This window comes from Flavobacterium sp. GSP27, assembly GCF_003970395.1.
Lineage (GTDB): Bacteria > Bacteroidota > Bacteroidia > Flavobacteriales > Flavobacteriaceae > Flavobacterium.
On record NZ_RYDP01000004.1, the window covers coordinates 57,672 to 115,342 of the forward strand.

At 35.7% G+C, this 57,671-nt stretch carries 44 protein-coding genes and 1 tRNA gene (2 of these 45 cut by a window edge); 17 read left to right on the forward strand and 28 right to left on the reverse strand.

Annotated elements, in window-relative coordinates:
- The 3 genes from EKM05_RS04975 to EKM05_RS04985 form a co-directional block, all read right to left on the reverse strand.
- A protein-coding gene (locus tag EKM05_RS04975; RefSeq protein ID WP_126457529.1) for an aspartate-semialdehyde dehydrogenase crosses the window boundary here: on the reverse strand, window positions 1-963 show its 5' portion. The gene continues 27 nt to the left of window position 1, outside the view; 963 of the gene's 990 nt are visible here — the first part of the coding sequence; its start codon is at window positions 961-963; its stop codon lies off the left edge, out of view.
- A 362-nt stretch (window positions 964-1,325) separates the two neighbouring features.
- On the reverse strand, window positions 1,326-1,742 hold the full coding sequence (gene mscL / locus EKM05_RS04980) for a large conductance mechanosensitive channel protein MscL (RefSeq protein WP_126457530.1): 417 nt from the start codon (window positions 1,740-1,742) through the stop codon (window positions 1,326-1,328).
- Window positions 1,743-1,834: 92 nt separating this feature from the next.
- Entirely contained in the window at window positions 1,835-4,276 is a 2,442-nt protein-coding gene (locus EKM05_RS04985; protein WP_126553899.1) for a bifunctional UDP-N-acetylmuramoyl-tripeptide:D-alanyl-D-alanine ligase/alanine racemase, read from the reverse strand.
- Window positions 4,277-4,499: 223 nt separating this feature from the next.
- Between EKM05_RS04985 and EKM05_RS04990 the strand changes: the two genes are divergently transcribed.
- Complete coding sequence (locus EKM05_RS04990; RefSeq protein WP_126457532.1) at window positions 4,500-5,105, forward strand: hypothetical protein; 606 nt, start codon at window positions 4,500-4,502, stop codon at window positions 5,103-5,105.
- Here EKM05_RS04990 and EKM05_RS04995 read toward each other — a convergent pair.
- The 6 genes from EKM05_RS04995 to EKM05_RS05025 form a co-directional block, all read right to left on the reverse strand.
- Entirely contained in the window at window positions 5,100-5,801 is a 702-nt protein-coding gene (locus tag EKM05_RS04995) for a porin family protein (protein ID WP_126454357.1), read from the reverse strand. The genes EKM05_RS04990 and EKM05_RS04995 overlap by 6 nt on opposite strands.
- A 1,039-nt stretch (window positions 5,802-6,840) precedes the next feature.
- Window positions 6,841-8,319, reverse strand: coding sequence for a Fic family protein (locus EKM05_RS05005; protein ID WP_126553901.1), 1,479 nt, complete (start codon window positions 8,317-8,319; stop codon window positions 6,841-6,843).
- A 617-nt stretch (window positions 8,320-8,936) separates the two neighbouring features.
- A tRNA-Ser gene (locus EKM05_RS05010) sits at window positions 8,937-9,024 on the reverse strand.
- A 60-nt stretch (window positions 9,025-9,084) separates the two neighbouring features.
- A complete protein-coding gene (locus EKM05_RS05015; protein ID WP_126553903.1) occupies window positions 9,085-10,113 on the reverse strand; it encodes an asparaginase in 1,029 nt (342 codons plus the stop codon).
- Complete coding sequence (locus tag EKM05_RS05020; RefSeq protein ID WP_126553905.1) at window positions 10,103-11,239, reverse strand: 1-acyl-sn-glycerol-3-phosphate acyltransferase; 1,137 nt, start codon at window positions 11,237-11,239, stop codon at window positions 10,103-10,105. The genes EKM05_RS05015 and EKM05_RS05020 overlap by 11 nt, the downstream gene beginning before the upstream one ends.
- 67 nt (window positions 11,240-11,306) lie before the next feature.
- Window positions 11,307-12,086, reverse strand: coding sequence for a TatD family hydrolase (locus tag EKM05_RS05025; protein ID WP_126553907.1), 780 nt, complete (start codon window positions 12,084-12,086; stop codon window positions 11,307-11,309).
- A gap of 155 nt (window positions 12,087-12,241) precedes the next feature.
- Here EKM05_RS05025 and EKM05_RS05030 point away from each other — a divergent pair, with 155 nt between their 5' ends.
- Window positions 12,242-12,679: a retropepsin-like aspartic protease gene (locus EKM05_RS05030; protein ID WP_126457538.1), complete on the forward strand. Its 438-nt coding sequence runs from the start codon at window positions 12,242-12,244 to the stop codon at window positions 12,677-12,679.
- Between the two features lie 28 nt (window positions 12,680-12,707).
- On the forward strand, window positions 12,708-13,463 hold the full coding sequence (locus tag EKM05_RS05035) for a hypothetical protein (protein ID WP_233590877.1): 756 nt from the start codon (window positions 12,708-12,710) through the stop codon (window positions 13,461-13,463).
- Window positions 13,464-13,518: 55 nt separating this feature from the next.
- On the opposite strand, the gene odhB is transcribed toward EKM05_RS05035, so the two are convergent.
- On the reverse strand, window positions 13,519-14,745 hold the full coding sequence (gene odhB / locus EKM05_RS05040) for a 2-oxoglutarate dehydrogenase complex dihydrolipoyllysine-residue succinyltransferase (RefSeq protein WP_126553909.1): 1,227 nt from the start codon (window positions 14,743-14,745) through the stop codon (window positions 13,519-13,521).
- A 159-nt stretch (window positions 14,746-14,904) separates the two neighbouring features.
- A complete protein-coding gene (locus EKM05_RS05045) occupies window positions 14,905-17,679 on the reverse strand; it encodes a 2-oxoglutarate dehydrogenase E1 component (RefSeq protein ID WP_126553911.1) in 2,775 nt (924 codons plus the stop codon).
- 120 nt (window positions 17,680-17,799) lie between these two features.
- On the opposite strand from EKM05_RS05045, the gene EKM05_RS05050 reads away from it, so the two are divergent.
- Genes EKM05_RS05050 through EKM05_RS14485 form a run of 3 tightly spaced genes read left to right on the forward strand, consistent with a single transcriptional unit; the run spans window position 17,800 to window position 19,682 of the window.
- The gene (locus EKM05_RS05050; protein WP_126457541.1) at window positions 17,800-18,342 is read left to right on the forward strand and encodes a hypothetical protein; all 543 of its coding nucleotides are present in this window, start codon (window positions 17,800-17,802) and stop codon (window positions 18,340-18,342) included.
- 9 nt (window positions 18,343-18,351) lie between these two features.
- Window positions 18,352-19,212 (forward strand): hypothetical protein, encoded by an 861-nt coding sequence (locus EKM05_RS14480; RefSeq protein WP_199749576.1) that lies wholly within the window; start codon window positions 18,352-18,354, stop codon window positions 19,210-19,212.
- Window positions 19,213-19,235: 23 nt separating this feature from the next.
- The gene (locus tag EKM05_RS14485) at window positions 19,236-19,682 is read left to right on the forward strand and encodes an alkaline phosphatase D family protein (protein WP_233590882.1); all 447 of its coding nucleotides are present in this window, start codon (window positions 19,236-19,238) and stop codon (window positions 19,680-19,682) included.
- Here EKM05_RS14485 and EKM05_RS05060 read toward each other — a convergent pair whose 3' ends face one another.
- The gene (locus EKM05_RS05060; protein WP_126457543.1) at window positions 19,683-20,033 is read right to left on the reverse strand and encodes a hypothetical protein; all 351 of its coding nucleotides are present in this window, start codon (window positions 20,031-20,033) and stop codon (window positions 19,683-19,685) included.
- A gap of 127 nt (window positions 20,034-20,160) precedes the next feature.
- Entirely contained in the window at window positions 20,161-21,135 is a 975-nt protein-coding gene (locus tag EKM05_RS05065; RefSeq protein WP_126553913.1) for a polyprenyl synthetase family protein, read from the reverse strand.
- Between the two features lie 201 nt (window positions 21,136-21,336).
- Between EKM05_RS05065 and EKM05_RS05070 the strand changes: the two genes are divergently transcribed.
- The 4 genes from EKM05_RS05070 (at window position 21,337) to EKM05_RS05085 (ending at window position 27,623) form a co-directional block, all read left to right on the forward strand.
- A complete protein-coding gene (locus EKM05_RS05070) occupies window positions 21,337-21,936 on the forward strand; it encodes a TetR/AcrR family transcriptional regulator (protein WP_126553915.1) in 600 nt (199 codons plus the stop codon).
- Window positions 21,933-23,297 carry a TolC family protein gene (locus EKM05_RS05075; protein WP_126553917.1) on the forward strand — a complete coding sequence of 455 codons (1,365 nt, stop codon included), beginning with the start codon at window positions 21,933-21,935 and terminating at the stop codon, window positions 23,295-23,297. Before EKM05_RS05070 ends, EKM05_RS05075 begins: the two co-directional genes overlap by 4 nt.
- Before the next feature lie 5 nt (window positions 23,298-23,302).
- The gene (locus EKM05_RS05080) at window positions 23,303-24,370 is read left to right on the forward strand and encodes an efflux RND transporter periplasmic adaptor subunit (RefSeq protein WP_126553920.1); all 1,068 of its coding nucleotides are present in this window, start codon (window positions 23,303-23,305) and stop codon (window positions 24,368-24,370) included.
- Window positions 24,371-24,446: 76 nt separating this feature from the next.
- Window positions 24,447-27,623 (forward strand): efflux RND transporter permease subunit, encoded by a 3,177-nt coding sequence (locus EKM05_RS05085; RefSeq protein WP_126553922.1) that lies wholly within the window; start codon window positions 24,447-24,449, stop codon window positions 27,621-27,623.
- 108 nt (window positions 27,624-27,731) lie between these two features.
- Here the strand turns inward: EKM05_RS05085 and EKM05_RS05090 are convergent, their stop codons facing one another.
- A complete protein-coding gene (locus EKM05_RS05090) occupies window positions 27,732-28,172 on the reverse strand; it encodes a LexA family transcriptional regulator (protein WP_126553924.1) in 441 nt (146 codons plus the stop codon).
- The gene (locus tag EKM05_RS05095) at window positions 28,163-29,437 is read right to left on the reverse strand and encodes a Y-family DNA polymerase (RefSeq protein ID WP_126553926.1); all 1,275 of its coding nucleotides are present in this window, start codon (window positions 29,435-29,437) and stop codon (window positions 28,163-28,165) included. Before EKM05_RS05095 ends, EKM05_RS05090 begins: the two co-directional genes overlap by 10 nt.
- 390 nt (window positions 29,438-29,827) lie before the next feature.
- On the opposite strand from EKM05_RS05095, the gene EKM05_RS05100 reads away from it, so the two are divergent.
- On the forward strand, window positions 29,828-30,499 hold the full coding sequence (locus EKM05_RS05100; protein WP_126553928.1) for a hypothetical protein: 672 nt from the start codon (window positions 29,828-29,830) through the stop codon (window positions 30,497-30,499).
- An 81-nt stretch (window positions 30,500-30,580) separates the two neighbouring features.
- Here EKM05_RS05100 and EKM05_RS05105 read toward each other — a convergent pair whose 3' ends face one another.
- From EKM05_RS05105 to EKM05_RS05140, 8 genes are all read right to left on the reverse strand, one after another.
- The gene (locus EKM05_RS05105) at window positions 30,581-31,564 is read right to left on the reverse strand and encodes a Gfo/Idh/MocA family protein (protein WP_126457551.1); all 984 of its coding nucleotides are present in this window, start codon (window positions 31,562-31,564) and stop codon (window positions 30,581-30,583) included.
- A gap of 138 nt (window positions 31,565-31,702) precedes the next feature.
- Window positions 31,703-32,419, reverse strand: coding sequence for a DsbA family protein (locus EKM05_RS05110; RefSeq protein WP_126455170.1), 717 nt, complete (start codon window positions 32,417-32,419; stop codon window positions 31,703-31,705).
- A 209-nt stretch (window positions 32,420-32,628) separates the two neighbouring features.
- A complete protein-coding gene (locus tag EKM05_RS05115) occupies window positions 32,629-34,719 on the reverse strand; it encodes a TonB-dependent receptor (RefSeq protein ID WP_233590878.1) in 2,091 nt (696 codons plus the stop codon).
- Window positions 34,720-35,033: 314 nt separating this feature from the next.
- Window positions 35,034-35,438 (reverse strand): alternative ribosome rescue aminoacyl-tRNA hydrolase ArfB, encoded by a 405-nt coding sequence (gene arfB, locus EKM05_RS05120; protein ID WP_126457557.1) that lies wholly within the window; start codon window positions 35,436-35,438, stop codon window positions 35,034-35,036.
- Between the two features lie 13 nt (window positions 35,439-35,451).
- Entirely contained in the window at window positions 35,452-37,572 is a 2,121-nt protein-coding gene (locus EKM05_RS05125) for a DUF4301 family protein (RefSeq protein ID WP_126553932.1), read from the reverse strand.
- Entirely contained in the window at window positions 37,527-38,156 is a 630-nt protein-coding gene (gene pnuC / locus EKM05_RS05130; RefSeq protein ID WP_126553934.1) for a nicotinamide riboside transporter PnuC, read from the reverse strand. The genes EKM05_RS05125 and pnuC overlap by 46 nt, the downstream gene beginning before the upstream one ends.
- Window positions 38,156-38,875 (reverse strand): geranylgeranylglyceryl/heptaprenylglyceryl phosphate synthase, encoded by a 720-nt coding sequence (locus EKM05_RS05135; protein WP_126553936.1) that lies wholly within the window; start codon window positions 38,873-38,875, stop codon window positions 38,156-38,158. The genes pnuC and EKM05_RS05135 overlap by 1 nt, the downstream gene beginning before the upstream one ends.
- Window positions 38,876-39,013: 138 nt before the next feature.
- Window positions 39,014-39,643 (reverse strand): 4'-phosphopantetheinyl transferase superfamily protein, encoded by a 630-nt coding sequence (locus tag EKM05_RS05140; protein ID WP_126516305.1) that lies wholly within the window; start codon window positions 39,641-39,643, stop codon window positions 39,014-39,016.
- A 281-nt stretch (window positions 39,644-39,924) separates the two neighbouring features.
- On the opposite strand from EKM05_RS05140, the gene ahcY reads away from it, so the two are divergent.
- The 4 genes from ahcY (at window position 39,925) to EKM05_RS05160 (ending at window position 44,121) form a co-directional block, all read left to right on the forward strand.
- Window positions 39,925-41,241, forward strand: coding sequence for an adenosylhomocysteinase (gene ahcY, locus EKM05_RS05145; protein ID WP_126457562.1), 1,317 nt, complete (start codon window positions 39,925-39,927; stop codon window positions 41,239-41,241).
- A gap of 790 nt (window positions 41,242-42,031) precedes the next feature.
- The gene (locus tag EKM05_RS05150; protein ID WP_126553938.1) at window positions 42,032-43,096 is read left to right on the forward strand and encodes a serine hydrolase; all 1,065 of its coding nucleotides are present in this window, start codon (window positions 42,032-42,034) and stop codon (window positions 43,094-43,096) included.
- 340 nt (window positions 43,097-43,436) lie between these two features.
- Window positions 43,437-43,775 carry a DoxX family protein gene (locus tag EKM05_RS05155; protein ID WP_126553940.1) on the forward strand — a complete coding sequence of 113 codons (339 nt, stop codon included), beginning with the start codon at window positions 43,437-43,439 and terminating at the stop codon, window positions 43,773-43,775.
- Between the two features lie 7 nt (window positions 43,776-43,782).
- Entirely contained in the window at window positions 43,783-44,121 is a 339-nt protein-coding gene (locus tag EKM05_RS05160) for a DoxX family protein (RefSeq protein ID WP_126457564.1), read from the forward strand.
- 290 nt (window positions 44,122-44,411) lie between these two features.
- Here the strand turns inward: EKM05_RS05160 and EKM05_RS05165 are convergent, their stop codons facing one another.
- The 4 genes from EKM05_RS05165 to rplU all read right to left on the reverse strand — a co-directional run bounded on the left by EKM05_RS05165 (window position 44,412) and on the right by rplU (window position 53,220).
- Window positions 44,412-47,702 carry a reprolysin-like metallopeptidase gene (locus EKM05_RS05165; protein ID WP_126553942.1) on the reverse strand — a complete coding sequence of 1,097 codons (3,291 nt, stop codon included), beginning with the start codon at window positions 47,700-47,702 and terminating at the stop codon, window positions 44,412-44,414.
- Window positions 47,703-47,772: 70 nt separating this feature from the next.
- A complete protein-coding gene (locus tag EKM05_RS05170) occupies window positions 47,773-51,360 on the reverse strand; it encodes a M4 family metallopeptidase (RefSeq protein WP_158614842.1) in 3,588 nt (1,195 codons plus the stop codon).
- Between the two features lie 1,147 nt (window positions 51,361-52,507).
- Window positions 52,508-52,774, reverse strand: a complete 267-nt coding sequence (gene rpmA / locus EKM05_RS05175) for a 50S ribosomal protein L27 (RefSeq protein ID WP_086453627.1) — start codon at window positions 52,772-52,774, stop codon at window positions 52,508-52,510.
- 23 nt (window positions 52,775-52,797) lie between these two features.
- Window positions 52,798-53,220 (reverse strand): 50S ribosomal protein L21, encoded by a 423-nt coding sequence (gene rplU / locus EKM05_RS05180; RefSeq protein WP_126455145.1) that lies wholly within the window; start codon window positions 53,218-53,220, stop codon window positions 52,798-52,800.
- 237 nt (window positions 53,221-53,457) lie between these two features.
- Here rplU and EKM05_RS05185 point away from each other — a divergent pair, with 237 nt between their 5' ends.
- Together EKM05_RS05185 and EKM05_RS05190 are read left to right on the forward strand one after the other, a co-directional pair.
- On the forward strand, window positions 53,458-54,783 hold the full coding sequence (locus tag EKM05_RS05185; RefSeq protein ID WP_126455143.1) for a pitrilysin family protein: 1,326 nt from the start codon (window positions 53,458-53,460) through the stop codon (window positions 54,781-54,783).
- Window positions 54,784-54,794: 11 nt separating this feature from the next.
- Complete coding sequence (locus EKM05_RS05190; RefSeq protein WP_233589327.1) at window positions 54,795-56,843, forward strand: insulinase family protein; 2,049 nt, start codon at window positions 54,795-54,797, stop codon at window positions 56,841-56,843.
- A gap of 95 nt (window positions 56,844-56,938) precedes the next feature.
- On the opposite strand, the gene EKM05_RS05195 is transcribed toward EKM05_RS05190, so the two are convergent.
- A protein-coding gene (locus EKM05_RS05195; protein WP_126553947.1) for a DMT family transporter crosses the window boundary here: on the reverse strand, window positions 56,939-57,671 show its 3' portion. The gene runs 134 nt beyond the window's last position; 733 of the gene's 867 nt are visible here — the last part of the coding sequence; its start codon lies beyond the right edge, outside the window — the gene reads right to left on this strand; its stop codon occupies window positions 56,939-56,941.

Genomic DNA, 57,671 nt, shown 5'->3' on the forward strand with positions numbered 1-57,671 from the left:
TTCAGCAATCTGGATGGTATTTGTCGCTGCTCCTTTTCTCAAGTTGTCCGCAACAATCCACATATTTAAAGTATTTTCTTGGCTTTCGTCACGACGAATTCTACCTACAAAAACGTCATCTTTTCCTTGCGCATACATTGGCATTGGGTACGTGTAGGTGTCATTATTGTCCTGTACGACTACGCCATCGGTATGATGCAAAATGTTTCGTACTTCGTTTACATCAAAATCGTTCGTAAATTCTACGTTTACCGCTTCACTGTGTCCGCCTACAATTGGCACCCGTACCGCAGTCGCTGTAACAGCAATTGTATTATCGCTTAATATTTTTTTGGTTTCACGTACCAATTTCATCTCTTCTTTCGTGTACCCATTTTCTTCAAAAGAATCACATTGTGGAATCGCATTTCTGTGAATTGGATATTTGTAGGCCATCTCACCCTGAACGCCTGCGTATTCATTTTCCAATTGTTGCACTGCTTTTACGCCTGTTCCAGTGATGGATTGGTAGGTAGAAACAATGACCCGTTTGATGTTGTATTTTCTGTGCAACGGAGCCAGAACCAATACCATTTGAATGGTAGAGCAATTTGGATTTGCAATGATTTTATCTGCGGCGGTCAATTCTGTTGCATTGATTTCCGGAACGATTAATTTTTTAGTCGGATCCATTCGCCAAGCCGATGAATTATCGATAACGGTTGTTCCTGCTGCTGCAAATTTTGGAGCCCACTCCAGTGAAGTGTCGCCTCCTGCAGAAAACAAAGCAATATCTGCTTTCATATCTACTGCAGTTTGCATGCCTACCACTTTATATTTTTTGCCCTTGTATTCAATTTCTTTACCCACTGAGCGCTGTGAAGCAACGGGAATTAACTCGGTTACAGGGAAATTTCTTTCTGCCAAAACTTTCAACATTACTTCGCCAACCATTCCGGTAGCTCCTACAACTGCTATTCTCATAGTATATTTTTAGTATTACTTCGTCCGTTCGCCTTTCAGGCTCGGGTGAATATTAAATTTGAAGTACAAAAGTAAGTAATATTGAAATCAAAACAAGGAGGTTAACAAAAAATAACAAAATGTTATATTTTCAACAAATTAAAAGACAACCTCAAATTTCCCATTAAAAAATCTGCTCTTTTTTAATCGCAAACCTATAAATAGTATTTTAAACCATTAAGAGATTAAGAAAACTAAGTTGTAAAGTATTTCTCCCGGCACCTTATTATGTTAAGGATGAAAATCATCTTGTTTTATATAACCTTTTGAATAAAGAAAAAAGGCCTCTATTCCAAAGCGGTTTAGCTATACTGTAGTCGAAATTACTTTTTCAATAAATCTCTAATCTCAGTCAGCAATTGTTCCTGTGTTGGTCCAGCTGGAGCAGCGACGGCAACAACTTCCTTTTTCTTGGCCTTTTCAGCAGCTCTTAAAACCACAAAAATAAAGAATGCAATTATTATGAAGTTGATAATGGCTTGGACCAAATTACCGTAGGTAATCACGGCGGCACCCGCAGCTTTTGCAGCAGCCAGGGTTTCGTAACTATTTCCGTCTAAGGTGATGAATTTTTGGGTAAAATCAATTCCTCCGGTTAACAAACCAACAACTGGCATTATGACATCATCAACAGCTGAGCCTACAATTTTGCCAAATGCTCCAGCAATAACAACCGCAGTTGCTAAACTTAAAACGTCTCCCTTCATCAAAGAGGCTTTGAAATCACTAAAAAATCCCATAATTTATTTTTTTCGGTTAAAATTTACTTCTGACAAACGAATTTAATAAAAATTTTAAAAGTAGTAACAGTCCTTTCTTCTAAATTTAATCGCTACCTATAAAACACGCGTTTCACCCGTTGCGAAATACTGGTCAAAATTTCATAGGGAATTGTATTTAATTTCTGGGCTATAAAAGAAACCGTTGGATTTTCGCCAAAAATAAGTATTGAATCACCTTCTTTGCATTCAATGCCCGTGACATCAACCATCAGCATGTCCATACAAATACTCCCAACGATATAGGCTTTGGTATTTTTTATCATAACAAATCCCAAACCATCTCCCCAGCCTCTGGAAATCCCATCAGCATATCCTATGGGAATTGTAGCAATTTTTGTTGGTTTTTCGGCTACAAATCGGCGGCCATAGCCTACGCTTTCTCCAGCAGCAATCGTTCTTATTTGTGAGATCACGGATTTTAGTGTCCCCACATTTTCGAGTTGCTTTTGTTCTTGGGCATCATTTGAAACTCCATAAAGACCAATTCCCAGCCGAACCATATCGTATTGCGAATCCATAAAATTACTTATCCCAGAGGTGTTCAGGATGTGACGCAAGGGTTTTATTTGCAATTCAGACATCAATTTAGAGGATACTTTCTCGAACAAATTAATTTGGGAATGAGCAAAATCCATGTGTTCAAGATCATCGCTCGTAGCCAAGTGTGATAAAATACTTTTTATTTGCACGGTACTGTTTCCTCTTAGCGCAGCTATCAGTTCATCGAGGGTATTTTCTTCAAAGCCCAATCGATGCATGCCGGTATCGAATTTAATATGAATTGGAAAATGCTTTAAATTTTTTTGTTTTGCTATTTTCAAGAACGCATATAAACCTTTTAAACAGTAAATTTCCGGTTCCAACTGATGTTGAATAATAGCCGAAAAACTAGTATTCTCTGGATTAAGGACCATAATAGGCAAATTAATGCCCCCGTTTTTTAATGAAATTCCTTCATCGGCAAAAGCCACACCCAAATAATCTACTTTATGATGTTCCAGTAATTTAGCAATTTCGAGTCCGCCGTTTCCGTACCCGAATGCTTTTACCATAACCATAATTTTTACTTTTGGTAGCAACTTTGATTTAAAAAAATTCAGGTTGTAACTAATAGCATTCAGATTGATTTCCAGGACCGTTTCATGTGTCTTCTCCTCTAATAAGTACACAATTTCTTCAAACTGGAACGATCTCGCCCCTTTTATCAAAATGGTTTCATTACCAAAGTCCAAGTTTTCAAAATCAGCGACAAATGCAGCTGTGTTTTGGAAAGTACTGCAGTTAGCAAACTTGTTTTTAAATGCTGAAATGGTTTCGCCAATACCAATTACCCGCGTAATCCGGTTGGAAACAATTAGCTCAGCCACCTTCGAGTACAACACATCGTTAGGCAAACCGCTTTGAAAAATATCAGATAGAATGACTGTTTTCTTTTTATACTGTTTTTGACTTTCAAGAAAATCCAACGCAATTTTTAAGGATTGAAAATCAGAACTGTAACTGTCATCAATAATACTGCTATTGTTGATTCCGTTTTTGACTTTCAATCGCATTTCTACCGGATACAACAACTCCATGCGGTTTTGAATCGTTCTGTCATCGTATTTAAAATACAACAAAACCATCAAACAGGAAATTGCATTTTCTATCGACGCCTCATCCTGAAATGGTATTTTTATGTCAAACTTGTTGTTGTTTTGTAGCACCGTCAAAACGGTCTTGTCTAAAACTCCCTTTTTAGTAATCAGAACCGAAGCCTTAGCATCGTTATAACTCCAGCAAAAAACGGCGGTATCGGGACGGATCAACAAATCAATTGTTGGATTTTTATGATAAATAATGACTTGGACATCCTGGAAAAGTTTCAATTTTTCTTTGATTTTGTCACTGATATCAGCAAAACCTTCGTCATGTGCCGTCCCTATATTCGTGAGAATTCCAATCGTAGGTTTAATGATTTTTTCGAGTTTTTCCATTTCTGAAACCGTAGAAATACCGGCTTCAAAAATTCCTAAATTGTGTTTTTCATTTATCGCAATCACAGACAGCGGAACACCAATTTGAGAGTTGTAACTCTTTGGACTTCGGATAACGTTATAATCCGGACTTAATAAAAAATTAAGCCATTCTTTGACTATCGTTTTACCGTTACTTCCCGTGAGCCCAATGACAGGAAAATCAAAGAAACTGCGATATGCTGCGGCAAATTGTTGCAAAGCCAACAAGGTATTGGTCACTACATAAAAATTAGCTTTCCCTTCACAATCTTCAGGAATATGGGTAACTACAAAATTCTGGACGCCACTTGCAATTAAATTTTTGAGATAAAGGTGCGCATCCGTATTGGCTCCAACCAATGCAAAAAACAGCGTTTTCGGGCCATTTTGCAAAGAACGACTGTCTATAGAAATAGAATCAATAGCCATCGTACTGCTGGTTCCAATAAACTTTGCGGGGATATTTTGTATGCTATTTAGAATTTTTTTGCTCATGGAATAAAAAAAAGATTGAGGTGAATTTCTTTTTTGAAAATGATACTTTCAACAGGCTGTTTATTTGCAAAACTTCCTCAAAAATAGCACTTCTTTTCAAAACGAAGCGACAGATATACGATAATTATGAGCAATTTCGTTTATTAAAAACAAGAAACTCTTTTGATATGCTTTACTAATTTTGACAGATTACCTATATTTGTTTGATACAAAATCAAAACTATTGAAAAAAACCCTTCCCCTTTTCTCTTATATTTTCCATCCAATATTCATTCCGGCAATGGCAACATTGTTCTACCTTTTTTTTAATGGATCTGATTTTGTGAGTCAAGAAAAGATATTCATTTTTTTTCAGGTGTTGATTGTGACGGTGTTAATTCCTGTTTTGGCCTTTTTTCTCTTACGCGCTACAGGAAATATAGATTCCATAATGGTTTCTAAAATATCCCAGCGTAAAATACCCTTAATACTTCATTGTTTCTTGATCATCTTATTAGTTCGAAAAAGTATCACTATTGATTCCTATCCAGAGTTGCATTTTTTTTTATTGGGGGGACTTTTGAGTTCATTATTAGCTCTAATCCTATTATTTCTGCAGATAAAAGCAAGCCTGCACATGATAGCTTTCAGCTCTTTGACTGTATTTATCATTGGATTAAGCCTGCACCTTCAAATTCAAAATATTTTTACTATTGCATTACTACTACTGTTGAATGGCGTGGTCGCGACTTCTAGACTGGAAATGAAAGCGCATACCATTAAAGAACTCCTTTTAGGTTTTGTTCTGGGAATTATTCCACAATTGCTTCTATTGGTTTTATGGCTATAAAATATAAAATACTATGCCAATATTTAATGCTTTCATGGTAATTGACTTGTCTTCTATTTTTGCCGATTTGAATATTGAATTTAAACCATAATAGGCATACAAATTAATTGTATTGTATCCTGCAGAGACATAAGCCCCGTATTGTAATTTATTAAAATCTTTATTTCCTGTAACCACCACTTTGCCTTGAGCACTATCAAAAACGGACTTGTCGTAGAGCAAATAACTAAACTTTATTCCTGTATAAATGCGCCAAAATTTATGGCTTTCATAAGTAGAGGTTCGCCATCTAAACTCAACAGGAACATCAACTGAAAGTAGGGAAAACTTATTTTTATTATAATCCCTATTGGCATCAATCAGGGCATAAACTGGCATACCGTCTGTTGCAGAAATGGCTATGTTTTGATTGTAATTATTATATGTAAATCCAATACCGGAAGCTATTGCAACGGTTCTCTTTTTATTTAAAGGCATATCCCGCAAAAAACCACCTGACAAACCCGACGAAAATTTGCTTTGTGACAACCCCGAAGGGCCGTCCGTCAATATATTGTAAGTGATCCCAAAATAGAACTGATCCTCACGATACAAGGAATCCACTTTCATAATTAGAGTATCTTGTGATGGTGTATTTTCCTGAGAAAAAACAGTAGCAACCATTAGCAGCAGAAAACAACTAAGAAAAATTCGCATAATTTTTTGGTTTTAAATCGCTCAATGATTCTATCAAACACCCTTGGCTTCCAATTCTCATTAAAACGATACAAATATACCCTTTTGATCGTTTTGTGATAAATAACAACCACAAATAATCCTTTTTAAGACCTTTAAAGATAAAAACGCTCTACAGTTCTTGCAGCCACGGAATTCTATTTGACAGAAAGGACTGAACTACCCTTGTTGACCTAAAGGAAGGACGGCTCACAAAAAATTAATACTGGTATTGCCTGCTGATCTTTTTTTGTTTACTCTCTTGACAAACTAAAAAATTGACCACGCCCTAAAACAAAAAATGCTCCCCTTTTAGGAAGCATTATTTCATCGCAGAGAGGAAGGAGTTGTTTGTTTTTATAAAGTGTCTTAAAATAAGGCTTTGCAAAGCTTTTATTTTAAGTGACACCTCAACTGACACCTCTCAATATGTTAGCAAATTGTTCTAAATTTCAATTATTCAAATATAAGGATTTTTTTGCTGGAATTAATGATTAATTATAATAATTTGAACTGGTTAGACAATATTTTTTGAACTGGTAAAGTTCAAAATTTAGTTGCCTAAAATTTAATTTCTATCCAATTATCAAGGGTTCAAATTGTTCAATTTTTAGGCTGGTGTATTGGCAAAATTCCTCAATAGATACAAACTCATTTTGGAGCTTATTGAGCTCTTGTCTGATTTTTTGAAGCAGTCTAATACTTTGACGATAACTTTTTCCTGTTATGCGTTGTATGTCTTTCGGGTAGATACACAATCTCTTGTTTTCGGTTCTCATACTCTATCTATGGCTTTGATTGGGCGTTGCCTAACTTGAAACCTCTATGATTCAAGTTCTGGCACTCAATAAAAATAGTAAATAATTCCTTTCGTTCAGAAGCGGCAATTTACTTCTATTTATGATGAGTATTTCTGCCATTTATGTCACAAAGTGACACATGGAATAGTGATGTCTTTTTTATGTGGTTTAATTGACTAAAATTTGTTTCATAATCAATCGAAAGGATTGCCCGTGTCTTTTTATACGATAATCTTTAATTTGGCTTCGTCGTGTTCTTTGAAAGCGTTACTTGAGTTTAATTGCAATTCTAAATCTTCCATAGTATCTGCTTTTAATGTTGCACTAAAATCTTGTGCTCGTTGTAGCATTTTTATATAGGCTAATGGATCTTGTTGCCTTGTTAATCTTCGTAAAGCTCCTAAATAATCATCACGATATACTGTTGGAATTATTATTCTTGTTTGTTCAGCTTTGACCAATTCGGCATTCATCATTACTCTTGCAATTCTTCCGTTACCGTCCAAAAATGGGTGTATTTCACTTACCATAAACATAATGTAAGCTGCTTTTGCAAATGGGTCTGTTAGTACTTTGTAGAAATCAAACCCTTTTATTAATGTGCCTTTTACTAATTCGAAATCGACAAAAAATGTTTCTCCAGCACGATTGTTTTTATCTTTAAATACGCCTGGCATTTTTGATATTCTTGCTTCCAAAAGTAATCGATGTCTGTATTGAAGAATGCTAATGAACTCTTCCGGAGAAGTTGGCGTAACATTCATTTCGATTTTATTACTGACCAATTTATACGTTCCTAATATGTCGTGTGAATCTTCATCACGATTGAACATTGGGGTATCGGTTTCGATAATGTTTTTTGCTTCAATCACTTCAAATCGAGTTCCTTCAATATAATTTGAAAAATAGGCTTCAAAAAAAGCGAAATTTTGAAAAGCTGTATTAGTTGTATTTCTATCTATCGCATTTTTGAATTCTCTTTGCTTTAACTCTAAAAATAATATCTCAAACAAATCTATTCTTGATTGGTCATAAGGATTTCCAAATGCTCGTGCAATGGCTCGTGGAGACGATAATATTTTGGAAGGCTGTGTAGATAATAAGGCACTAATTAGTTTGTTTAATTTCTCAAACTCACTTTGCATTCTTAATTTATCGGCGATTACTTTTGCGCTATCTCTAATTTGATTTAGTCCTTCTTCGCCTTTAACTTGTACTATTTTCTCTAGTTTGTTTTCGAGTTCAGCAATTGAAATAGTTTTAGATTCTGGACCCGATTTTCTGGACGGTTGTAGGTTTTCTAAAAATGCTCTTTCTTGTTGTGAAACAAATAACTCCCCCGAAAATGAATTGTCACCTTCAATTGCTCCAATACCTTCCATAAAACGAATGGTTATTCCAGGCAACTCTATTTTTTTGGTGTAGGTATAGGTAACAAATATTTGTCCTGTTGCAGTTGGTTTGAATTCTATTGCGGAACGGTGGCTTAATAATGCACCGGGATATAAATTGCCCAGAATAGAAAAAATATTTCTTTTGATAATAACCTCGTCCGTATCAATAAAATTGGAAGTAAAGATACGAGGAGCAATTTTTTTAATTTTACCTGTACTTTCAAGCAAAGCAATTTGTTTTCTTACTTTTTTATCGCTCGATGAATAAATAATTTCTTGAAGGTGTGTTGGGACAAAATTTTCCATTAGTGGTGCTTTATTGAAGCAAAACTATACTTTATTTTCCACTAAAAAGTATTTATCGGGCTTTTTTTTCCATTATAAACGAATGTTGGGGTAGGAATGGGTGTTTTTTTCCAGTAATAATTATAGTTTTTCTAAACCAGTTAGCCAAGTTTGTAATTCTTCAACAACTAAATCAGTTTGTGGCGTATTAGCTGGAAATAGAACATCAATAAAACGATGCAAATATGTTAATCTTACTGTATTATGTAAATTTATAAATTCCCATATTGTACGGTGACACGTACATAAATAGGGCAGATGCCATCATTATTGACTTTTGATCTCTTTATATAAAAGAGAACGGATACGGCTGTGTTCATGGTTGGTGACCTTTTAGTTATTATTAAATTTAAACTTTGTAATTCTTCCAAACAAGATGTTCAAATAGTGAAAAGGTATTTGAACAAATGTTGAACTGGTATCTTTTGAGATAGGTGTCACTTAAAAAATATAATTTCAGTGACACCTCAAAAGACACCTAAGTTTTGAGATTTAATGAATAATTTGATTTACCGTAAATGAAAAAACCCCACTAAATCCTAGAATTTAGTGGGGTTTGCTTCTTTTTGTATTTCTACTGGCAGAGAGGAAGGGATTCGAACCCTCGATATGTTGCCATATACACGCTTTCCAAGCGTGCGCCTTCAGCCACTCGGCCACCTCTCTATTTCATTACGGCTGCAAAGAACACGAAAAAAAACGAGTTAGAAAAGTAAAATCTAAATATTATGTCATTTCTCCTCGTAAAGAAGTTTCAAAAATAGTTTTGAAGTCTTTTGGGGCTATTTTTTTGCTCAATAAATACATCAATTTTGTGATTCCCGCCTCGGTGGTGATGTCTTTTCCGGAAATCACACCAATTTCTTTCAGTCCGGTACTGGTTTCGTATTGCCCCATACTGACACTCCCGCCAGAACATTGGGTAACGTTAACAATATGTAACCCGCCGGCAATCGCTTTTTTCAAGAGGTTTAAAAACCAATCCTCTGTAGGTGCATTCCCAGCTCCGTAGGTTTCTAAAACAACACCTTTAAGATTCGGAATATTTAAAATAGCGGATAAAACTGCTTCACTGATTCCAGGAAACATCTTGATAATGGCAACATTATTGTCTAAATTTTTATGCACTTTGAATTCCTCCGTTCCTTTTTTAGGCAAAAACAATTCAGGATTCAACTTTAAATGCACCCCAGACTCCACCAATTCCGGATAATTTGGAGACGTAAATGCTTTAAAATGTTCTGCATTAATCTTTGTAGTTCTATTGCCTCGGTATAATTTGTATTCAAAATAAAGACACACTTCACTGATAACCGGATGATTATTATTTTGCAGAGAAGCTATTTGAATGGCTGTAATCAGGTTTTCTTTAGCATCGGTACGCAAATCCCCTATGGGTAATTGTGAACCGGTAAAAATAACTGGTTTTGACAAATTTTCAAGCATAAAACTCAGCGCTGAAGCAGAATACGACATAGTATCGGATCCATGAAGCACAACAAATCCATCAAATGAAGTATAATTATCTGCAATAATTATAGCCATTTTTGCCCATTTTTCAGGATTCATGTTCGAGGAATCTATAGGATTTTCAAAAGAAACGGTTTCGATCTCACAATCCAATTGTTTCAATTCTGGAATTCGCTGTAACAATTTACTAAAATTGAATGCCTTAAGGGCTCCTGTTTCAAAATCTTTTCGCATACCAATAGTTCCTCCGGTATATATTAAAAGTATTTTGGCTTTATACAACATCGTGGTATTTTAATTTGTTCACAACTGGATTTGCATACATGGCCAAAAAACTTTCAAGAGCCACTGGATTGTCATGATCAATTCGCATTTCCAGTCTGCGCTCGAACAATGATTTTTCATTTTCAGTATACAAATGGGAATATCTATCGGTCTTATTTACAATATCAAAAGCAATAAAATTCGTTGGCCATAATTTGTAATTACTCAATATGGCATTATCAATTACTTGTGCCAAAGCTACTATTTGCTTATTTGAGTTCTCGTTTTCTGCAATAATGGCATCAATTTCAATATCTAAAACTTTCCCAACATGAATGTGTATTCTCTTCTTTTGCCCTAGAGCACCACTCAGAATCGTCATGAAATCTTCATTCTTTTCCTTGACATACACTTCATTATTGGCTTCAGCCATCAATTGTGGCATTTTCAGAGCATCAGTAGGATCATACTCGTACGAAATAGATACGGGTACAATTTTAATTTTCTTGAAATAATCCATTAAATTCTTTTCATCAGAACCCATACCCACCATTTTCAAAACACCCGGATTGGTCTCATCCTTGCCGTCTTTCGTTCTTCCTTCTCGCTGTGCTATCCATACAGAACGGTTTTCATGAAGCAATAAATTCCCTATATATTCCGACAATAGTTTTGAACTCTGCAGCATTTCTCTTGGAGTCAATCCCCGTTGTACTAAAAAATTACGGTTCAGTTTTGCCAAGGTATTCAGAAACGATTTTTTTACTAAATTATCCCCAATCGCTGAGGCTGTCATCACTAACCCATGTTCAAATAAAGCTGTGTTTAATAACGTAGTATCCAAAAGGATGTCCCGATGATTTGAGACAAACAAATAAGAAGTGTTTTTCTTTAACTTTTCAAAACCGGAAGTGGTCATTCCTTCTGAACTTTTTTCTAGTATTCTTTGAACCGATTGGTATATAAAATTACATTGAAAATCCCGAATGGAGTGCGTTTTCCTGAGTTGTTCTTTCCAAACTTCGTCAGCAGCACCCGGAAAAGTAAAGTTCATCAATGCTTTCATCATTGGGTGATTAATCACATCTTGAAGTGCTTCGTTTATTTCGGAATCATAAAATGGCCGAATAGCGTCAAATTTCTGCATTGTTGATTTTTCTATATTTGTGTGGGCAAATGAACAAAAAAAAAGTCAAAATAAAGTGAATTCTACTTTAAATCCCAAAAATAGCTTTAGAATTCTCGGTGGTTCGCATTGCTATTTCATGTGTTGAAAGGCCATAAATCTGGGCTAACTTATCGACTACGCTGACTATATAACTACTTTCATTCCTTTTTCCACGAAAAGGAATTGGGGCTAAATATGGGGAATCTGTTTCTAAAACAAGATGCTTTATATCGATCTGTTTCAAAAATTGATCGATTTTTCCGTTTTTGAAAGTAACAACCCCGCCTATTCCAAGCTTCATATTATACGAAATTGCCCTTAAAGCTTGTTCATACGTTCCAGAAAAACAATGAAAAATACCAAATAAATCATCCGATTTTTCTTGTTCCAGAATTTCGAAAATTTCATCAAATGCATCCCGACAATGAATCACAATAGGTAACTTATATTCTTTAGCCAATTGAATCTGCTTTTTGAAAGCAATTTGTTGCTGAGGCAAATGGGTTTTATCCCAATACAAATCGATCCCAATTTCACCAACAGCGTAGAATTTTCTTTTCGCCAGTTCGTTTTCCACATGCTGTAATTCTTTCAGATAATTCTCTTTCACATACGTGGGATGCAAGCCCATCATCAAGAATACGTTTTCAGGATACTTTTTTTCTAAAGTATACATGGATTCCGTGCACGTCGAATCGATTGCCGGAATAAAAAAACGCGAAACCCCCGCTTCAATGGCGCGTTGGATCATTTCATCTCGGTCTTGATTGAATTCCTCAGAATATAAATGAGTATGGGTATCGGTAATTATTACTTTTGTTTCCAAGTGTCGTCTTTTAAGAATACAAAATTACAAGAATTAAACTAGTCAAAAAAATGGTTTAACAAAGATTGCGACAGAAAAAAGATTCCAAAACTGCATACAACAACTTGTATCTTTGTAAAAGGGACACTATAATTCCGAAAACAAATTCTGCCTAGATGAAAAACCTCCACAAAATCCTTAAAAAAGAAAACTACAAAAAAGTAAAATTTAAGATTACTAAAACCCAACACCTTTTGATTAAAGCCAAAATCAACGGTATCAAAGGAAATTTCATTTTAGATACAGGTGCTTCAAGTAGTTGTATCGGATTTGAATGTGTTGATTTGTTTCTATTGGAAGCTAAAAAATCAAAAACTAAAGCTTCAGGAGCTGGAGCTTCCGGAATGTTGACACAAATAGCTACAAAAAATCAATTGCAACTAGGCACTTGGAAAGACAGTGCTTTTGACGTCGTAATTTTCGATTTATCTCATATAAACGAAGCTTTAACACAACACAAATCAAAACCCGTTCATGGAATCATAGGAGCCGATGTTTTAATGAAAGGAAAAGGAATCGTGGACTATTTTAATTATTGCTTATATTTACAATAGAAAAACGACCTTAAAACCTTAAAGAAACATGAAAAATATTTTCAAAAAATTATTGGTATTTATGGGACTACTTTTATTTTCTTGTTCTCCCGCCGACTTAACTAACGAAGATGAAACAATAACTAATTCAGATTCCAACAATCTCAGTATTTTAAAAACCAGCTATTCAAAAATTTGGGACTTCAATAATTTAACGGAATGGGAAGATGCTACTCAAGTTGGCAATCCAAATTACTGGATTGAAAATGGGAATTTACGTATTTTCACAAATCCAAATACGTGGGAAAGATCAAAAGTAAAAACGATTTCAAGTTTTGCCGCTGGAACCTATAGCTGGAATGTTTATATCCCCGAAATGGGCGTTGGTGACATGGCTAGCATTGGAGCTTTTTTATATAATAATGACACACACGAACTCGATTTTGAGATTGGCTATGGATCACAAGCCATTCGAAATCAATTAGCAGCAGAACCAGACGATCTTATCGTATACATGATCTCACAGGGCTATCCGTTCCAATCTGTTCAAAGGAAAATCAAAAGAAGACAATGGTATAATCTTACACTACAATTATCCCTTACTTCTAATGGGCGATACAATGTAAGTTGGAAAATCAATGATGCAATTATGGCAAGTGTCCGACTTAATTATGGTAAAAACACCAAATTTAACATCTATTGCAGTGTCGAAAATTTACAATTTATAGGCGACCACATTCCGAAAAGCCAAAATTACGCACTTTTTGATGTTGTGGAATTCAAAGGAATTTTAATAAAAAAATAAAAAATCCGTTTAGTTTTAGAACTAAACGGATTTTTTATTTTATGAATTAATTCAATTACAATTCTAATGCTTTTTTAGGATTGTTCTCTAACAATAATTCCATTGGGTTTTCTAAGGCTTCTTTTACGGCCACCAAGAAACCAACAGACTCACGACCATCAATAATTCTATGGTCATAAGACAACGCCACATACATCATTGGGTGAATTTCTACTTTTCCGTTTACGGCAATTGGGCGCTCGATAATGTTGTGCATTCCAAGAATTCCTGACTGTGGCGGATTGATAATTGGCGTACTCAACATACTTCCAAAAACACCACCGTTAGTAATCGTAAACGTTCCACCAGTCATATCATCCACTGTGATTTGTCCGTCACGCGCTTTAAGGGCTAATCTTTTAATGTCGGCTTCAACTCCACGGAAAGTCAAGTTCTCCGCATTACGAACTACAGGAACCATTAATCCTTTTGGTCCTGAAACTGCGATAGAAATGTCGCAAAAATCGAAAGCGATCTTATGATCCCCATCCATCATTGAGTTTACATCTGGAAATAATTTTAATGCTCTGGTCACTGCTTTAGTAAAAAAAGACATGTACCCTAAACCAATTCCGCCATGTTTTGCTTTGAATGCGTCTTTGTATTCATTCCGAATCAAGTTGATTGGCGTCATGTTTACTTCATTAAAAGTAGTTAACATGGCTGTTTCGTTTTTAGCAGCCACTAATCGTTCTGCCACTTTACGACGCAACATTGATAATTTTGAACGTTCGGATCCACGAGATCCACCGGTAGGCGTCCCCATTGAAGGCGCCGCATGTACGGCATCGTCTTTAGTGATTCTTCCGTCTTTTCCAGTTCCTGTTACTGAAGTTGTTGCTATATTTTTTTCGTCTAATATTTTTCGTGCTGCCGGAGATGGAGTTCCTGAAGCGTAAGTTGCTGCTGCTGGTGCGGCTTTTGGTGCTTCTGTTTTAGTTTCCACTTTTGGCGCTTCAACTGTTTTTGTAGCTTCAGCAACTGGCGCATCGCCTGCTGGTTTTACGCCGTCCGTATCAATGTGACAAACTACTGCTCCTACTGCAACTGCATCTCCTTCTTCCGCTTTCAAAGTAATGATTCCGCTCGCTTCTGCTGGCAATTCTAATGTTGCTTTATCAGAATCAACCTCAGCAATGGCTTGGTCTTTCTCTACATAATCTCCGTCTTTTACCAACCAAGTTGCGATTTCAACTTCCTTTATAGATTCCCCTGGTGATGGGACTTTCATTTCTAAAATCATGTTCTATTATTTTAAATTATGAATTTTAAGTTTTAAATTGTTCTTGAACAACTTATGTGTGTTAGATGTATTGTTTTTTAGCCCTGATGGCAGCGACATCCTTTTTCTAGCTTCTTTAGCTAGGAAAAGATATAGCGTACAGCAGGAAATAGCTCCTTATTATCGGTATAAATTTTTATCAAAAACCATTCGCAAGGCATCAGCCTGACGGCGTTTTGCTCTTGTATAACTTCCTGAGGCCGGTGCCGCATACGCTTTTAGTGAAGCCAATCTCCATTTTACTAAATCAAAATTCATTAGCATAAAGCTGTAAGCTCCCATGTTTTTTGGTTCTTCTTGTGCCCAAACATAATCATCTGCATTAGGGTATTTAGCGATAATGGCTTTTAATTGTTCTACCGGTAATGGGAACAATTGCTCGATTCTAACTACAGCCACATCATTTCTGTCCAGAATTTTTCTTTCGGCAGTAATGTCATAATAGAATTTTCCGGTACAGAAAACCAGCGTTTTCACATGCGCTTTATTCACTGTTTCATCATCAAATGTTTCTTGAAAACTCCCTGTTGCAAATTCTTCAACGGTAGATACTACCCTTGTATCCCGCAACAAACTTTTAGGCGTAAACACAACAAGTGGTTTACGAAACGTTGTTTTCATTTGTCTTCTCAATAAGTGAAAGAAGTTGGCTGGTGTAGTACAATCTGCCACATACATATTGTGTCTGGCACAAAGTTGTAAGTATCGCTCCATTCTGGCTGATGAATGCTCCGCTCCTTGTCCTTCGTATCCGTGCGGCAATAATAAAACAATTCCGTTTTGATTGTTCCATTTATCTTCGCCACAAGAAATATACTGATCAATTATAATTTGGGCACCGTTACTAAAATCACCAAACTGTGCTTCCCAGATGGTTAATGTATTTGGGTTGGCTAAAGCGTACCCATAATCAAACCCTAAAACAGCATATTCAGACAACAGCGAATTGAAGATATTGAATTTCCCTGTTGCTCCTTCTAAAGTACTCAACAAAATCACTTCTTCTTCTGAATCCTCTACTTTTACAACGGCATGACGGTGAGAGAACGTGCCTCGCTCTACATCTTGCCCCGAAATACGAACATCATATCCTTCTTTTAAAAGTGACCCATAGGCTAAGTGCTCTGCCATGGCCCAATCCAGCTTGTTTGTTTCAAAAAACATTGTTTTTCTATCGTTGACAAGTTTTTGTATTTTGCTGATAAATTTTTTGTCTGCAGGTAAGTTACAAATTACGTTTGCAACCTCAGTAAGTCCGGCTACTGGAAAAGTAGTGTCTACTTTTTTGAGCATTTCAACATCCGAAACCTGTTCAAAACCTTTCCATTCGTTTTTCATGAATGGCGTTATAATAGTCAAATCTTTTTTACGGGAGGCTTCTAAATTCACCTCTAGATTTGATTTGTATTCTTTTTCTAATCCTTTTACAAAAGTACTGTCAACAACTCCTTCGGCAAGCAATTTCTCCATGTAGATGTCTCTTGGGTTTTTATGCTTTGCAATGATTTTGTACAATACGGGTTGGGTAAAACGAGGCTCATCGCCTTCATTATGTCCATATTTTCTATATCCCAATAAATCAATAAACACATCCCTACCAAATTCCATTCTGAAGTCCAATGCAAAGGACATCGCGTGAACTACTGCTTCAGCATCATCTGCATTGACATGCAAAACGGGCGAAAGGGTAACTTTAGCAACATCAGTACAATAGGTAGAGGAACGAGCATCCAGATAATTGGTTGTAAAACCGACTTGATTATTGATGACAATATGTATAGTTCCTCCTGTTTTATAACCATCCAATTGTGCCATTTGCACAATTTCATACAAAATTCCCTGACCCGCAATTGCAGCATCTCCGTGAACGGCGATTGGCAATACTTTTGAGAAATCGTTAGGGAAATATTTATCTTGTTTGGCTCTTGTGATTCCTTCGATTACTGCACCTACTGTTTCAAGGTGCGACGGATTAGGAGCTAAATTGATATTAATTTTTTTACCGGTACTGGTCACTTTATCCGCTGTAAGTCCTAAATGGTATTTTACATCGCCGTCAAAATATTCTTGATCGTAATCTTTACCGTCAAACTCTCCAAAGATGTCTTGGGTCGATTTGCCAAAAATATTTGCCAACACATTCAAACGACCACGATGTGCCATTCCCATAACAAATTGCTCAACTCCTTTTTCAGCTGCTTTCTCGATTAAAGCATCTAATGCAGGAATAATTGATTCCCCACCTTCTAGAGAAAAGCGTTTTTGACCTACATATTTAGTGTGCAAAAAATTCTCAAAAGAAACGGCTTGGTTTAATTTATTAAGAATGGATTTTTTTTCGTCCAATGAAAATTTAGGCTGATTGTCATTGTAGCCTAATTTTTTCTGAATCCACTCCACTACTTCCGGTTTACGGATATACATATATTCCACCCCGATGTGCTGGCAGTATATTGTATCAAGATGCGTTATGATTTCCTGAAGCGTACAAGGCTGTATTTCCATAACCTTGGCTGCATCAAAAACAGTATTTAAGTCTGCTGATGAAAGTCCAAAATTTGTGATTTCTAGAGTTGGTGATGATACTCGTCTTTCTCGAACCGGATTTGTTTTAGTAAACAAATGACCGCGAGAACGGTATCCATCTATTAATTTTAATACATTGAACTCCTTTTGAAGCTTGTCAGAAACCAAGCTAATATCTGTATTATTAGCCGCAAAATTTGCAATTTGCTCGACTTTATGATCCTCGCCGTAAGAACTCATCCCAAAGTCAAAACCTTGAAAGAAACTTCTCCAACTAGGCTCAACGCTGTCTGGATTTTCTATATATTGATCGTATAATTGAGCGAAAAATTCTGTATGTGCTGCGTTTAAAAATGAAAACCTATCCATAATATTTAGTGAATATACCTTTTTGATTAAAATAGTTTGGCAAAAGTACAATAATACAATAAATTTATAATTTATTTTAAGATACTTTTACATCTTAAATTGTTAAAAATCTAGAAACTTATGGCAAAAAAGCGCTTTTTCGAGGTTACCAAATCGTTTTTAGTACTTATTGCCTTGTTTTTTGCAAGTGCTCTGTTTGCACAACAAAATACAATGTATACCACTATGCCAAACCAGTTTTGGAGAAATGTACAATTTGGAGGTGGACTGGGTTTAGGCTTTGGTTCCGGCTACACGGACATTTCGTTAGCGCCAAGTGCCATTTATAATTTTAATGAATATGTGGCTTTGGGACTGGGAGTGCAGTATAAATATTTGAAGCAACGCGATTTTTTTGCTTCTCATTTGTATGGCGGTAGTGTTATAGGATTATTTAATCCAATCCCCGAAATCCAACTTTCGACGGAACTGGAACAATTAAGAGTCAATGTAAATCTGGATGGATCCAATAGCAATTCTCAAAACTACTGGAATACAGGTTTATTCATCGGCCTTGGTTACAGATCTGGAAACGCCACTATTGGTGGGCGATATAATGTTTTGACTGACAAAAACAACATTTACGGCAGTGCCTTTATGCCTTTTATTAGAGTGTATTTTTAATTATCTGCGATGAAAAAAACTTTTCAATTATGCTGTATTTTATTTATAAGTTACAGTTTTGCTCAAAACAATATTTTACAATCTGGGCCCATGGTGGGGTATTGCGAAATGACCGAAGCGATGATTTGGTTGCAAACCAACAAAAAAGCTTCGGTGAAAATAGCTTATTTTGCCCTTGACAATCCTACTAATATATTCTACTCCGACGTGTATTCATCTTCAAAAGAAGTTGGCTTCACGCATCATATTATTTTAGATCAATTAGAACCCGGAAAAAAATATACGTATGCTGTTTTCATAAATGACAAAAAAATCATCTTGCCCTACGAGACTTCTTTTTCATCAAAGAAACTTTGGGAATGGCGCGAAGATGCTCCTGATTTCACAGTAGCCATTGGAAGTTGTTCCTATTTTAATGAAACTCCGCTGGACAGACCAGGAAAAGCCTACGGAAGTGAGTATGGCATTTTTGAAAGTATTGCCAAAAAAAATCCAGAAATCATGATATGGAGTGGTGACAATATTTATCTCAGAGAAGCGGACTGGGATAGTAAAACCGGGATTTATCATCGGTATACGCATTCAAGGTCGGTAAAAGAAATTCAGCCTTTGCTGGCAAAAACTCAAAATTTTGCCATTTGGGATGACCATGATTTTGGTCCGGATGATAGCGATGGCAGTTTTTATAACAAATTTCTAACTCAAAAAGCGTTTAAAGATTTCTGGGCAAATAAAAGCTACGGTATGAATGCTGAACAAAACGAGGGTATTTATTCTACCTTTAGCTGGAGTGATGCACAGTTTTTTTTATTGGACGATCGGTTTTCAAGACCCCAAATAACAGAATTACGGGCGAAAGAACGGTTTTAGGAAATACCCAATTAGAATGGCTGATTAACGCACTAAGTTCCTCTAAAGCCAGTTTTAAAATAATTGTAATGGGCGTACAAGTATTAAATTCCGTAGCGGAAAAGGAAAACTACAGCAACTACCCCAAAGAGAAAGAAAAATTGCTAAAAGAAATTCTTGATAATAAAATTAAGGGCGTTTTATTCCTAAGCGGTGATAGGCATTTTACTGAATTTTCCGAAGTTTCCCGCGAGAATGCCTACTCTTTATTTGACTGGACCGTTTCACCGCTAACTTCCGGTGTTGCCGCTGAAGGGGCATTAAAGGAAAACAATATTTACAGATCCAAAGGCAGTTTGATTACGCAACATAATTTTGGTATGATTTCATTCTTGGGTTCAAAGGAAAACCGCCAAATAAAACTAACTGTTTTTGATACTGCGGGAACTGAATTATGGAATAAAACAATCTTAAAAAAAGACTTACAATAACTAATACTTATTCCGGAACCACACTTTTTGCCATTCTCTTTTTAGGATCAAAAAAGCGACTTGTTCTGCCAGAACTACTAAATCAGATCCGTCTAGTTTTTTTATTTCTTCTTCGGAAACATCAATTATGTATAATAAATTGAGGTATTCAGCAAATTTGTATTGAATAAGTCGATATATTTTTTCGTGAAGCTGCAACTTCAATTCACTGGGAGAAATACCCAACGGAAAATCAATTGCTTCGTTAGCGAGATTGAAATCCTTATTCATTTGTTCGATTAATTTCAAATATAAGTTTTCACCCGCGGCTTCAGCAAGTAGTAAATCGGTATTTTTTGGAACTATAAACATATCTTTAAATATCAATGGCAATATGAATGTCAATTTTCAATATTGTTATTATTATACACTATACTTCTTGTTAAATTATAAATATAAACTTTCAAAGTCAATGTTGAAATTGATTATTGAAATTGAATTACACTTTTCTGCCCATTAAATTCTCCCCAAAAGATTTCAACATTGCTTTTTTATCGGCGCTAATATTCATTTTATCCAAGGTCTGAAACGCCTTAAAAGTAAAATCTTGTATTGCTTCCTGTGTTGCCGTAGCCGCACCAGAACTATTAAAAAGTGCTTTCACCGTCTCTATTTTATCCGTACTATTTTCCGGCTGAACAGAAAACAAATACCGCAATTCTTTAGCTTCCTCTTCTTTTGAAAAAGCTACTGCTTTTAGATACAAATACGTTTTTTTATTTTCTATAATATCACCGCCTACTTGTTTTCCAAAGGTTTCTGGATCCCCAAAAGCATCCAAGAAATCATCCTGTAATTGAAAAGCCAAGCCTAAATTGAGGCCGAAATCATACACCAGATTTGCGTTTTCCTCGGTAGTTCCTGCAATAATCGCTCCCATTTTCATGGCTGCTGCTACCAAAACAGCCGTTTTGTATTGAATCATCATCAGGTATTCCGGAATGGTAACATCATTGCGTTCTTCAAAATCGACATCCCATTGCTGCCCTTCGCAAACTTCAAGCGCTGTTTTGCTGAACAACTTGGCCAAATCCCGAAAAATAACGGGCTCATATTGTTCAAAATATTGATAGGCTAAAATCAGCATCGCATCCCCAGATAAAATTCCGGTGTTTATATTCCATTTCTCATGAACCGTTGCTTTTCCTCTTCGTAGTGGCGCATCATCCATAATATCATCGTGAACCAACGAAAAGTTATGAAAAACTTCAACGGCTAATGCGGCAGGCAATGCTTTTTGATACGGCGCATCAAAAATTTCGGCACTCATTAAGGTCAGTACCGGACGAATTCTTTTTCCGCCAAGGTCTAAAATATACCGGATGGGCTCGTACAAATTTCTTGGTTCTTTGGTTTCATATTGTGCCTGCAAATACTCCGAAAGAAACCCCTGATATTGATAAATGGAATGCATAAAATAAATTTTTGGCTAATTTACTCTATTCAAATTGTATTACAAACATCGTTTTACCTTCAAATGTTAAATAAACCAAAATACATTGGAAACTATTTTGGTGTTTAAAGTTTCCGTCTTATATTCGCACTCGAAATTAATCGTTCAAATCAATAAATTTGAATTTAATTAAAAAATACTGAAACCATTTCAGCCTTAAAAATGAAAGAAAAAATTATAACTAAAGCAAGCGAGATGTTTTTAAAACTAGGTTTTAAGAGCATCACCATGGATGATATTGCAGGAGAAATGTGTATTTCTAAAAAAACGATTTATAAATATTTCTGCAATAAAGAATTACTTATTGAGGAAAGCACCACTGCAATTCACAAACAAATCCATCAAATTATTGACCGTATTATTGCCCAGAATTATAATGCTATCGCAGAAAATTTTGAAATACGAAAAATGTTTAAAGAAATGTTTCAATCCTCAGACGACTCCCCCATTTACCAATTAAAAAAACATTATCCTGAAATTTATGAGAAAGTGATGACAAGAGAAATCAATGAATGCAACACCACTTTTGAACAAAACATAAAAAAAGGAATCGAACAAGGTTTTTACCGCGACAATATAAATATTGAAAGTTACACGCGATTTTATTATTATTTAATTTTCAGTATAAAGGGCTGTACCAGTTCCGAAAAAGAAGCTCAAAAGATAGAACTTGAGATTTTAGAATACCATACCAGAGCTATGGCAACTCCCAGCGGGATAACTGAACTTGAAAAACATTTACTTAACTATACTACAAAATGAAAACTATAATTTTACTAGCCATCCTGACCTTTGGTATTTCGGCTCAATCACAAAACTCAGGCAACCCAGGTACAAGTCCCGTACAAACACTTACGCTAAAAGAAGCCGTCAACTATGCTCTAGAAAACAAAGCAGATGCCAAAAAAGCAAAATTACAAGTAGAGAACAGTGAATACCAAATTCAGGAAATACGCTCCAGAGCTTTGCCTCAAATTTCAGCTAATGGCAATTTGACGTACAATCCTGTAATACAAACAACCGTTATTGACGGAGCAGGATTTGGCGCTCCGGGAACTACCATCCAAGCCGCTTTTGGCCAACCATGGATTTCTACTGCCGGAGTTTCTCTGACACAGGCTATCTTTGACCAAACTGTTTTTACCGGCCTAAAAGCAGCAAAATCTACCAGAGAATTTTACCAGATCAACAATCAACTAACAGAAGAGCAAGTAATTGAGCGTGTGGCCAATAATTATTACCAAGTCTATGTGCAGCGACAAAAACTAACGGTGATTGACAGCACTTTAAGAAATACCACCAAAGTAAGAAACATCATCAAAGGACAATATGACAATGGTCTAGCCAAGAAAATTGATTTGGATCGAATTATAGTAAAAATTTCAAACATCAATACACAACGTCAACAGGTACTGAATGCCGTACAAATACAAGAAAATACCTTGAAATTTTATATGGGAATGCCCATAGAAACCCAAATCGAGATTCCACAAACTGCCTTTGAAGTAGGGCCACAAGCATTGTCTGAAATTCCAAATACGGCAAACAGAACGGAATACTTGCTTTTGAAAAAACAAGAACAACTATTATTTTATCAAAAAAAGGCTATTGAAGCTGCTTATTACCCAACATTATCACTGAATGCCGGGTACAATTATATTGGTCAGGGTCCTGTAATGCCTTTGGGCGGAAAACCTTCTAAAGGAGTGTACTGGTCTGATTTCTCTTCGATTGGCTTGAATTTGAAAGTACCGATATTTACTGGATTTGGCACTCGTGCAAAAGTGAGACAAGCCGATGTTGACCTACGAACTATCCACGAAGAGTTGGTTGATACCAAGTTGTCACTTGACCTGGCTTTTGCCAATGCAAAAACGCAAATTGACAACAGCTTAACCACAATCAACAATCAGAAAGAAAATGCCCAATTAGCCAAAGAGGTTTTAAATAACACCCGAAACAACTATATACAAGGATTATCCACACTGACTGATTTACTGGATGCTGAAAACTCATTGACCGAAGCTCAAAACAACTACACATCAGCTATATTAGAGTACAAACTGGCAGAAATACAATTAGTCAAATCCAAAGGGGAATTAAAAACACTAACCAATAAATAATCAAAATGAAAAAAATAATAATAACAGTAGTAGTAATTGTAGCATCCTTAGGACTAATTGCCTACGTATTAACCAATAATAAAAAAGAAAACGAAGCCAAAACAACTATTGTTGCGGAGAAAAACGCCTCCGTTTCTGTTAGAGTTGATACCGTAAAAACCGAAGCTGTTTCATTAGATTTCTCATCCAATGGAAATTTTGAACCCGTACAAGAATTAAAATTTTCTGCTGAAAAATCAGGCAAAATAACAAAGATACTTGTAAAAGAAGGCGATTATGTTTCAGTAGGACAAACACTTGCCATTGTACGAAGCGATGTTATAAACGTAAATGCCCAAAACGCTAATGCGGTGTATCAAAATGCGGTGGCTGATTACACCCGATTTGAAAATGCATACAAAACAGGCGGCGTAACTAAACAACAAGTAGATCAGGTAAAACTAGCAATGGTAAATGCTAAATTCCAGTTAACACAAGCAAATATCAATGTTGGAGATACAAGAATCAAAGCGCCAATTAGTGGGTTTATCAATAAGAAATACATCGAGGTTGGATCAATCATTTCTGCTACACCTGCTACGGAATTGTTTGATATTGTAAATGTTTCCAAACTAAAACTAAAAGTTAACGTTAACGAAAGCCAAGTGGCCAGTTTAAAAGTAGGTACCGTCACAAAAGTTGTAGCAAGCGTTTATCCAGACCAAATTTTCTCAGGGAAAATCACTTTTATCGCCTCAAAAGCGGACGAAATTTTAAATTTCCCCATCGAGATTGAAATTACAAACAACGCTTCCAACGGTTTAAAAGCGGGTATGTACGGAACCGCTGAATTTGCATCGAAACAACAAAAACAATCGTTGATGATTGTTCCTAGAGATGCTTTTGTAGGAGGTGTAAGCACCAATCAGGTTTTTGTAATTGAAAGCGGAACTGCCAAATTGAAAACAGTTACAGCTGGAAGAATTCTTGGGGACAAAGTAGAAATTCTAAACGGACTCTCAAATGGCGAAACTGTAATTGTCACAGGTCAAATCAACCTTCAGGACGGATCTAAAGTGGATGTCATTAAATAGTCGAAAGTTGTAAAGCCAAAGGTCAAAAGCAGAAAACGGCATGACCTTATACGTTAAGACCTAAAAATATAAATATATGAAATTAGCAGAAATATCCATAAAACGTCCTTCGTTAGTAATTGTATTGTTTACGATTCTAACACTTGGTGGACTGTTCAGTTACAGCCAATTGGGTTACGAATTGATTCCAAAATTCGAAACCAATGTAATTACTGTTGCCACTATTTATCCGGGTGCATCACCAAGTGAGGTAGAAAATACGGTTACCAAAAAAATTGAAGATGCCATTGCATCCTTAGAAAATATTAAAAAAATAGACTCGAAGTCCTACGAAAGTTTATCAACAGTGTCCATTACATTAACGTCTTCGGCTGATGTTAATATTTCCATGAACGATGCGCAGCGTAAAATAAATGCTATTCTTAGTGATTTGCCTGATGATGTTGAAACGCCTTCATTGACTAAATTTTCTTTAAGCGATTTACCAATTATGACTATTGGTGCCAACGGAAAAATGGATGAAGTTGCTTTTTACGACTTAATTGATAAAAAATTAGCACCCGTTATTTCTCGAGTAGAAGGTGTAGCACAAGTAAATATTATTGGCGGACAAGAAAGAGAAATTCAAGTAAATCTTGATGCGGTAAAAATGCAAGCCTACGGACTTTCGATTCCGCAAGTGCAACAAACTATTTTATCTTCTAATTTGGATTTTCCAACAGGAAACATTCAAACTCGTGAGCAAAAAATACTAATCCGTTTAGCCGGAAAATATAAAACTGTTGATGAATTAAGAAACTTAATTGTATCTTCTAAAAACGGAATACAAGTTCGTTTAGACGCTATTGCTGATGTTCAGGATACTCAAAAAATTCCTGAAAAAATAGCGCGTGTCAATCAAAAAAGTGCTATTATTTTACAAATCATCAAACAATCGGATGCCAATGCGGTTGCGGTAAGTGAAGAGTTAGTTAAAACAATTGCTAAACTGGAAACGGATTATAAAGCAAACGGATTAAAACTTGAAATAGCAAAAGACAGTACTATTTTCACATTAGAAGCTGCCGATGCTGTTGTGCATGATTTACTAATTGCGGTACTTTTAGTGGCTCTTGTAATGTTGTTTTTCTTGCACAGCATTAGAAACTCATTGATTGTAATGGTTTCTATTCCTGCTTCGTTAATTGCTACGTTCATTGGAATTTATTTGATGGGGTATACCTTAAACTTAATGAGTTTATTAGGACTTTCTCTTGTGGTGGGTATTCTTGTGGATGATGCCATTGTGGTTCTCGAGAATATTTACAGGCACATGGAAATGGGTAAAAATAAAGTTCGAGCTGCTTATGATGGAACTGCAGAAATTGGTGGAACTGTTGTATCGATTACTTTAGTAATTGTAGTAGTGTTTCTACCAATTGCAATGAGTACCGGATTGGTTTCTAACATTATTACACAATTCTGTGTAACTGTTATTATCTCAACATTGCTGTCATTAGTCGCTTCATTTACAATCATTCCATGGTTATCTTCAAGATACGGGAAATTAGAACACATTCAAGGTAAAAATCTTTTTGGAAGAATCATCCTTGGATTTGAAAGCTATTTAACACGATTTACAAATTGGGTCTCCAGATTATTGGAATGGTGTTTGGATCATTATTTTAAAACACTAGCTATCGTTTTAGTACTCTTTTTTGGATCGATGATTAGTTTATTTGGCGGTGGATTTATTGGTGGGGAATTCTTTGCCGCGTCTGATAGTGGTGAGTTTTTAGTTCAGATAGAAATGCCAAAAGATGCTTCATTAGAGCAAACCAATTTCATGACGCAAAAAGCAGAAGCATTCTTGCAGAAAGAAGAGTATGTTTTTAGTCAAATTACAACGATTGGTCAAACCAGTGAAGGTCTTGGTGCTTCGCAAGCCACTGCTTACAAATCGGAGATAAACGTAAAAATGGTTGGATTAGACAAACGTAATGAACCTGCAAATGTGTATGCTGCAAAAACCAAACGCAAATTAGAAAAAATACTAGTTGGTGCCAAAGTAAAAACAGTTCCAGTTGGTATTTTAGGAACTGCAGAAGATGCTACTTTAGGATTAATTGTAACGGGGCCAAATGTAGAAAGCGCCATGCAATTTGCAAAAGCAGCAGAAAAAGAATTACGTACCATTCCTGGAGCAACAGAAATCGAATTGTCTGTAGAAGATGGAAATCCAGAAGTAAACGTAAAAGTCGATAGAGATAAAATGGCCGCTTTAGGATTGAGTTTGCAAACAGTAGGTATGACCATGCAAACTGCTTTTAGCGGAAATACTGATGGTAGATTTAGAGCTGGTGAATACGAATATGACATCAACATTAAATACAATGCATTCGACAGAAAAAGTATCGCAGATGTCAGAAACTTAATTTTCATAAACGATAGTGGTCAACAAATAAAACTGAATCAATTTGCAACCGTAACCGAAGGTTCCGGTCCAAGTGAATTAGAACGAAGAGACAAATCAGCATCGGTAACTGTAAAAGGCCAAAATGTGGGTGTGGCTTCAGGAACTATTGTAACACAATGGCAAGAAAAAATTGAAAAATTAAAAAAACCAACCGGTGTAAATTATATTTGGGGTGGTGATCAGGAAAACCAGTCCGAAGGTTTTGGTACATTAGGAATTGCGCTATTAGCTGCGATTGTCTTGGTTTACCTGGTAATGGTTTCGTTATACGACAGTTTTGTACATCCATTTGTGGTATTGTTTGCCATCCCGCTTTCCTTTATTGGTGCAATGTTGGCTTTGGCTTTAACCAATAATACACTGAATATATTTACCATTTTAGGTATCATCATGCTTATTGGTCTGGTGTGTAAAAATGCGATTATGCTTGTAGATTATACCAATCAAAGGCGTAAAGCTGGCGAAACGGTCAGAACAGCATTAATCCAAGCAAATCATGCGCGTCTTCGTCCAATTTTGATGACCACTATCGCGATGGTATTTGGTATGGTACCAATTGCACTGGCAAGTGGAGCTGGAGCGGAATGGAAAAACGGTTTGGCTTGGGTAATTATTGGGGGATTAATTTCCTCATTATTCTTGACTTTAGTAGTAGTTCCGGTAATTTACCAAATTATGGAAAAAGCCATCAGTAGACTTTCGAAAGGAGAAAAAGTTGATTATGAAGCTGAAATGGTTGCCGATTATGAGCATAAAGAACTAAGTGAAGATGGATTTAATCCAAAACATACCGTTTAAAATCTGAATTTATTATAAAAGATAAAACCTGTTCATTAGTTTGAACAGGTTTTTTTATGGCTAAAAATCCATTAAGAATTCAATTTTAACAATAGCAACAACTGGCTTTTACACCTTCTTAATCACATAGGTCACAATTCCCCAGATGATTAATTGATTTTCTTCCGTGACTTTTATCGGAGCATAATTGGGATTTTCAGGCATCAGATACAAACAGTCTTTCTCCAGTTGTATGCGTTTCACCGTAAATTCTCCATCGATAAAGCAAATTGCAATTTTATTGTTCTGTGGCTCCAAGCTTCTATCCACAACAAGAACATCTTTATCATTGATTCCAGCATCAATCATAGAATTTCCTTTGACTCTGATGTAAAAAGTAGCTAATGGGCTTTCACTCAATTGCTTGTTCAAATCAATGCTCATTTCCATAAAATCTGCGGCCGGTGATGGAAATCCCGCCGAAACCCCTTCGTTTATGAAAGGAATTCGCAATTCACTTTCAAAATCAGGCAGAAAGAACATTAGTTTTTGTCCGTTATTTATTGGCATTTGATTTCGAGTATGTCTTTAAAATTAGTGGTGTATCCGGGTGACAAATGGTTCTGATTCATGTTCCAGGTCAGACTTAAATTTTGGGTAGCCAACTTTACTTTCTTGTCTCCAATTTTGTTATTGAGACCATCCATCACTTTCATCAGCAGCAAATGTTTTGGGTTTTCTTCGTCAAACAGCTGCAATTGTTTCTTGTTTTGATCAATCAATTCCGTGACGATCACGCCCGCTTTCTTGAATTTCAAATGTTCATTTCCTTGGTGCAGTTTCTTCAACATTGCGATAGCAACATTAGAAATTGTCAATGTAGAATTTGACGCATACGGCAATGTAATCGCCATATTAAAATAATATTTTGAGGTTTGTACCGTATGTTTATCCACCACTAACATTACAATAATGGTATGACAGCAGGAATTTTGTTTGCGTAATTTCTCTGCACAAACCGCGGCAAAAGTTGCTACACGTTCGCGCAGCAAATCAAAATCAGCAATTTGTTTTGGGAAACTTCTGGTCGTAGCAATACTTTTCTTTTGGTCAACAATGGGCTCTAAATCCAATACTGATTTTCCTTCGAGTTCATATTTTAAACGCATCCCAATCACACCCATTTCTTTTTTGATCCAAGCTTCGTGTTGTGGTGCCGTAAAATCCAGAGCGGTCACAATATTTTTAGCTTTCATCTTTTTATTCATCCGGTAACCAATGCCCCAGACATCTTCAATCTTTATCCATTTCAAGGCTTTGATTCGTTTTTCTTCCGTATCAATAACGTAAACGCCTTGCGTTCTGTCTTGGAATTTCTTGGCAATTTTATTGGCTACTTTAGACAATGCTTTGGTTTCGGCAAAGCCAATGCAAACCGGAATCCCTACCCATTTTCGTATCCGGGTTTTCATTTGGATTCCATACTCATGATAATCGGAAATCGTCAAACCATCAAAATTCAGGAAGGCTTCATCAATGCTGTAAATTTCTAGATTTGGTGTAAACTGCCCTAAAATAGCCATCACCCGATTGCTCAAGTCTCCATACAGTGCATAATTGGATGAAAATAATGTTATATTTTTCTCTTTTACCAATTCCTTAATCTGAAATGCCGGCGCACCCATAAGAATCCCGGCCGCTTTTGCTTCATTGCTTCTGGAAATCACGCAACCGTCGTTATTTGATAATATTGCAACCGGCTTTCCGTTGAATTTCGGCTGAAAAACACGTTCGCAGGAAGCGTAAAAATTGTTACAATCAACTAAAGCATACATGTTGCAAAATTACTCAATATCAGTTGAAGCGAGTTCGTAACAACAGTTAATTTTAAGCACTGTTGATAAGTAGTTTTTGTAGTGAAAAGGATTTAAAAGTAGCTAATGCTCCTTTACTGGCATTCTTCTTTTATGAAAAACATCAACAGGTACAGTAATTTTATGAAAAAAAATCATAATAATTGCTTTTCAATAAAATTATTTTTTGTCCTTCACTCAAATTAAAGTACTGATTTTAAGTGTATTAAGTCTACAAAATCAGGCCGTACTTTAAAGACACAACCCCTTGATTAAAAATTTTGGCATGCTCCTTGAATATCCCTTATCAAATAACACAAAAAGCGAAAGCCGAAAAGCTCAAGAGTAGGCAAAATTCAAAAGAACTGTATCATGAAAAAAATTACCTTTTTAGTAGCTAGTATCTTCATATTGGGAGGTAGTATAGCGAATGCCACAGAAAAAATCGATTTTTCTGTAGAAAGAAGATCTCCAGTAGATTTTAGAGATGCCGACCCAATTGTGTTCACAGAAAGAGGAATTGAGTTTTTTATTTTCCCTGACGGACAATTAGATTTTAATACACGTCCTACAATTGGACGGGATATCTATTATAAGTCAAGCCGAAAAAATGGGGTAAACAAAACATTTGGTGTGCCAGGCAATGTGCGAAACGGGAATTATGGGGTAAAAGTAGCACACGATAATATGGGGAGAGTAAGACAAGTAGGAAATGTGTTTATCAACTATGATTCAAATGACCGCATCAAACGAGTGGGTTCCGTGTATATGACCTACAACCGATTTGCATTGGAACGCGTAGGAGGTTTAGAAATAATCTACAACCGTCATGGCCAGATTGTTGAAACTGTTGGCGCTGTAAAAGGTGGTAGAAGTTACCAATACGGTCAAAACAGAAATGATCGTGATTACGACAATGATTTTGGTGGCAACCAAAACTCAGAGGACGACGACTCTTACTATTACAGAACAAATGGCCCCAAAGCAAAAATTGAAAAAACGAAAGGAACCGGTCGCGTAGCCATCGTAATCAATAGAAGATAGTTTGTTAGTTATAAATGGTTTGTTTGAAAAATCCCGTTGGTATTCGTATCAACGGGATTTTTGTTTGAACAATTGAAAACACTACAAATTCCCCATAATTTGGTCCATAACCCAACTCGTATGCGTTGCTGTCAAACCTGTAGAAGGGTGTGTACTGTGGCCAAGAAGGTCCTCTCGCATTTGCTGTACATGATACAACTGAATATTTTCAGGATGGTCAATGAGTACTTCTGTTTGTCCTTGTGCGTTCGAAAGCACTACAGGATCGTTTTCAAATACAGAAAACGTTATTTTTCCTTTGCTTCCATAAATGACCACTTTATCTTCCCGTTCATAGCACCCAAAATTCCAGCTTCCGGTACCTGTAATTCCAGATTCATGCAACCAACAGGCAGTCGCGGCATCTTTAGCAGCGTACAATCCCTGTTGATTAATACTAAGCCCCGAAACTTCTTTTATATTTCCCAGTAAATGCGTGAATAAATCCAGGCCGTGACTTGCTAAATCATCAAAATAACCGCCTGCAGCAATCAACGCATCAGTTCGCCAATTGTATTCGCCTGATAAATCCGTAGAACTTGCAGGTTTACTCAAATGCCATCTTATGTGTCTGATGTCACCAATGCTATTGGTATCAAGCCACGCTTTTATTTGTTCAAAACGAGGTAATGTTCGGCGATAATAGGCTACAAACAACGGAATTTTTTTTGCTGCGAAAGCAGTACAAATCGAGAGACTGTCTTGATAATTTGGAGACAAAGGTTTTTCGATACAACATATTTTACCGGCTGCAGCCACCATGAGTCCATACAATTTATGCACATCCGGAGGCGTGGCAATATAAATCGCATCAATCTCAGGATCATTAATCAAATCATCGGCATTTGTGTAATATTTGCTGATTCCGTGTCTTTTAGCATAATCCGCAGCCTTAACCGCATCTCTTCGCATTACTGCTACCACTTGAAAACCATCCGTTTTCTGGTACGCAGGACCACTTTTCAGTTCGGTAACATCGCCACAGCCTAATATTCCCCAGCGGATTACTTTTGTAGGTTCACTCATAATGATAATTTTTCATTGCCTCAGACGATTGTGCGCTACTGCGACTGTTTTGCGTAATAGTTAACCAGAAAGAAATTATGCTTCTTGTAGATACAACGCTGGATGGAACTTAATTGCTTATCGTTTGAAATTCTCGTTTTACTCACAACCATCAATTCCACAACTGTCTCCATCGGTGGTATTCAATACCGTGACTTTCGAATCAAATTTGCCTTCCTCCCATACTTTTTCAAGTGTTTTCACAAAGGTTTCCACATGTTGCGCACCCGAAACTGCATATTTATTATCGAAAACAAAAAAAGGAACTCCTTGAACCCCGACAGATTGCGCCTCATTTATATCCTGCTGCACTTCATTTGCGTACGCATCAGAATTTAGCACTTCATCAATAGCTTCGCCATTCAGTCCTACTTCCAGTCCTAACGCTTTCAATGTATCCAAATCATTAATATTCTTACCATCCGTTAAATAGGCTTTGAACAGTAATTCTTCTAAGTCATTTGCCAAATCATATTTTTTAGCCAAATGCAACAAGCGATGTGCATGCAGCGAATTGGCCATAACCGCTTTTTCAAAATTGAAATCCAATCCTGCATTTTTAGCATTTTCAGTCATATTATTCAGCATCTCTTGTGCCCAATCTTTATCTTTTCTATATTTTTCGGCCAAATGCTCAACCATATCATCCTCTGGAGAAGCAACAAAGCCGGCGTCTAACTGAAAACTTTTCCATTCAATTTCAACTGCATCTTTATGCTCAAAATTCTGTAAAGCACCTTCTATTCTTCTTTTTCCAATATAACAAAACGGACACATGATATCCGACCAGATTTGTATTTTTAATGTATTTCCCATTTTCCTTTAATTAAATTCAAAAATTAATTTTATAATACAAAATTAATCAATTCAGTTTTGAGCTTTTGGGGTTTTAGTGTTTAATTATAGATACTGGAATAGTAAATATTTATTTGAATCAGAAAATCAGAAAAGTAATCCTTTATAATAGAACCAAAAAAACCATCAAAATTGCTCGTGATGGTTTTTTGTCAACTATAATCATTATACTAAAACTTCAACGTTAATCCCGCTAAGAAATTAATTCCTGCTTGTGGATAATAATACGGATAGATGTCATACATGTATCCGTTAGAAACGTATTTTTTATCTAAAAAATTGTTTACAAGACCTGTTACAATTATTTCTTTAAAAATTGATTTGGGTTTAAAGGTGTACGCCACATTCAAATCATTCACAAAATAATCCGCCAACTTTGCAGCCGGTAATTCAATGTTGTTCATGTATTGTTCCCCAACGAATTTTTGCAACAACGAAATATGAAGATTCTCCACTGGTGTGTAGACCAGAATATTTCCCGCAATTATTGCTGGTGAATATGCGATTTCAGTAGTTCCGTAATTTTGACCTTCAACAGCTAAATCAATATTTTTATTGGCACTCAAGGTAAAATTAGGACGAATAATCAATTGGTCTGTCAACGCTATTGTAGCATCTATTTCCAGTCCTAAACGGTAACTCTTTTCGCTGTTGGAGCGTATCGGAGCACCTACATCGTCTAAACTCCCTGTCAAAATCAATTGGTCTTTATAGGCCATATAATACACATTCGAGTTAAATTGTACTTTTTCCGCAACATATCTCCACCCCAATTCAAAGTCATTTAGTTTCTCTGGCTTTACGTTTCCGCCTTCATAATCACTCCTATTCGGTTCGCGATTGGCTCTGGCATAAGACAAATACACGGAATTTCCGGAATTGATCGTATAGGTCAATCCCGTTTTAGGGTTAAAGAAATTAAACGTATCATCCACAAGTGTTGGTTGAACACCATTAGCCTTGTAATTCACTGAACGATATTGCAAATCTCCAAATAAACTTAGCTGTTCTGTGATTTGGTAATTGGCTTTCGCAAAAATATTCCCGTCCGTTTTATTGGCATAATCATCGTAATAGCGATCTCCTAACTCACTCTGTGAAGCATTTCGTGCCCAGATCACTTTTCCAAAATGGTCGCCTTCATACTTATTCCATCCACCACCAAAAATTACATCCAGTTTTTCCTCTTTATAATTAGCAGAAAAAGTAGTACCGTAAAAATCATTATCCAACCATTTTTGACGCACTAAATCCGTTCTATTTATTGTTGTTCCTCCAATAGTAATTGGCGTCAAGTTATAGCTGGAAAATTTAGCATCTTCTTTATAATTTTCATAGAATCCTTTTCCTTTGGTGTAATGCAAAGCAAAATTAGTACTCCAGTTTTCAGATATTTTTTCGTTCCAATGCAATTGAGAGTGATCTTGCTGGTAATTATCCGTTTCATTATCATAAAAACGAGCATTTCCTTGCTCGTCCGTAAAAGCACCTGATGAATTAAACGTTCGGTCATTCTGCAGCGTTTCTGCATCTATTCCGTTCCAAGACTGGTACGTTTTTTCGGTACCTCCAAAAGCCAATGCTTTTATCAAAGTCGTTTTGCCGACATACGTTCCCTGTAGAAAATAGGATTTCAAATCAGAAGCGCCACGATCTACAAACCCGTCAGACTTGATGGCTGATAACCTTCCTGCGATTTCAAAATGGTCGTTCATCAAACCCGTACTGAATTTTACGGTGTGTTTTCTGGTATTGAAACTACCCACAGAGTTCGATATTTCACCAGAGCTTTCTTTGGCAAAATTGTCCGTCAACATGTTTAAGCTCGCCCCAAAAGCACCCGCTCCATTCGTAGACGTTCCTACGCCACGTTGCAATTGCAAACTTTCTAATGATGAAGCAAAATCTGGCATATTTACCCAAAAGGTTCCCTGACTTTCAGAATCATTGTAAGGAATTCCGTTGATAGTGACATTCACTCTTGTTGCATCGCTACCACGTACGCGAATTCCGGCATACCCTACTCCATTTCCCGCATCAGAAGTCGTCACAACTGACGGCAAATAATTCATTAAAATAGGAATATCCTGTCCTAAGTTTCGGAATTTGATTTCCTTTTTGTCCAAATTACTGAAACTTACCGGCGTTTTAGTAGTGACCCGCACCGCCGAAACCAAGACTTCATCAAGTTGGTTTACTTTCGTAGTGTCTTTAACTTGAGAAAAAGAGATAAATGATGTAAAGAGAAAGACAGAAGACATAAAATATGTCAGATTCTTGGACTTTGAAACTTTAAGACTTTGAGACTTTGAGACTAAAATAGTATTCATCCGTAAATAAGATTACGAATAAAAGGGGGAATTATTCCTTTTGTTAAATTAATAAATGATTGTTTCCTATGACAAATAGATAGTGTGCACGCTATTTTCTTTGTCATTTTTTCCCTTAGCGACATTACTCGCCCAGGTTCGTTGGGTATGATCTCAGCTCGTTATTTAGAGCACCCCTTTGAGACAGCGCAAAAGTAGTTTTTTTTGTTCGAAATTTAGAATTTTAGAAAATAAAAAATAAAATCTTATTCTAAATTTGGTTTTCTCCTGTTTTTCTTGACTTCAGAAATAGTCTTTTTATCCTTTATTCTTTTTCTAATGACTGATTTAGGGATTCTGGTGGGTTTTCTTTCTTTTGGAACAAGCAATGCATTTTTTATTAATTCCAAAAATCGTTTGATTACGAGTTCTTTGTTTCTAAATTGACTTCGGTCTTCCTCACAATTTAAAATTAAAACAGCATCAGTGGTAAGTCTGGACGATAATTTAGTTGCAATCAAAAGTTTTTCTTCGTCCGTTAAAGCCAGAGAATGGTGCAGATCAAAAGTCAACACCACTTTAGAGGATACTTTATTTACGTTCTGACCGCCGGCTCCACTGCTGCGGACTGCTTTAAAACTTAATTCGGATACGATTTTTTCTATTTCCATTGATGCATAAATTTTAGAACTGATGTGCCGGCTTCAACAAATCATTCACCGTTTTGACCGGATTAAAAGTAATCAAAGGCACCTCAACAAACACAGTCAGCCATTTAGCCATTGCGCCGTTCCATAAACCAGGCAATTCATACCCTTTGATGTTTTTGCCCGCTACATTTTTTTCCACAATAAAACCACTACTATAATCCACAAACTGAGTGAGATCAAATTTCTCTTTTTTATAATTTTTTAGGCTACAGACTAAATCAACCGGATTAAAATGGGTAGCAGCATCCAGAATTGCCTTTTGATTGTCGTTTGCCAAATCGACTTGGAAACCTTCTACGATTTGCAATGAAATTCCTCCTTGATGATCCCGGACCCAAAACGGCCCTCCTCCGGGTTCACCCTCGTTTTTTACCATTCCGCATACGCGAATCGGCCTGTTTAAAATCGCTTTTATTTCCTTGACTTTATTGTCCAGACTGTCCGTATGAGAACCGTCCTTCATTGTAGTATTCAATTTTTCCTTCAAAAAAAGAATAATTTCATCTACAAACGCGGACTCAATTGCCACAGTATCCAAGGCGTTTAAATACCTGAAAACCTGCTGCTGTATTGCCAGCAAAATACCCGCCAACACTTTTTTGTACAAAGAAATTTTCTCTAAATTGTTTTGAATTACATTGTCAATGTTTTTGATAAATACTATATCAGCCTCTAAATCATTCAAATTGGCAATCAAAGCACCGTGTCCTCCGGGCCTGAAAACTAATTGTCCCTTTTCATCTCGGAACGGCTTGTTTTTCATAGTAACCGCAAGTGTGTCAGTCCGCTTGCTTTGATAGGAAAAACTAACCTGTATTGTTACACCCGATTGCTTTTCAATTTTAGATTTAATTGCATCAATGCGGCTTTCAAACTTTTTTTGATGGGATTCTGACACTGTAAAATGCAAATAAGAACAGTTATTAGTGCTCGTATAATGCGTACATTCCTGTAAATGCTCTTCCACAGGAGTTGCAATATGGGTTTTGTATTTATGAAAAGGAAGAGTCCCTTTTGGTTGATTTGCAAAGTCAAAATAATCAGATGATAAAATGAATTTTATAAAATAATAATTTTTCAAACTTGGATCTAAAGTATCAAAAGCGGCATACTCGGCTCTGAGTCGTTTATCGATTGCTTCAAAAAAGGGAAGTTTTTCCATTCCCACGATAAAAACAGCAAGTTTATTTGCTTTTTTTCGGTTGATATAGGAATTAATTGATTCATTTTCAACATCAAATTCATTTATAAATTCCGCCAAAAACTTAAACATTCTGCTGGCTGCTCCGGAAGCAGGCACAAATTTCTGTAATTTTAAATTTGATTTATGGGTATCAAAAAAAAGGGATTTTTCTTGAAAATCTTTTTCAGATAGCTTTAAAATACCATTAGACACTGTTGCCGGACGAACCAAATCTGCTTTGGGGATACCGTTTTTAAAAAAATTCAATTGCTTTTGAATGTCTTTCATTGAGATTCCATACTCCTGAATATACAGAAAATCATCCGAGGAAAACCCGAGTTCCCTTGCTAAAGTTAAGTCATCAACACTTGCAATTGCCTTTTTGAGACGCAAATCCTGGTCTCCGGAAAGGGTTATAAATGGTTTATTATTATCGATTAAAGATTGTTTAAACACGGCAAAAACAGATTCTCTTCCTTCTGCTTTGTCTCGCAAATCATCTTTTTCCCAGGGTACATCAATATCTGTCAGAAAAAACAAATCGTATTCATGTGCGCGAGCTGCTTCATGCAACAAAGGATCACAGTAGTTGTAATACACCTCCGAAAAAACTTTGGTCACCATTAAATTCGTATCACAAAAAAGATATTTATTGGCAATCAGCGTTCGTTCATTTTCTAATTTAGCTTGACCGTAAGCAATGGGCAGCATATCATCAACGGTACATATTTGCTGACTTGAATCCCACTTTTCTTGCAGGTAATCACGTGCAAACTCCGGAACCCATTCCGTTTTATAATAGTCCGCAAGCTGTCTGGCCAAGGTAGTTTTGCCAGTGCTTTCAGGACCAAATAAAGCTATTTTAATTATTTTTGTAACTCCGTTTGAGAGCTGTCTGAGATTTTCTTCCATTCTAAATAGCCAAAAATGGCAACTATTGTAAATACTATGTATTGAAAACTGGTAAAGGTATAGCCTTTGGCAAAATACAACGGAATGGAAATTACATCTCCAATAATCCAAAACACCCAATTCTCGACTTTCCTTTTGGCCATGAGCCACATTCCCACAAAGAAAATCCCTGTAATAAATGTATCTACATAGGCATACCAAGTGGTAAATTTACCAAAATAGTGGTATACTGAAACCACAAAAGCGACCGTAAATATAAAAAGAATTATCGCAATTCGTTTTTCAGAACTTGAAATTTTTGAAATTGGGAATTCTTCCGTATCGTCTTTTTTGCGGGTCCAATGGTACCAGCCATAAATACTCATTACAAAATAATAGCCATTAATCATCATGTCACCCCACAAGGTCCATTTCCAGAGCAAATACACAAATATGGACGTACTCACTAATCCGGTTGGAAAAACCAGAATATTGTCTTTTTTGGCGTACCAAACACTCCATAGTCCAAAAATGACAGCTATAATTTCCAAGATAATATCTAATGTTGAATACTCGCTGTACTGCGAAAAAAAATAGTCTATCATTAATTAAGGTTAAAAAAATTAATATCCTTTTCAAAAGCGGTTCCTATAATTACTAGATCGGCTCCGGCAGCATACGCGTTTTGAATTCCCTGCAAATCTACAATACCACCACCAACAAGTAACGGAATTTCAATATTTTGCGTAACTAATGCAATCATTTCTAACGGAACAGCTTGTTTAGCGCCACTTCCCGCTTCGAGATAAATCAGTTTATTACCTAACATTTCTCCCGCTAGTGCCGTAGCCAATGCTAAATCCAGATTATTTCTATCTAAAGGCTTTGTTTTACTAATGCGTTCTACTGCGGTTTCAGTGCCGCTTTCAATCAAAATATAACCGGTAGAAATGATCTCGAGTTGGGTTTGTTTTAAAATGGGTGCCACTTTTACTTGGTGTTCGATTAAAAAATCAGGATTGCGACCAGAAATTAAAGACAAAAATAAAATTGCATCGGCTTTATCTGAAATCTGAGATGGGTTTCCAGGAAATAAAACGATAGGCAATGTGCTGCTTTTTTTTATTTCTATAATTAATTCGTCTAAAATGTTGTTTTCAACCTGGCTTCCGCCAATGAAAATATGTGTTGCGGGTGATTGATTGATTTTTGAAATTAAACTAGGTAAATTTTCCAAAACTATTTTATCAGGATCCAGAAGAATCGCCAGGAGCTTTTGACATTCGACTTTAGATTGGATGATTTCGTTATAAATGTTTGTCATTTTTGGTACGCAGATAACGCGGATTTTGTGGATTTAAACGGATTTCTGATACTTTATATTGTTGCTTATTAATTGTCTTTTCATTGCTTAACCAGTACGGGCAAAGCAATGACAAACTGCGCGATGAAATACTGTGTACTATTTTTCGAAAGCATAGACTAACGTAAAATCTTGTATTTCTTCAAAATGAATATTGAAATCCTTCAATACATTATTAAAATGAAGTTTAGCTTTATTTTGTTTAGTATTTAATTCAAATGAATGAACGTTTATATGGTCTTTGAAACTGATTCCTTTTTCGTTTCTAATTTTGAAAATAGCCTCTTTGGCACCCCAAATAACCGTTAATTTTCGGATATATTCTTCACTGTCCATATCCAAGAATTGAAACTCGCTATCACAAAATTTATGTGCTATTTTGATGATTTTATTTCGTTGCAATTCAATGTCGATTCCCACGGTTTCAGTACTGATTATAATGGCCGAAAACTCATGAGAATGTGTGATGGAAATGTGCTTTCCATCGTGTAAATGGGGCTTTCCGAAGGTGTCATAATACAAATCAAAATCAGTATATCCGGCTTGTTGCAATGCCTTACGAACGCTCAGGAAGGCGCGTTGGTGCATTTCGGATTTCATTCCGTCCAGTCGATTTTGATTGTTTACATTAAGAACAATCTGCTGGTTTAATTCGGAGAAAGGTTCCGTTATTTTCCAAATTAAAATTTGGGTGGCGGCATTAGGACGTATGATTTTATAAAGTGGCATCGTGTTGTGATCTTGATTTTTAGCCCCGGTAGCAGTGATATCCTTTTTTCACGCTTTTTTGCGTGTAAAAAGATATAGCGAATAACGGGAAATAGCTCCAGAAACTGAAACAAGTTCAGCTTAAAGAAATTATTTAGTTAATGTTCAAAAGATTAGCGAATTAAACAATTCATAAATCTTCTGGAAAACCGTAAAATTCTAAAGTTATTGCGTAAATTTGCAAAAAATTTTCACCCGAGCCTGAAAGGCGAACGGACGAAGTAATTACAAATATACTATAAATGAGTACTACAACTATGCCTTTTGTGGCTTTCAAAGTAAAAGACATTTCCCTGGCGGCTTGGGGAAGAAAAGAAATTGAATTAGCAGAAGCTGAAATGCCAGGTTTAATGGCGCTTCGTGCGGAATACAAAAACGAACAACCACTTGCTGGTGCTCGTATTGCGGGATGTTTGCACATGACAATCCAGACTGCAGTTTTGATTGAAACGTTGATCGCTCTTGGTGCTGAGGTGACTTGGAGTTCTTGTAACATTTTCTCTACACAAGATCAGGCTGCTGCAGCGATTGCTGCTGCTGGAATTCAGGTATATGCTTGGAAAGGGTTGAACGAACCTGATTTTGACTGGTGTATTGAGCAAACATTATTTTTTGGTGAAGACAGAAAACCATTGAACATGATTCTTGATGACGGTGGGGATTTGACCAATATGGTTATAGACCGTTACCCAGAATTAGTTGCAGGAATCAAAGGATTATCTGAAGAAACTACCACTGGAGTACACAGATTATACGAAAGAGTAAAAGCAGGAACATTGCCAATGCCGGCAATCAACGTGAATGACTCGGTTACTAAATCGAAATTTGACAACAAATACGGTTGTAAAGAATCAGCAGTTGATGCAGTTCGTCGTGCAACTGACTTGATGCTTGCTGCAAAAAGAGTAATCGTTTGTGGATACGGTGACGTAGGTAAAGGGACAGCAGCTTCTTTTAGAGGTGCTGGTTCTATTGTTACGGTTACTGAAATTGACCCAATTTGTGCGCTTCAAGCAGCGATGGACGGTTTTGAAGTAAAAAAATTAGATACAGTTATTGCAACTGCTGATATTATCATTACCACTACTGGAAATAAAGATATTGTTTTGGGTTCTCATTTTGAGAAAATGAAAGACAAAACTATCGTTTGTAATATTGGACATTTTGACAACGAAATTGATATGGCTTGGTTGAACACTAACCACGGTGCATCAAAAATCGAAATCAAACCTCAAGTTGATAAATACACTATTGCTGGAAATGATATTATTGTATTGGCTGAAGGCCGTTTGGTAAACCTTGGTTGTGCTACAGGTCACCCAAGTTTTGTAATGAGTAACTCCTTTACTAACCAAACACTGGCTCAAATCGAATTATGGAAAAACAGTGCGGCATACAACAATGATGTGTACATGTTACCAAAACATCTTGATGAGAAAGTAGCCATGTTACACTTAGCTAAATTGGGTGTTGAATTAGAGACGTTACGTACTGATCAAGCGGATTACATTGGCGTTCCAGTTGAAGGCCCGTTCAAACCAGAATATTACAGATACTAGTCGAGTCATTGCGAGGAAACGAAGCAATTCTCACTATTATAATACAAACCCTTGCAGTCCCGAAGTTTCAGGAGCAAGGGTTTTTTGTTTTTGGTCGTGACCCTTCGCAAAAACTACGGGTCGGATACTTATACGTGCCCTGCTAATGAAACCCCAACGACCAATGGAAATTGGTACGCCAAAAAGAACGGCACGTCAATAAGCCAGATGAAGCATTATAAATCTAGTGCTTGTCTGAGTTGTGAACTTTTAAAAAATGCACCAAAAATGCCAAAGGCAGTCTCATTGAACGCTTCCAATATGCCGATTTTATTTATCAAAATAAAGTCAGAATCCAAAATAATTATAAAATATACCGCAGACGACAAGCCATCGTCAAACATCCGGCAGCCTGTCCCGCTCTTTGCAAGAGAGTAATAAAGCGGCAATGGGATTTTTATTATATCATGGCAACGAAAACCATAAAACGCGCCGCAGCTGATGTTGGATTGATTTTTACAGCCTACAACCTGCGCCGAATCTTCAACCTGATTGATCACAATCTACTCAACAGTATCTAAGAATACTGGCGTTGTATTTTGTGATGTTAAGAGCAATTTTAACCCTTTATACGGACTGTTTTATTTTAACAATCATCAGCGACTTTTGCCAGAACGAATTTTAATTGTAGTTTAAATAACATATATTTACTTAATGATTAACAAAATACAGTTCGTTTAAAGGTTTTTAGACAAACTGACGTTAGCGGGAATCGCACCCACTATAACCGTAAAATCAAACAAAAGAAAACATGAAAAAAACATTGCTTTTAATCGCTCTTTTAACGGTTTTTAATAATACTTATTCACAAGAAGACAAAGTCGATCTTGCAATAAAAGAACTTATTCAAAAAAATAAAATTGTCGGTTTACAATTATCGGTTATTAAAGAAAATGTTATTGTAAAAACAAGTCATTATGGATTCGCCAATATTCAAGATTCAATTGCTGTAAATAGTCAAACCGTTTTTAGCATTAATTCTATTACCAAAGCATTCACAGGAGTTGCAATCATGCAATTAGTAGAAAACGGAAAATTAAATCTAGAAGAACCTATTTCAAATTATTTAGATAAATTACCCCAAACTTGGCAAAAAATTACCGTAGAACAGCTTGCAACCCATAAATCGGGACTTCCTGATGTTTGGGATTCACAAGGCAATATGCTTTCCGAGGATGGTAATATTTTGTTCGAAAACGTCAAAAAGCTACCCCTTGCTTTTGAACCTGGAAAACATGTGAGAGAAGGCTTGGCAAATTACATGCTTCTAGGAATGCTTATAGAAAAAATTAGTGGACAGTCGTTTGAAAAATTTATTATGGAAAACCAATTCAAAAAAGCAGGAATGAAAAACGCCATGAAGGCAGGAATTGGGGATTTTTATAACATTATTAATAACTCATCAAGACCATATACTTATTTTAGAAATAATGTTCTAACTAATGTTTATCAACCAATGCCTTCAAATTTATTGCCTGCAGGTGGGATATATGCAACAGCAACCGAAATGGCACAATGGGTAATTGCATTACAAACTAATCAATTAATTAATGCTGAAAATCTTAAAATTCTTTTAAAACCTATTGAATTAGAAAACGGAAAACCATATGAAGAGAATGGTTTGCTCGACAGAACTTCAATTGGTTTTTCATTAAGTTCAAGAGCTGAAAATCCAATAATTGCTTCAATGGGTGGTGCAAGAAATGCATTATTTATTTATCCTAATAAAAATGTTTCAATAGTAATTTTGACAAATTTAATGGGTTCTCATCCTCAAGCTTTTATAGAAGAAATTGCTAAATTATACATTAACTAAAAATAACAACTGCCGCTAACAGCTAGGGCTTACAAGTGCTACTCAAAAAATCGTAATGCCGGATTTTGACAAAACGTTAAGGCAAAATATGCAACGAAAACCGCCTGATAAATTCTGATGCATTTTTGACCCAAAAAAACCAACCTGTTTTAGTTTTAAATTGAGAGCTAATCCGATAAAATAATAAAGAAACCTCTCGATTTATAAATAAATCAATTTGGCAAGCCTTATAAAAATATAAGTTTATGGTATCTTTGAATAACATAAATTCTAAGAGACATACAGCTGCTAATTAATTTGTATATCACAACAAAAGATAAAACCCTTTAATTATAAAACCATGAATACTTATTCTATTATCGCTCAGCTTGTAATCGCAGTGTCCGTAGGTTACGTATGGATTTTTAGGTTTGATAACATTGTTAACGAATTTAAACAATACGGCATATCGGATTTGACAAGAAATGTTGTTGGAGCCACAAAAATAGCCTTATCAACCTTGTTAATAACAGGAATTTGGTATCCTGAATTAGTATTTATACCGGCACTTATAATGGCCTTTCTAATGATAAGCGCACAATTTTTTCATTTTAAAGCAAAAAACCCATGGTCTAAACACCTTCCTTCTTTATTCCTTTTGGCATTATCTCTTTTTGTTGCATTATGCGCTTCCAAATAATCAAAACATGAATCTATTGCATTTACTTATTTTATTTTCGGCAACCTCCTTTCTTATCTATGGAATGGCGTATTTTGCCTCGTCGAATATGAAAAATGAATTTAAACGCTTTGGACTTGAAAAATTTGGACCATTAATTGCTGTTTTAGAATTGGCAGGGGCTATCGGTTTATTTATTGGCCTTCAAAATCATACTGTTTTAGTTCTTGCTTCCGGAGGCCTAGCTTTGCTTATGCTTCTTGGTACAGGGGTAAGAATAAAGATGAAAGATTCTTTATTGGTTTCTACTCCTGCTTTTTTTTACTTTGTGTTGAATCTCTATATTTTATGCAGAACCTTAGAATAAATCAACACTAAGCTGTTTTTAATATTTACCACCAAACAGTTCACTATTTGTTCTAATTTAAAATTAAAACAAAATACCCATTCCAATAATAATTGAAATGGGTACTAAGTAATAACCATGGTATAATGTCGTATTTTAAAATCAAGATAAAATTACATAACAATCTGATTTAAAGCTGTTTTACTTAAAGTTAATTCATTTGACTTTACGACTTTTAAACTTTCGACTTATTTATAATAATTGAGAAAATCAATAATGCTTCAGCATAACGCTTTTATCACATTTTGAAATTATTCAATAATAATTTTTTTACTGGTTTTATTATTCTCATCATCAATTAGCTGCATGATATACGTTCCAGACGAAAGAGAAGAAACATCTATTGTATTACTAGAAGACTTTAGTACTGTACTTAAAATCTGTCTTCCTAACAAATCAAATACTGCAACATCTAAGTGCTGTGTTTTTTCAAATTGAACCGTAATGCTATTTTTTGCAGGATTTGGATAGACCTGAATTAGGGAAGTGTCAAAAATTTTAGCGCTAAGACTTAAGCTTTCTACTCCACAATATGCTATTGCCCATGATGTCAGTATACCATCATCCCCTAATCCTGTATCCGTTATATTAAGTCTCCATTCGCCTTTAGCACTTTCTCCATTAAAAGCAGAAAGCGGTTGCGCCGGCTTTAAAACACCAGAGATTGCTGGACTTGTTAAAGAACAGTTTATTACAGCCAACCCTTGATCATCAAAAGTAGCATTCAAATCTGGATTAGAATCACACTTACTAGCTATCAGTGAAACATTGGTCCCTGATGGACTTGTCAGTACCGCAACTATATCTCCTATATAACTATGGGTAATTTTCATCGAAACATTAATATCAGAAATTGGGATATCAGTTGCTATATTTATTGTGCTTGTTGTCGTTAAGGTTGATACTATTACAGAAGGATTAGTGTTAGTCCTACTAAAACACTTGTTTGAACCAGTTGTAAAGCTACTTGGCCTACTAAAAACACCGTTTGCACATTCGTTTTTAGGCCTAACTCTCCAATAATATAACGTATTTTCGCTTAACCCTTTATTTTGATTATATCCATTTTTTGAGACAGTTGCGGTTTCTACTATAGATTGAAAATTTGAATCAGAAGCAACTTCCACATCAAAAAACTCAGCACTGTTATTCCCATCTTTAGACCAGATATAGGATGGATAAGTTGATTGTTTCACACTTGTATTAGCTGGACTACTCAGCACAGGCTCCGAAAAAACACCTCCCTTTAGCGTTAATACAACAACTTGAGTTTTGGTTTCTGACGGAGAAGTACCCGCGAAAGTGATAGAATAATCCTTAGGGTTTGAATTAGAAAATCCGCTAACGGTCATTAGTATTGTTTCTTTTGAGGTACTTGCTGTTGTTGGTGTAAAGCTAGCTGTGGAACCAGATGGTAAACCTGTCGCAGCAAATCTCACTACCCCCGTAAAACCCGCAGAAGGAATATAATCAAAACTAAAAGTTGATTTATTATCATTTGCACATTGGATTTTTGAGACTTCAAGCGCTGTCAAAAAGAATGTTGGAGTTGTAACTTGCTTAATTATTATAGTTGCGTCATTTACATCTAAGAAAACATTGTCAGCCGCTTTTATCATTAAACGCCCTGATTCCGTCAAAGAAGAGGGTACAATGATGCTTTTAGAACCACTATTTAAAGCCTTATCCGCTAATATAACAGTATCGGTAAAATCTCCTAAAGCCGAAAATAAAACATTTACAAACAAACAGTTTACCGGAAGTAAATTGGTATTCGCAACATCCCAAGTTATCAGTTGAGTTTCACCTTGTATCCAAGTCGTGTTTGAGTTTTGACTTGAAACTTTAAAGGGTCCTGCCGTTTGGATTGTATTTAACGTCATCAAATCAGCTGCCGTTTGCCCTCCGTAAACAACATTATCCCTAACCGTAAAAGCAAACTCAAAACTCCGTTGAACCTGGGGGATTACCTCCCAAGTAGGCATCAGATTATTACTTAAAATATCTGTTAATTGCGGGAAATACCTATTAGGTTTTGTAGTTCCTCTTCGGGTTCTAAACATAGGACCTTGAATAGCCGTTGGGAGAGGCTGAATAGGACTTTGCATCTCTTCATTGTCGTTTTGTTCCCACGTATAAGTAAGAAGATCTCCTGAGTCAGGATCAGAACCTGTTCCTGACAACTGAAATGCGGTACCTACAGGAATGCTGTAATTTGCTCCTGCATTGGCTTTTGGCGGTAAATTGCTAACCTTGATCTCATCAAAACAGGCAGAACTCACTCCCCCTTGAATATTAGCACTTATGTCTCGTATGTTTACATAATTAAAATAATCATCCGAATTTTCCTGTACATTTTGCCCCGTACAAATTCCGGCATACCCCATTATTGACGATCCGCTTCCGGGTTCCACTTCGGTATTATTCCCGCTTTTCAAACAGGTAGTTGTTCCATTATGGGTATGATACCCTCCCATTTGATGCCCAATTTCATGAGCGACATAATCAACATCAAAAGAGTCTCCAGTAGGATTTGATCTACCAGTCATACCGCTTCCTTTATTTCCGGAATTACAAACACAACCAATACAACCTGCATTACCGCCGCCAGCTGTATTAAAATTATGGCCTATGTCGTAGTTTGCATCTCCAATATTAGCATCTATGGTCAATTGAGTTTGGTCATTATATTCTGTACCCCAAGGGTCAGTAGTTCCATCATAATACATAATGTCAAAATTCTTAGGTACAAACTGATAGGTGATACCTAATTCTTTCTCATAAATACCATTTACTCGTGTCATTGTGACAACCATTTGTGCCATGATATTTGATTTTTTTTCAAAATCAGTCGTGGCATTACCAATAAACAAGGCACCATACTCTCCTGTACACGACATTGCTAATTCATACAACCGAATTTTACTGTCATCAGTAGCACCTATCGTTTTATTTATTTGCCTATTTCCAGTTTTTTTAGAAAGTGAATTATCTGTCTCGCAAGTAAAAACATCAGATGAATTATTGACTAGATCATCTCTCTTGTAAGCAATATATACTGACTTATCACTTGTATAGGGATCTATAAAATAAGTTGATTTTCCAGCTTCAAAAACCTGAGCATGAAATCCGGCTTGCGATAAACTAAACCGAATATATTTACCAGGATGTACTAATGAACTACCAACATAACTTTTAATATTTGGTAATTTTACAGCCAAATCCGGATGCAAAATTTGGGCGTCTAAAACTTGATAATTTTCAATAGAACCGTCTTCATTAGGCACATTGATTATATTTTGAGAAGTCCCAAAAAACACACCTCTTTTAGGAGTATTCTGTAGTTTATTTTTAACAGAGGCTATACCAACGGTATAAAGTTTGAATTTTGTAGGCATTTTTTCTTTATCAAAACTAATATTATTAATTTTGAGCCGACTGTTTTCGGATAAAGCGGTCCAATCACTTTTATTCTGCCCCCATGATATGCTTAAGGAAAAACAAAACAGTAGGGGTAAAAGAAAATTATTTTTAGTATTCATTATCTTTAAATTTAGGTAAAAAATAAATCCCCCATTGCATTTCTACGATGGGGGATTTTGAATCAATTATTTATTGCATCAGAAACTTAAATGTATCTGATTTATTACCATTTATAACAAGAAAATACATTCCGCTGGATAATTTACTAACAGGTATTTTAGCTTCATTACTACTTTCTAATTGCAAAGCGCTTATTAAACCTCCATTTAGGGTATAAATGTCAACTCGATCAATTGGCGTTCTTGCACTGGAAATTGTAATTACTTTATCAGCCGATAAAACAGTTGGGTATATTTTAAATTCTTCCCCATTAATTTTTTGCGTAGATAAAGTCGCTTGTGTTACCAAAGCAAAAGTTCCAGATCCGGTATGATTTCCTTTATAAGTACGATATTGCTCCGCAGAATATGCAGCACCTAACCCTCCGTTTATTTGAAAATTCTTAGGGTAATTTTTAGCATCATTGATAGAGTTGCTATTTACTTTTATAACTCTTAACCCGCTAGGGTCTGAAAATTCACTTGTTTCAGCATCTGTAAAGAATAGTGTTAAGTCATAGGAAGCTGTTGGTGCATTCAATCCATCTGCTTCTACTTTGATAACTTTCCCTGAATGAGATCCTGCTATATTAGTAAAGTTAGATTTACTACCTGATTCACTAATAGTTAGCGTAACACAACCCAGATCCTTAGTCGCATTTTCTATCATCCCAATGACATCTCCATCCTGATCGCTCAAAAAGTATACTTGGTTACCAATTTTTACGGTTTCACTATCAAATTGCATCAAATCAGATTCTACTGAAGCTGGTGTTCCGCTTACTACTACGTTGTCTAAAGTAAAACTAAAAGCAGTACCTAGTAAAGCATCATTATACCATCTCCAAGCTAAATGAAATTGTGTATTATTTAATGCCGGTGTCGCTTTATTATACTTACCTGAAGACATAACAGCTCCTGATGCTGTACCTGCAAAAAAGGCTAAAGAATTATAATTAGCGCCATCTAAAGAGTATACAAATTCACCATAATCAAACAACGCAGTATTATCTACTTGGTCCGTTTCTCCTCCTGCTTCCCAGTCAAAAGCTACAGTAACATCGCTCATCCCTTTTGTATCAATCAATTTGCTTATGAGAAGTAGATTTCCGTTTTGGGTTGAATCATAAGTGGCGCCTTGAGATGCAGTGCCATTTGAAACGTATGCTTTTCCTAAAGTATTTGGCCCATTAAAAAGCCAAACATTGGGATCCAATCCTATTACACTTTTAGTTTCCCAACCAGATGGAATATTTGAAGTAGTAAAAGTTTCTTTAAAAATCTCTACCGTACCTATACCAATAGCTGGTACATAATCATTATCAACAATTGTGATGTTTTGAATTCTAGATTGCGCTACAGGAGTATTTACATTAAACTTGATTATAATATTTTCTACACCTTCAACTATACCATCATTAAAAATGTTGAGTAAAATTGTTTTAGTCCCATCTTTATCAAAAGACAAACTAGTTGCTGATGTAGTAAAGTCTTTATTAATAGTTGCTGTAGAACCTGAGAAGTCTAAATTAATGGTTTGAGGAGAAGTGATGTTTACCCCAGTAACCTTAACCTCTATTGTATTAAAAACAGCACACCCTTGTGTTGCTGTCTGCTCGTTGACTACAGAAACATTAGCCGATTCAAAGAAAAGTTGGTTTGGATCAGGCGCAATAAATTCATTCCCTACATTAACCGCATACCAGGCATTCGTTACTTGTTTCACTTCATTAGAAAACGTTCCATATTCTTGTCCTGCAACAAGTATACTTGCATCTCTCATCTCTTGAAAAGTAGCGTTTGGAGTAAGTAGCACTTCGGCCTTAAAAGTAATCTGTTCAGCAATAAGAAAACCTAAACCTTTGACACTGTAGACCTTCAAAGCATCATTTATTTGATCATCTGCAGCCGCTTTAGCTTTCCCACGAGTAAAACTCTTTCCAGAACCTTCTACTAATAAATAATACCATTTATTTAAAACTCCACTATTACTATGGACTCCGCATTGGTCATTCGCTAAGCTAGGTTGTACACATTGTGGGTCAGACCAAAATTTACCTCCATAACTGTCGGGATCTGTATTTGCTTTTGGATCATCCATCCAACGCAAAGCAGTAGATCCAGCTGCGCCCGGAGCTAACCCACCATCACGTTCATCAATTTGTTCTCCAATTCCCCACGGGTCATAAGGCAACGAACTATCAATTGTAGTCAATACATAGTTTTCTACAGATGCTGCCCAGATATCCGAAAAACCTTCATTCATAGCACCGGATTCTCTGGCGTAAACTAAATCAGATGTATTAGAGCAGACACCATGTCCTATTTCATGTCCACAAACATCCATGGATGTTAAAGGTCCAAAAGAACCATTAGGCTTTGTACCGCCTTGATAACTTCCATCTCCGTAGGTCATTGCAGTACCATTCCAGAAAGCATTGTCATACGCATCACCATAATGTACATAATTAATAACTTTGGTACCACGATTATCATAACTACTTCGATTATGAATAGCTCCCCAATATTTAATTACTATTTCAGCTCCCCAATGCGCATCTAAAGCAATATCATCATTTTTTGTTTCATTGTCAACAGGGTATTTTAGAGTAGTGAAACGACTTCTCCAGTGTTCATCTGCGGTCCAGTTGTTGTCTCCAATTTCAACTTTTAATTGTCCTGATGGAGCATCACCATCATAAATAGAATACGATGGAATATTAGGCACACCAATAGGCGCTCCACCTACTCCATTATAAGAACGCGTTTCGTTTTCTATAACAACCGGCAATCCATTCACAAGGACCGGAATAGTCCCGAATAATGAATAGCGATTATTGACTGCATCTAATGTAGTCTGAAATTTTCTGTTTCCAGCATATCTTGTCGCTCCGTTCCCTTCAACTGAGGCTAAAATTGCTGCTGAATTAGTGGTGTTTATTTTATTCTTTTCGATGTTTTTATTAATTTCATCTGCATGTTTAATAATTGCATCCGTTAATAAAATCTGGCCATTGGCAGCATCAACAAAAACATTGTTTCTTGATAATGGTTTTGATGCGTATATATTGAATTTGTATGCAAGCGTTAAGTCAACCTCTTTTGTCTTATAATTATCAACATATACTAATTCGCCTTTAGGCAAATATTCATTATATGATTTTTGTAATTGTTGTATCTCTTTCTGATTCACCGTAACTTTTAAACTTTTTGAAATATCTTCCCAAACATAATTCTCAGCACCAACATGTTGCTTTGCCTTTTCTAATGCTTGGTCTTGGGACAATGACTTTGTCTTAGAAACATTAGCACCCATAACATAATGCTCTAGTGTAATTGCAGTTACTTTATCTTTTTTAAGAACAATATTATATCGCGCATGCTCCACTTTCACCCCATTATAGAAGGCAGAAAAAGTAACGATATTAAAATTCCCCTTGGTGGTATTGGTGTGAATTTCTTTAAATTCAAATGAATTTTTATCTAATTGCAGTACTTCCACTAAAAAAGCAGGAACACCAGCTAAATTTAAAGTATAGTCCGGTTTAATTTTTAGTAAAGAAGGACTCTGGCGACTTTTATTAAATTTAAATTCCTGGATATTTGTATTTGATTGCAAATATTTTTCATTATTTTGAGTTTTACTTTTTTGAGCGAAAATTAAAAAGGTAAAAAACAAAAAACTAGATGTGAGTAATAGTTTATTCATAGTTGTGCTGTAAAATTTGGTGTACTAATTGAGTTTGTCCTTATTGTTTAATGCTGTGTAATTTGATACTTTATTTCATTAGCGCTAATATTTATTAATTAATAGTATTTGTAGTCTTTAAAATCATTAATTCAAACGAACAATCAATAAACCACTTAGACAAGATCATTTTTAATGTCTAATCTGATTAAACAGAATCATATTAACTATATCACGGTATGCTGTTTTGACTCGTAAAACCAACATTCTCGTAACTATTATTCCAAAAAAAATATTTGATTAAAATTGATTAAAATAAATTTTAATCAAAATTTTGACTTTAAAAAACATAATTATTATATTTTAATCCAAAAAAGAATTAATTAATTAATTTTTTATCAAAAAAAAAGGTTAAAAAAAATAAACTTAATTTCTAATCAATATTAAAACAATAAATTATTTAAAAATTAATTTCAATTTATTAATTAAAAAAAAATCCTATAGATTTAAACTATTAGAGAGTAATGAATCTAATCTTTATGTTGCCATATAAAATCAGATACCGTTTAAAACTAGAAATAACCTTCTGAATTAGTGAAATTATATCAAAAAAAGAGATGCGTTTATAAAGAATATAATGGAGAGGGAAAATTTGAAAGAAAAAAAACACTACAGTGTCTTTGAGTGTCCAAAAAAATTACAGACAAGCAGTAATCACCTATACAAGTGAAAATTTATATTTTAATTAGAAGATGATTTTCTAAAAACAGTTCTGATTTGTAAAACCTATAAAAGAATCACAACAGTTTCTAATTACAAAATATCCCTTCCAAAACAGTATACGGCATTTTATTTGAACCGAAATTTAGTTTATTAAACTCCCCTAGACCAGCAATAAAAAACTACGAATATAATCAATACTTATACCCTGATAAAATCAAATATAATTTACAAATCAGGCAAACCATCAATTTTGACTCTGCCTTCTTTTCCTTTGAAGATTCCGGAGGCCCTTGGCTAAGGTCAAAAAAAAACCCGTTTCTTTCGAAACGGGTTTTTTAATAATTGAGAAAATCAATTATGCTTCAACTTCAAATGGAAGTATAGATACATAAGATTTGTTATCTCTTTTCTTTTGGAAAAAAACAACTCCATCTACTCTTGCGTGTAGGGTGTGATCTTTACTGATGTAAACATTTGCACCTGGATTATGTTTTGAACCTCTTTGTCTTACGATGATGTTCCCAGCAATAGCAGCTTGACCACCAAAAATCTTAACACCTAAACGTTTTGATTCTGATTCTCTACCATTCTTAGAACTACCGACACCTTTCTTGTGAGCCATGACGTATTAGTTTTATTTTGTTATTATTCTTGAGTATCTTCTTTTTTAGCTTTAGCTACCTTTTTCTTAGGAGCTTCAACTTCTTCTGTAGTTGCTTCAACTGCTGCTTTTTTAGGAGCCGCTTTTTTAGCACCTGCTGCAGTAATACCTTCGATTACAATTTGAGTAAGATACTGACGGTGTCCGTTTCTCTTTTTGTATCCTTTTCTTCTTTTCTTTTTGAAAATGATAACTTTATCTCCTTTTAAGTGTTGTAACACTTTGGCTTCTACTGAAGCACCTTCTATAGCTGGGGCGCCTATTGTGATTGTACCGTTATCATCTAACAAATAAACTTTGTCGAAAGAAACTTGAGTTCCTTCTTCATTTGCTAAACGGTGAACGTAAACCTTTAGGTCTTTGCTAACTTTAAACTGTTGCCCTGCTATCTCTACGATTGCATACATAACAAATTGTTTTATAAATTTTTAAGGTTGCAAATATACAATTAAATAATTACCTCGCAATTTGTTGAAGAAAAAAAATACCCAATACATCATAATTACTTATTAAATAGACTTTTGAAATAATTTTACAAAATAAAACGCTTAACTAGTGTTAAATTTCTCACAGCGAAACGCTTTTTATGTAACAAAAATTAAAAACCACTACTAATTATGCATATTAACAAAATTATTAACCTTATGAAAAATTCATTAATGGCTTTAGGTGCTTTGTTTATGCTAGGAGGAGTAGCTTCTGCTCAGAAAGTAGCTTTTGAAGAATACAAATTAGACAATGGACTGCATGTGATTTTGCACAACGATCCTTCTGCCCCTACTGTTATTACCTCAGTAATGTACCATGTAGGCGCTAAAGATGAAAATCCGGAAAGAACTGGTTTTGCTCACTTTTTTGAACATTTATTGTTTGAAGGAACCGAAAACATCAAACGCGGTGAGTGGTTTAAGATTGTAACTGGAAACGGTGGTGTAAATAATGCCAACACAACGGATGACCGAACCTATTATTACGAGGTTTTCCCATCTAACAACTTAGAATTAGGTTTATGGATGGAAGCAGAAAGAATGCTGCACCCAGTGATCAATCAAATTGGTGTTGATACTCAAAACGAAGTGGTGAAAGAAGAAAAGAGATTGCGCGTTGACAATCAGCCTTACGGAAATTTTTTGGCGGAAGTAAAAAAGAATATTTTCACAAAACACCCATACCGTTGGGCAACTATAGGTTCTATGAGCCATTTAGACGCTGCAACATTAGAAGAATTCCAAGCTTTCAACAAGAAATTTTACATTCCGAACAATGCTGTTTTAATTGTCGCTGGTGATTTCAAAAAAGAGCAAGCAAAAGAATGGATTCAAAAATATTTTGGACCGATCAAAAAAGGAGCTCCCATACAAAGAGAAACATTTGTTGAAGAACCGATTACTCAAACTATAAAAGCAGAATTTCAAGATGCTAATATCCAAATCCCTGCAATTGTAGCAGCCTACAGAACGCCATCTATGAAAACCAGAGACGCAAGAGTACTGGATATGATTTCATCCATCTTAAGCGATGGAAAAAGTTCTAGACTATACAAAAAAATAGTTGATGACAAAAAGATGGCCTTGCAAATTGGCGCTTTTAGTAACAGCCAAGAAGACTACGGCAGCTATATCATTTACGGTTTGCCTCAAGCGCCTAACACAACCGAAAATATTCTTGCCGAAATTGACTCTGAAATTGTAAAATTACAAACGGAATTGATTTCTGAAAGAGATTTACAAAAACTACAAAACAAATTCGAAAACCAATATGTAAACAGCAACTCTACCATTGACGGTATTGCAGACAATCTGGCTTCCTATCATTTGTTATACGGTGATGTAAACTTAATCAATACCGAAATTGAAATCTATCATTCTATCACTCGGGAAGAAATCAGAGATATTGCTAAGAAATATTTAAATCCAAACCAAAGATTAGTTTTGGATTATGTTCCATCTAAAGACAAAGCTCAAAACTAAGATACATCATTATGAAAAAATCAATATTAATTTTATCAAGCTTGTTCTTAACCGTAATTATGCAAGGACAAATCATCCCTCAGCCAAAACCTGGTGTAGCACCATCAATAAAAATCGGAAAACCGTTAACTTTTGAATTAAAAAATGGATTAAAAGTTATGGTTGTCGAAAACCATAAACTTCCTAGAGTAGCATTCAGTCTTACCTTAGACAATGATCCGTATGCTGAAGGCGACAAAAAAGGGGTTGCCGACATGACCAGTACATTAATCGGAAGCGGCACCACTAAAATTTCGAAAACAGCTTTCAATGAAGAAGTAGATTTCTTAGGCGCTAACATCAATTTTAGTTCTAATGGCGCTTCAGCAAGTTCCTTATCTAAATATTCGGGGAGAGTTTTAGAGCTAATGGCTGATGGTGCATTAAACCCAAACTTCACCCAAGAGGAATTTGACAAAGAAAAAGCAAAACTTATTGAAGGTTTGAAAGCCAATGAAAAAAGCGTTTCAGCAGTAGCAGCAAGAGTTGTAGATGTTTTGACTTATGGGAAAAACCATCCTGCAGGCGAATATGTTAGCGAAGCTACCTTGAAAAACGTAACTCTTGCAGATGTAAAAGCAAACTACACAACATATTTTGTGCCAAGCAACGCTTACCTAATTATTGTGGGTGATGTAAAATTCAGCGAGACAAAAAAAATGGTAGAGAAATTCTTTGGCTCATGGAAAAAAGCAGCTGCTCCATCGATCTCTTATAGCGATCCAATAGATGTTTCCGCTACACAAATCAACTTTATTGACATGCCAAATGCAGTTCAATCAGAAGTTGCGGTTGTAAATATGTCAAATCTTAAAATGACTGATCCAGATTATTTTGCTGTCTTAGTTGCGAACCAAATTTTAGGTGGTGACTTTAATAGTTACATCAACATGAACTTAAGAGAAGCGCACGGATGGACTTATGGTGCAAGAACAAGCATTTACGGAGACAAACGCATTTCTACTTTCAATGCTTCTACGCAAGTTCGTAATGCCGTAACAGATAGCACGGTTGTTGAAATTTTTAAAGAATTCAAAAAAATCAGAACTGAGAAAGTGACGGATGAAATGTTAGCCAGCGTAAAAGCAGGATACATTGGACGTTTTGTAATGCAAATTGAAAAGCCACAAACCGTGGCAGGATATGCTTTGAGAATTCAAACACAAAGCTTACCAGCTGACTTCTACGAAAACTACATCAAAAATATCAGCGCTGTAACAGCAGATGACATTTTAAGAGTATCAAATAAATATTTTTTAACGGACAACAGCCGAATTGTAATTGTTGGAAAAGCAGCTGATGTAGCTACTAATCTGGAAAAATTGAAAATACCAGTTTCCTACTTTGATAAATACGGAAATGCAACAGCTAAACCAGAATTAAAAAAACCAGTTCCAGCAGGAGTCACTGCCAAAAGTGTCATTGAGAATTACATCAAAGCTATCGGTGGAGAAAAAGCAGCATTGGCTGTAAAAACAATTGTAATGAACGGGACAACAACTATTCCGCAAGCGCCTTCTCCATTAAGCTTCACCTCAAAAATTGATGCCAAAGGAAAATTGATGGTTGAATTAACGATGGGCACAATGAGCCTAATGAAACAAGTGGTAAATGAAAAAGGAGCTTACGTAATGCAACAAGGGCAACGCCAAAATATTGAAGGCAGTACACTTGCTGATATGAAAGCAGCTGCCACACCATTTGAAGAATTGTCTCTTGCTAAAAACCAAGGTTTAACGCTGGAAACTATTGAATCCATTAATGGGAAAGATGCGTACGCCGTCAAAAACGGGAAAACTACACTATTCTATGATGTAACTACTGGTTTAAAATTAGCCGAATCTAAAATTGTTGAACAAGGTGGGCAAAGCATCACTCAAACTACAAATTATGGAGATTACAAAGAAGTGAAAGGAGTTAAAGTTCCTTTTAACATCATCCAGAATGTAGGTTTTGAATTAGACATAAAAATGTCTGATGTAAAAATCAATGAAGGTGTTTCAGATGCTGATTTTTTATAATCAAATCTTGAATAAATAAATAAAGGCTGTCTATTTTTAGACAGCCTTTATTATTTTTAATAAGATCCTAAACACAAACTGATCAAGAACAGCTACTACTTCTTAGCCGACAAATACACGCCGATTAAAATAATAAAAGCACCAAAAAACTGAACTGGCGTTAGCATTTCATTATCCAATAATCCCCAGCAAAAAGCAACTACGGGAATCAAATACGTTACCGAAGTAGCAAAAACCGGTGATGACATCTGGATTAATTTAAAGAACAGAATATTCGCAATTCCAGTTCCTACCACACCTAAAACCATTATAAACAAAATTGATTCCTGCACTTTCACATCATGTACCACTTCAAAAAAACCGGAGAAAAACAAGATTATGAATGCCGGAAAAAACAATACCATAAAATTCCCGGTAGTAATACTCAGCGGACTCAAATCATGCAAATATTTTTTGATTAAATTGACATTGACTGCGTAACATATCGAAGCTATTAAAACCAAAATAGCATAATAATAATTTTGTTCCGGATGATGCATGGCACCGTTCAAAATCAACAAAGCGCTTCCTAATAAACCAATTAGAATTCCAAAAATTTGATTTCTTTTGAACTGCAGTCCAAAAACCAAAGCGCCAAGAATCAGCGTATTCAAAGGGGTCAGGGAATTCAAAATAGAACTCACGGAACTATCAATTTCAGTCTGTGCAATTGCAAACAAGTAAGCGGGTATAAATGTCCCGAATAAAGATGTTAAAGCAATGTATTTCCATTTAAATACTGGGATTTTAGACAAACTTTTGAACCCTATTAATATTAAAAAAACAGCT

What these genes read in the sequence shown, in the direction of transcription:
- mscL (WP_126457530.1), bottom strand. Translation starts at nt 1,742, where the DNA reads ATGGGATTTTTTAGTGATTTCAAAGCCTCTTTGATGAAGGGAGACGTT.
- EKM05_RS04985 (WP_126553899.1), bottom strand. Translation starts at nt 4,276, where the DNA reads ATGAGCAAAAAAATTCTAAATAGCATACAAAATATCCCCGCAAAGTTT.
- EKM05_RS04995 (WP_126454357.1), bottom strand. Translation starts at nt 5,801, where the DNA reads ATGCGAATTTTTCTTAGTTGTTTTCTGCTGCTAATGGTTGCTACTGTT.
- EKM05_RS05005 (WP_126553901.1), bottom strand. Translation starts at nt 8,319, where the DNA reads ATGGAAAATTTTGTCCCAACACACCTTCAAGAAATTATTTATTCATCG.
- EKM05_RS05015 (WP_126553903.1), bottom strand. Translation starts at nt 10,113, where the DNA reads ATGTTGTATAAAGCCAAAATACTTTTAATATATACCGGAGGAACTATT.
- EKM05_RS05020 (WP_126553905.1), bottom strand. Translation starts at nt 11,239, where the DNA reads ATGCAGAAATTTGACGCTATTCGGCCATTTTATGATTCCGAAATAAAC.
- EKM05_RS05030 (WP_126457538.1), top strand. Translation starts at nt 12,242, where the DNA reads ATGAAAAACCTCCACAAAATCCTTAAAAAAGAAAACTACAAAAAAGTA.
- EKM05_RS05035 (WP_233590877.1), top strand. Translation starts at nt 12,708, where the DNA reads ATGAAAAATATTTTCAAAAAATTATTGGTATTTATGGGACTACTTTTA.
- odhB (WP_126553909.1), bottom strand. Translation starts at nt 14,745, where the DNA reads ATGATTTTAGAAATGAAAGTCCCATCACCAGGGGAATCTATAAAGGAA.
- EKM05_RS05045 (WP_126553911.1), bottom strand. Translation starts at nt 17,679, where the DNA reads ATGGATAGGTTTTCATTTTTAAACGCAGCACATACAGAATTTTTCGCT.
- EKM05_RS05050 (WP_126457541.1), top strand. Translation starts at nt 17,800, where the DNA reads ATGGCAAAAAAGCGCTTTTTCGAGGTTACCAAATCGTTTTTAGTACTT.
- EKM05_RS14480 (WP_199749576.1), top strand. Translation starts at nt 18,352, where the DNA reads ATGAAAAAAACTTTTCAATTATGCTGTATTTTATTTATAAGTTACAGT.
- EKM05_RS05060 (WP_126457543.1), bottom strand. Translation starts at nt 20,033, where the DNA reads ATGTTTATAGTTCCAAAAAATACCGATTTACTACTTGCTGAAGCCGCG.
- EKM05_RS05065 (WP_126553913.1), bottom strand. Translation starts at nt 21,135, where the DNA reads ATGCATTCCATTTATCAATATCAGGGGTTTCTTTCGGAGTATTTGCAG.
- EKM05_RS05070 (WP_126553915.1), top strand. Translation starts at nt 21,337, where the DNA reads ATGAAAGAAAAAATTATAACTAAAGCAAGCGAGATGTTTTTAAAACTA.
- EKM05_RS05075 (WP_126553917.1), top strand. Translation starts at nt 21,933, where the DNA reads ATGAAAACTATAATTTTACTAGCCATCCTGACCTTTGGTATTTCGGCT.
- EKM05_RS05080 (WP_126553920.1), top strand. Translation starts at nt 23,303, where the DNA reads ATGAAAAAAATAATAATAACAGTAGTAGTAATTGTAGCATCCTTAGGA.
- EKM05_RS05085 (WP_126553922.1), top strand. Translation starts at nt 24,447, where the DNA reads ATGAAATTAGCAGAAATATCCATAAAACGTCCTTCGTTAGTAATTGTA.
- EKM05_RS05090 (WP_126553924.1), bottom strand. Translation starts at nt 28,172, where the DNA reads ATGCCAATAAATAACGGACAAAAACTAATGTTCTTTCTGCCTGATTTT.
- EKM05_RS05095 (WP_126553926.1), bottom strand. Translation starts at nt 29,437, where the DNA reads ATGTATGCTTTAGTTGATTGTAACAATTTTTACGCTTCCTGCGAACGT.
- EKM05_RS05100 (WP_126553928.1), top strand. Translation starts at nt 29,828, where the DNA reads ATGAAAAAAATTACCTTTTTAGTAGCTAGTATCTTCATATTGGGAGGT.
- EKM05_RS05105 (WP_126457551.1), bottom strand. Translation starts at nt 31,564, where the DNA reads ATGAGTGAACCTACAAAAGTAATCCGCTGGGGAATATTAGGCTGTGGC.
- EKM05_RS05110 (WP_126455170.1), bottom strand. Translation starts at nt 32,419, where the DNA reads ATGGGAAATACATTAAAAATACAAATCTGGTCGGATATCATGTGTCCG.
- EKM05_RS05115 (WP_233590878.1), bottom strand. Translation starts at nt 34,719, where the DNA reads ATGTCTTCTGTCTTTCTCTTTACATCATTTATCTCTTTTTCTCAAGTT.
- arfB (WP_126457557.1), bottom strand. Translation starts at nt 35,438, where the DNA reads ATGGAAATAGAAAAAATCGTATCCGAATTAAGTTTTAAAGCAGTCCGC.
- EKM05_RS05125 (WP_126553932.1), bottom strand. Translation starts at nt 37,572, where the DNA reads ATGGAAGAAAATCTCAGACAGCTCTCAAACGGAGTTACAAAAATAATT.
- pnuC (WP_126553934.1), bottom strand. Translation starts at nt 38,156, where the DNA reads ATGATAGACTATTTTTTTTCGCAGTACAGCGAGTATTCAACATTAGAT.
- EKM05_RS05135 (WP_126553936.1), bottom strand. Translation starts at nt 38,875, where the DNA reads ATGACAAACATTTATAACGAAATCATCCAATCTAAAGTCGAATGTCAA.
- EKM05_RS05140 (WP_126516305.1), bottom strand. Translation starts at nt 39,643, where the DNA reads ATGCCACTTTATAAAATCATACGTCCTAATGCCGCCACCCAAATTTTA.
- ahcY (WP_126457562.1), top strand. Translation starts at nt 39,925, where the DNA reads ATGAGTACTACAACTATGCCTTTTGTGGCTTTCAAAGTAAAAGACATT.
- EKM05_RS05150 (WP_126553938.1), top strand. Translation starts at nt 42,032, where the DNA reads ATGAAAAAAACATTGCTTTTAATCGCTCTTTTAACGGTTTTTAATAAT.
- EKM05_RS05155 (WP_126553940.1), top strand. Translation starts at nt 43,437, where the DNA reads ATGAATACTTATTCTATTATCGCTCAGCTTGTAATCGCAGTGTCCGTA.
- EKM05_RS05160 (WP_126457564.1), top strand. Translation starts at nt 43,783, where the DNA reads ATGAATCTATTGCATTTACTTATTTTATTTTCGGCAACCTCCTTTCTT.
- EKM05_RS05165 (WP_126553942.1), bottom strand. Translation starts at nt 47,702, where the DNA reads ATGAATACTAAAAATAATTTTCTTTTACCCCTACTGTTTTGTTTTTCC.
- rpmA (WP_086453627.1), bottom strand. Translation starts at nt 52,774, where the DNA reads ATGGCTCACAAGAAAGGTGTCGGTAGTTCTAAGAATGGTAGAGAATCA.
- rplU (WP_126455145.1), bottom strand. Translation starts at nt 53,220, where the DNA reads ATGTATGCAATCGTAGAGATAGCAGGGCAACAGTTTAAAGTTAGCAAA.
- EKM05_RS05185 (WP_126455143.1), top strand. Translation starts at nt 53,458, where the DNA reads ATGAAAAATTCATTAATGGCTTTAGGTGCTTTGTTTATGCTAGGAGGA.
- EKM05_RS05190 (WP_233589327.1), top strand. Translation starts at nt 54,795, where the DNA reads ATGAAAAAATCAATATTAATTTTATCAAGCTTGTTCTTAACCGTAATT.